Source organism: Deltaproteobacteria bacterium, assembly GCA_016933965.1.
In the GTDB taxonomy this organism is placed as follows: domain Bacteria; phylum Desulfobacterota; class Syntrophia; order Syntrophales; family UBA2210; genus JAFGTS01.
In genome coordinates, this window is the sequence record JAFGTS010000044.1 from 57672 (window position 1) to 114261 (window position 56590).

A 56590-nucleotide genomic window follows, 5' to 3' on the forward strand; every position below is an offset into this window, starting at 1 on the left:
GAACAGGGACGGCAGGCCAATGGATTGCCTGGTCAATATGACCGTCAAGAAATCGGCTGAAGGCGTGATACTGGGTTATCAGGGTATCATCCGGGATATCACGGAGCAGAAGCAGGCGGAAAAGCTCTACAATGTTTTTGCCAACAGCTCACAGACCGGTGTCTACATCATACAGGACGGAACATTCAAATTCGCCAACCCCCATGTACTGAGTTATTCGCGCTATCACAAAATGGAGGACCTGCTCAAGGTCGATCCTCTCAGCATGGTGCATCCCGATGACCGGGACCGGGTGAGAGAGAACGCCGTCAGCATGCTCAAGGGTGAGAAGAAAACCCCCTATGAATACCGCCTGATCACGAAGGACGGGACAACGAGGTGGATACTTGAAACGGTGACCTCCATGGAATATTACGGCAGGTGTGCCGCGATGGGAAGTTCCATGGACATTACGGCGACCCGTATCGCACAGGAGAAGCTCGACGAAATGAAGCAACTTGAATCGTCGATCCTGGCCGCCATACCCCATGCCGTTATCGGACTTGAGAACAGGCGCATCATATTCGCCAACGACGCGGTGGAAAAGGTCTTCGGCTGGAAACCTTCCGAACTGATCGGAAAGCTGACGCGGACCTTCTACCGGAGCGATGAGGATTTTGAAGAAATAGCGCGGCGCGTGTACCCGGTCCTTGAAGAACAGAGCACCTGTTCGGAAGAATTTCCCTGCCGCCGCAAGGACGGCACGGACATCGTCTGTCGGATCAATACCTCCAAGGTCGGTGATATCCTCCGGGAAAAACGGATCGTCGTCGTCTACGAGGACATCACCGAGCGCAAGCACGCGGAAGAGGCCCTTCGGGAAAGTGAGGAAAAGTACTCCGCCGTCGTCGAACAGGCCATGGACGGCGTGGTCATCATACAGGACGATGTCTATAAATTCGCCAACAAGGCCATGGCCGTCATGTCGGGATATGCCGTGAGGGAACTGGTGGGGAAACATTATCTCGACATCTTCGTGCCGTCCTGTCGTGACAAATTTTCAAAAGTATACCGGATGCACATGGCGGGAAAGAAGGTCCTGCCCGTACATGAGGCGAAACTCCTCTGCCGGGACGGTTCACAGAAAGACATAGAGATCGCCCTGGGGATCATCAAGCTGAACGAGAACCCGGCCGACATGTGGTACGTGAGGGACATAACGGCCCGCAAACGGGCCCAGGAAGAGCTGAAGAAAAGTTTTGAAAAACTTCAGAAACGGATGGAAGAAACGGTCAGCGCCCTGGCCTCGATCACGGAGAAGCGGGACCCGTACACGGCCGGTCACCAGCAGCGGGTTGCCCAGTTGGCCTGTGCCATCGCAAGGGAGATGGACCTTCCCGAGGCACAGATAGAAGGGATAATGGTCGCTGCCACGCTCCACGACATAGGCAAGATATACGAACCTTCGGAGATACTCAGTAAACCCGGCATCCTGACGGAGATCGAGTTCCTGATGATGAAGGTTCATCCCCAGATCGGGTACGACATCCTGAAAAATATCGATTTTCCATGGCCCGTCGCGCAGATCGTCCTGCAGCATCATGAGAAACTCGACGGCTCGGGATACCCGAAGGGAATTTCCGGAGATGACATCCTCCTTGAGGCGCGGATCATCGCCGTGGCCGACGTCGTGGAGGCCATGGCATCTCACCGTCCCTACCGGTCGGCACTTGGGATCGACGCGGCGCTGGAGGAGATATCGGAACAACGGGGAACGTTCTATGACCCCGCTGTTGTTGACGCCTGCCTCAAACTTTTCCGGAAAAGGAATTTTGAATTTGATTTTACCCCGCCTTCCGAAGCGCGCCGGCTTCAGAAACAGTAACGGCTCACCGGCCGTACCGTTCATTCAATGTTCCTGAAATCAAAAGGTTACGGAAACCACACCCGGTCTGCCGGTCCAGAATTTTATTGACGGGGGTCTTCTCCTGTATTAGGTTTCATTCAATGGAAGATACGATGTGCCCGGGAACAGGGGCATGCGGGTAACTAAAGGAAATCAGGGGGAGTATCATTCGGCTTCATGGCGGTAGAGAACGGGAGAAAGCGACTGTACATACGAACATTCGGCTGCCAGATGAATGTTCATGATTCGGAACAGATGGCGGTCCTGCTTGAAGATGCAGGTTTCACACGGACCGATCAGGTGGAGACGGCCGATCTTGTCATCATCAATACGTGCAGTGTCCGGGAAAAGGCCGAGCAGAAAGCCCACAGCTATCTGGGGCGGCTCCGGCGGCTGAAGAGAAGGAACCCTTCTCTCATCATCGGTATTGCCGGGTGTCTCGCGCAACAGTGGGGAGGTGATTTCCTCGAGAAAGCGCCCCACCTTGATTTTGTGCTCGGTACCCACAATATTCACGCGCTTTCCGAAGTGGTCGATGAGATACAGGGAACGGGAAGACGGGTCGTGAGAACGGACTTTCAGGAACAGGTGACATCGATCGGCATTCCGGTACCGGCCCGTCGTGAACAGGTAAGCGCATATGTAACAATAATGCAGGGCTGCAACAATTTCTGCTCCTACTGTATCGTCCCCTATGTCAGGGGCCGTGAACAGAGCAGAAGTGACGGGGACATCATGGAGGAGATCCGGATGCTGGCCGAAGGCGGCATCAGGGAAGTGACGCTTCTTGGTCAGAACGTGAATTCATACTGCAGCAACGGCAGCGGAAATCCCGATTTCCCGGAACTGTTGCACGAAGTGAACGATGTCGAAGGAATTGAGCGGATACGTTTCACCACGTCCCATCCGAAAGACCTGTCGGAAGAGCTGATGCAGTGTTTCCGGACGGTGGACAAGCTCTGCGAGCATATTCATCTGCCCCTTCAGTCCGGTTCCGATGAGGTTCTCACGCGAATGAACCGCAACTATTCGGCCGGGACCTATCTTGAAAAGGTGGCGCGTCTCCGGGATATCTGTCCGGACATCAGCGTATCGACGGACCTCATTGTCGGATTTCCCGGTGAAAGCGAGGCGGATTTTCAAAAAACTATTGACGTTATGGAAAAAGTGAGGTTTGATAACGCTTTTTCCTTCGCCTATTCCGACCGGCCCGGCATAGCCTCTGAGACGTATGGTGACAAGGTCGAAGATGGGGTAAAACGGGATCGGCTTCGACGGCTGCAGATGCTGCAGGAATGTCACACAATGGAGAGGAATCACGGGCTTGTTGGCAGGGTCGAGGAGATACTTATCGAAGGGGTCAGCAGGAACAGCCCCAACGATATAACAGGAAGGACAAGGACGAATAAAATCGTAAATGTTCCCGGTGATATTGAATTGACGGGTACGATCATCTCCGTCAGGATCACCGGTGCCTATGCACATTCATTGAGGGGCGAAGCACTCGATGAGAGGGAGGTACGGGGATGCTTATTCAGATGAAGGTGTTCGGACTGGCCATTGATCCCATAACGAGCACCCCCATCGTCATACTGAAGGATCTTGAGGAGAAGAAGGCGGTTCCCATATGGATCGGCCTGTTCGAGGCGAGTGCCATAGCGACGCAGCTTGAAAAGATAGATCTGGCGCGTCCCATGACGCATGATCTCATGAACGACCTTCTGCGGTCCCTGAATGTCAATGTGACGAAGATCGTCATCAACGACCTGCGGAACAACACCTTTTTCGCCGTCATACACATTCTGAAGGATGCGGCGAACATTACCGTCGATTCCCGCCCGAGTGATGCCATAGCCCTTGCCCTTCGAGCCAATGCGCCGATCTTTGTCGATGAAAAGGTGATCGAGAAGTCGACGAAGATCGACCTGGGGCAGTCATCACAGGAGCTTGACAAATATTCGAAGGACCAGCTGAAGGAATTTCTGGAAAATCTTTCAAACGACGCCTTTGGAAAATATAAAATGTAGAGGTGAGGAGATACATACCATCCGGCGTGGCGGTCATCATGAAGGAAGAAATTCGACGGCTGTACCTGAAGACAGGTGATCAGGTTTTTCACCTGCGGTATCCCGAATGGGGGTTCGGTGTTGTCGTGGAAGAACGCAATTCCTCGGTGGTCGGCGGCATGTCCTATGTAAAGATCACGTTCAGGGACGGCCACACCCGGGTGTTTGATAATAATTTCGCGAATTCATGCTGCTGTTACTATGCCGGCGTACGGCGGTGTTCTGATTGACCGGGATGAGTATTCCGCATCCCCGGGTGAGCGGCATATGAAGAACACGATGAAAGAAAGTCCTGACATGGCACAGGCGCTCAAGGATTTCGAATCCTATATCGAGATCGAAAAAAACTTTTCCCGTCACACGAAACGCGGGTATCTGGCCGATCTGCATCAGTTTCAGGAGTTTCTTTCCGAGAAGGGCATCACAAGCGTCGGCGAGGTGGACCGGTCGATCATCAGGGCCTTTCTGGCATTGCTCTATCGCAGGGAGAACAAGAAAGTGACCGTGTCAAGAAAGATAGCGAGCCTGCGGGCGTTCTTCAAATATCTGCTGCGCGAGGGAAAGATATCATACAGTCCCGCCGAAATGGTGCAGGCGCCCAAGGCTGACCGGTACCTGCCCACGGTACTGTCCGTGGATGAAATATTTTCGGTCCTGGGGATCGCTTTTCCCGGTGACCTCTTCGGGTTGAGGGACCGGGCGATAATTGAACTCATGTATTCGTCAGGTGTCAGGGTCAGTGAATTGACGGGCCTCAACGACGGCGACGTGAACAGCCGGCAGCAGGTGATGAAGATCCGGGGAAAGGGAAAGAAGGAACGGATCGTACCTGTCGGGAATCATGCCCTGGCGGCGATCGACGCATATCAGGCGAAACGGAAAGAGCTCTTCGGGGCGACGGAAGAGGCCCCTCTTTTCGTGAACAGCCGGGGTGGACGCCTGTCGACTCGCAGCGTGAGGAGGATCATCGACAAGTATATCCTGCAGAGCGGTGTGAATCGGAAGATCTCCCCCCATGTGCTGCGGCATACCTTCGCCACGCACTTGCTCGATGCCGGTGCGGACATGCGGGTGATCCAGGAACTGCTCGGTCACGAAAGCCTCTCGACGACCCAGAAGTACACATCGCTGAGCGTAAGCCGTCTCATGGAGATATACGATAAAAGCCATCCACGGGCACAGAAAGGGTAGCAGGAACGATGCACATGAAGGGAACAACCATTCTGACCGTTAGAAGAAACGGAAAGGTCGCCGTTGCCGGAGACGGTCAGGTGACGCTTGATGTGACCATTCTCAAGCACACGGCCAGGAAGGTGCGTCGTCTCTATCACGACAGGGTGATCGTCGGGTTCGCCGGGGCTACGGCCGATGCCTTCACTCTTTTCGAGCGCTTTGATCAGAAACTCGAGCAGTATAACGGCAATCTCCTGCGTTCGGCGGTGGAACTGGCGAAGGACTGGCGGACAGACCGGGTCCTTCGACATCTGGAGGCCCTTATGATCGCGGTCAGTTCCGAAAAATCCCTGATCATTTCGGGTAACGGCGATGTGGTCGAGTCGGACGACGACGTCATGGCCATCGGTTCCGGCGGCCCCTATGCACTCGCGGCGGCGCGGGGACTCATGCGGTTCACGGACATGACGGCTTCGGATATCGCACGGGAAGCAATGGGCATTGCGGCGGAGATATGCATATACACCAATGATTCCGTGACCATTGAAGAACTTTCGGAGGACGAGGAGGAAAGCGGGGAAAACAAGACGCCTCGAAGCAGAAAGTCATAATCGAACGGGTTTTTTCGTGCGGCCATCAACGGGGATATCACGTCGTTGGTGGCTTATTGCGTATGGCCTGTGAAAAAAAACAACAGAGGAACGCATGACATCAAGAAATTTGACACCGAGAGAGATCGTATCGGAGCTTGATAAATTCATCATCGGACAGGGAGACGCCAAGAGGGCGGTTGCCATAGCGCTCCGGAACCGGTGGCGCCGGCAGCAGGTTCCCGAGGAGCTTCGGGAGGAGATAGCGCCGAAGAACATCATCATGATCGGTCCGACGGGGGTCGGGAAAACGGAGATCGCGCGAAGACTGGCGAAACTGGACAATTCACCGTTCCTGAAGGTGGAAGCATCGAAGTTCACGGAAGTCGGCTATGTGGGTCGTGACGTGGAATCCATGATCCGGGACCTGGTCGAGATCGCCATTAATATGATGAAGTCGGAAGAACAGGAAAGCGTTGCCATCAAGGCGGCCGAAATAGCCGAGGAACGGATACTGGATATTCTGCTTCCCCCGCGGCGGATCGAGGCGCCGCAGCCGCCGGGCGCTCCGGAACCGGCGGAGGAAGCCCCCGCCGGCCGCGAGGCGACCCGGGATAAACTGCGGAGGCTGCTTCGCGACGGCAGGCTCGACGACCGCATCGTGGACGTAGAGGTCCTCGAAAGTCCCAGCGGTCCCATGATAGAGATATTTTCCTCCTCGGGCGTGGAGGATATGGGTGTCAATCTGAAGGAAATGTTTGGAAACATCTTTCCGAAGAAGAAAAAAACACGGAAGGTCAAGGTTCCGGAAGCCATAGAGATCCTGACCGAGGAGGAGGCACAGAAACTGGTCGATATGGAAAAGGTCACCCGGACGGCCCTCGAACGGGTTGAACAATCGGGCATCATATTCCTTGATGAGATCGACAAGATCGTGGGAAGCGATTCGAGCCACGGTCCCGATGTATCCCGGGAAGGTGTCCAGAGGGACCTCCTCCCCATCGTCGAGGGGTCGACGGTGAGCACGAAACACGGAATGATCAAGACGGACCATATCCTTTTCATCGCGGCGGGCGCTTTCAGCGGCTCCCGGCCCTCGGACCTCGTTCCGGAACTTCAGGGGCGGTTTCCCATCCGGGTGGAACTGGACCCCCTCGGCAAGGATGATTTCATCAGGATCCTGACGGAGCCTCACAACGCCCTGGTGAAACAGTACCGTGAAATGATGGCAACGGAAGGAATCAATGTCATCTATGAGGATGATGCGATCGAATCGATCGCCGAAGTGGCCGCGATCGTGAACGATCGGACGGAAAACATCGGCGCCAGGAGACTGTACACGATCATGGAAACACTCTTTGAAGAGATATCCTTCAATGCGCCCGACATGTCGGAAAAACAGGTCGTGATCAACGCCGTGTATGTAAATGAAAAACTGTCCGATATCGTTGAGGATGAGGATTTGAGCCGTTACATCCTCTGATCGATCGGATACCGGTGGGATCGATACGGAAGAGAGGAACATGATGGAGCAGGAAACGTTAGAAAGCACCATGCACAAGGCCGACGTCCTTCTCGAGTCTCTGCCCTATATCAGGCGTTTTTACAACAAGACCATCGTCATCAAGTACGGCGGACACGCCATGGCCGACGAAGACCTGAAGACCATGTTCGCCCGGGATGTGGTCATGATGAAATATGTGGGTATCAACCCGGTCATCGTTCACGGCGGCGGACCGCAGATCGGCAGTGTATTGAAAAAGCTGGGTAAGGAATCGAAGTTTGTTCAGGGTATGCGGGTGACCGACAAGGAAACCATGGATATCGTCGAGATGGTCCTGGTGGGGAAGGTGAACAAGGAGATCGTCGGGCTCATTAACCATCACGGCGGCCGGGCCGTTGGTCTGAGCGGCAAGGACGGAAGCCTCATCCGCGCGGAGAAATACCTGCTCACGGAAGAAAAGAAGAAAGACACACCGTCGGAGATCATCGATATCGGTCTGGTGGGGCGTGTTACGGAGATCGACGCCAATCTCATCAAGTCACTCGTTCAGGACGGGTTCATACCCGTCATTGCCCCGACCGGCGTCGGTGAGGCTGGCGAGACATACAATATCAATGCCGATATCGTGGCCGGGGAAGTGGCGGCCGCGGTGAATGCTGAAAAACTGGTTCTTCTGACCGATGTGCCCGGTGTCCTTGACGGGGACGGTTCCCTCATTCACTCGATCAGCGACACCCGGGCGAACGACCTTATCGGGTCGGGTGTCATCGAAGGGGGCATGTTCCCAAAGGTGAAATGCTGCCTCAAGGCGTTGAGGGGGGGTGTTCGAAAGGCCCACATCATCGACGGGCGATTGAAGCACTCCATTCTGCTCGAGATATTTACCGATCAGGGGATCGGTACGGAGGTCGTGTCGGACCGGACACCATGAGCAGGCTGACGGACAGGGAGACGATCGTGACTATGCAAGATGACCCCATCACACAGGCCGACACCTACATTATGAACACTTACGGGCGCCTTCCGGTCGTCCTCGTCCGCGGCAGGGGGAGCCGTGTCTGGGACTCGGAGGGACGGGAATATCTCGACTTCCTGGCGGGGATCGCCGTCTGCAGTCTCGGACACTGTCACCCCCGGGTGACCGAGGCTGTCAAACGCCAGGCAGACGTCCTCTGGCATGTGTCGAACATATATTATATCGAACCTCAGGCGCGGTTGGCCCGGCTTCTGGTCGAACATTCCTTTGCCGACAGGGCCTTTTTCTGTAACAGCGGGGCCGAGGCGAACGAAGCTGCCATCAAGCTGGCGCGAAAGTACGGCAATGAACGGGGACGGGGAGGACGGTTCGAGATCATAACCATGAAAAACTCGTTTCACGGGCGAACGCTTGCAACCGTGACGGCCACGGGCCAGGAAAAATTTCACCGCGGGTTCGATCCTCTGCCCGTCGGGTTTCGCTACGCGGCGTACGACGATATAAGTGCACTGGAACATGCCCTTACCGACAAGACCTGTGCCGTCCTGGTCGAACCCATCCAGGGAGAAGGGGGCGTGAGGGTGCCCTCCGAGGGGTACCTTGGGGACCTCCGGAAATTCTGTGATGAACATGAGCTCCTGTTGATATTAGATGAGGTCCAGACCGGCATGGGGAGGACGGGCAGTCTCTTCGCCTATGAGCAGAGCGGCATTGAGCCCGATATCATGACCCTGGCGAAGGCGCTGGGAAACGGATTTCCCCTGGGGGCGATGCTTGCCCGTGAGAACGTGGCATCCTGTTTCGAGCCGGGAAACCATGCCACCACGTTCGGCGGGAACCCGCTGGCCATGGCGGCGGGGATCGCTGTGATGGAAACATTACTCGACGAGAACATACCGGCACAATGCCGGGAAATGGGTGACTACTTCCGCGGTGAACTTGAAAAGCTGAAGAACAGAAGGTCCGTTATCCGCGATGTGCGGGGCCGGGGACTCATGGTCGGTGTTGAACTGGCCGTAGAAGGGGGGGGCATGGTCAGGGCCTGCCTTGAACGCGGGGTTCTGATCAATTGTACCTGCGGGAACGTCCTGAGGCTCGTTCCGCCCCTGATCGTTTCCGGTGATGATATAGACAGGGTTGTCAATGTTCTTGATGAGGTGATGATGGATTATGAATAAGGATTTATTATCACTGGACAGGCTCAGCGCCGGTGACTTCGATGTCATCCTCGATCGCTCCCGGGTCCTGAAGAAAATATTGTATGAGGGGACGCCACGGGATTCGCTCGCGGGGAAAACCCTGGGGCTGCTTTTCGATAAGTCTTCGACGCGGACGAGGCTCTCCTTCGAGGCCGGTGTAAACCAGCTCGGCGGAACGTCGACGTTTCTCAGCCGGCGCGATATGCAGCTCGGCAGGGGCGAAACGGTGGCCGACACGGCACGGGTCATGTCGAGATACCTGGATGGTATCGTGATCAGGACCTACGAGCAGGACCTCGTGGAAGAGTTCGCCCGATGGGCTTCGATCCCGGTCATAAACGGCCTGACGGACCTGGTACATCCCTGCCAGATCCTGAGCGACCTGTTTACCATAGAAGAAAAGAAGGGGACCTGCCGGGGGATAACCGTCGCATACATCGGTGACGGAAACAACGTGGCGAATTCATGGATAAACGCCGCGGGCAAGCTTCCCTTCAGGCTGAACCTGGCCTGTCCCGATGGATATGACCCGGACGGGCCGCTCATGGAACGGGCCTTGAATGAGTCGCCCGAGGGGATCAGACTGTATCGATCACCCCGTGAAGCCGCCGCCGCCGCCGATGTCATCTATACCGACGTCTGGGCCAGCATGGGGCAGGAGGACGAGCGTGAACAGAGGATCGAACGGTTCAGGGAGTACCAGGTCAACCAGGCGCTTGTGGACTGTGCCGCCGATGACGTCATCGTGATGCACTGCCTTCCCGCGCACCGGGGCGAGGAAATAACCGACGAGGTAATGGAAGGACCGCATTCCGTGGTCTTTGACCAGGCTGAAAACCGCCTTCACGTGCAGAAGGCGATACTGGAGATATTAATGAGAGGAGAATAAACGGTGAAACAAGAGGTGAAAAAAGTCGTTCTTGCTTACTCCGGTGGGCTTGACACGTCGGTGATCGTGAGATGGCTCATCGATACCTACGGATGTGAGGTTATCTGCTTCGCGGCGGATGTGGGACAGAAAGAGGAGCTTGACGGTCTGGAGGAGAAAGCTCTCAATACGGGAGCAAGTAAAATATATATCGAAGACCTGCGCGAGGAATTTGTTCGGGATTTTGTCTTTCCCGCCCTGCGGGCGAACGCCGTCTATGAAGGGACCTATCTTTTGGGGACGTCACTGGCGCGGCCGCTGATCGCCAAACGACAGATAGAGATTGCACGAAAAGAAGGAGCCGACGCCGTCTGTCACGGGGCGACGGGAAAAGGGAACGACCAGGTGAGATTTGAAATGACCTACTATGCCCTGGAACCGAATATCCGGATCATTTCCCCCTGGAAGCTCGATGAATGGACACTGCGTTCACGGGAAGCCATGATCGACTACGCGGAAAAACATGACATACCGGTCAGCATCACGAAAAAGAGGCCCTACAGCGAGGACCGCAACCTTCTTCACATTTCCCACGAAGGAGGCATGCTCGAGGACCCGTGGGTCGAGCCCGATGAGGACGTGTTCGTCCTCTCAGTGTCGCCGGAAGAGGCGCCCGATGGGGCGACCTACGTTGAGATCGATTTCGAAAAGGGTAACCCTGTAGCCGTCGACGGCAGGAAGATGGGCCCCGCCGAGCTCCTCGATCATCTGAACGGTGTGGCGGGAAAGAACGGCGTGGGCAGGGTGGACATGATAGAGAACCGGTTCGTGGGAATGAAATCGCGGGGAGTGTACGAGACGCCGGGCGGAACCGTTCTCTGGGCGGCGCACAGGGCGTTGGAATCGATCACCATGGACCGGGAGGTCATGTTCCTGAGGGATTCGCTGATACCGAAATACGCCCAGCTCGCGTACAATGGTTTCTGGTACGCCCCCGAGATGGAAGTCCTCCAGGCGTTCATGGACGAAACGCAGAAGGATGTGACGGGAACGGCCCGTATCAAGCTTTACAAGGGCAATTGTATCGTGGCCGGCAGAAAATCGCCCCATTCCCTCTACAGCGAGGACTTTGCCACCTTTGACAGGGATGCGGTGTATGATCAGAAGGATGCCACGGGATTCATAAAGCTCAACGCCCTGAGAATGAGGATCCGGGCAATGCTGAACCTGTGACGCACGGCGCGGAACGCATCGGGAAACATTCCGGGACCGGATGAACAGGACCGGCGGAAGACGGCCGGGAAAAGGCGGGACACTCCTATGAGTAAAAGCAAAAAGCCCTGGGGAGGGCGGTTTCGGGAATCCACCGATCAGCAGGTGGAGGAATTCACCGCCTCCATCCACTTCGACAAGCGGCTCTTCCGTTACGACATCGAAGGAAGCATCGCCCATTGCAGGATGCTGGCGCGCAAAAGGATCGTCACGGCCGCGGAGTCGAAAAAGATCATAGCCGGCCTCAGGGAGATCGGCCGCGACATGGAAGAGGGAACCTTTTCCTTTCAGGCCGATTGTGAAGATATCCATATGGCCGTGGAGAAGGCCCTGATCAAGCGTGTCGGCGAGGCGGGCGGAAAACTGCACACGGGGCGCAGCCGGAACGATCAGGTGTCGCTGGATGTGCGGCTTTATCTGCGGAGTGAGGTGCGTGGGATACGGAAGATGCTGGGCGCGTTCATGGGGACGCTCACCGCCGCGGCCCGGCGGGAGCTGGACACGATCCTCCCGGGGTACACCCACCTCCAGCGGGCGCAACCGGTCCTGCTGGCCCATTATCTTCTTGCCTTCCGGGAGATGTTGCGGCGCGATAGCGAGCGGCTCGAGGAATGCCTGGCGAGGATCAATGTCATGCCTCTCGGTTCGGCGGCCCTCGCCGGTACGGGGATCCCCGTCGACCGGGAATACGTGGCACGGCTCCTGAAATTCCCCGGGATCTCCCGGAACAGTATGGACGCCGTTTCGGACCGTGATTTCATTGCCGAGTTCATCTTTGATGCGGCGCTGCTCATGATGCACCTGAGCCGCTTCTGCGAAGACCTGATCATCTGGTCGAGCGACGAGTTCGGTTTCGCGGAGATTTCCGATGCCTTTACGACAGGGAGCAGCATCATGCCGCAGAAAAAGAACCCTGATGTGGCGGAACTCATCAGGGGCAAGACGGGACGGATCTACGGTAACCTCGTCACCCTGCTGACGGTGCTCAAGGCATTGCCGATGACCTACAACCGGGACCTTCAGGAGGACAAGGAACCGCTCTTCGATACGGTCGATACCGTGAAGGCCTCGCTGTCGGTTCTCGACGCCATGGTGAAGAAGGTACGGTGGAACCGGAAACGGATGCGCGAGGCGGCGACGGAAGGGTACGCGACGGCCACGGACCTCGCGGAATGCCTCGTGAAAAAAGGCGTTCCCTTCAGGGAAGCCCACGGCATCGTGGGACGCCTGGTCGCGTATGCGATCGAAAAGGGAGTGCTTCTGGGTGACCTCGACCTGGACGAGATGCGACGTTTTTACCCGGCTGCGGATGAAGGGATATACCGGTGCCTTGACGTGGAACATTCCCTGCGGGCGCGGGCCGGTGTCGGGGGAACGTCAAGACAGTCCGTCCTGGCGAGGCTGAAAGAGATAGATGATGAAAAAGCGTCATAGAGCGGCCCTTCGGATCGCGCTTGCGCTTGCCCTGAGCGCGGTTCTCTTCATGTGTCCGGGATGCGGGAAGAAGGCGGATCCGATCTGCGCCGGGGCGGGGCATCGATTCCAGGCGGACACGGTGAAGACCTTTACCGCGGGAGAAAGCGCCGTACCCTGCCGGCCTGTTCAGGAGACCCTCTCACCCAATGAGTCCCGGGATCGCGAAGGATAGGTGACAATGGATTACTTCCATTATCGTGACAATCAGCTCTGGTGCGAGGATGTCCCGCTGAGTTCCGTGGCGGACGCGGTGGGAACGCCTCTGTATGTGTACAGCCATCGGACCCTGAAGCGGCATTACAACGTGTTTGACTCGGCCTTTTCCGATATTCCCCATATCGTCTGTTTTTCAGCGAAGGCCAATTCCAACATCGCTATCATGCGCATATTCGTCAGGGAGGGAAGCGGCGTCGATATCGTTTCGGGAGGAGAACTGTACCGGGCGCTTCACGCCGGCGCGGACCCGGGAAAGATCGTTTACTCCGGCGTGGGAAAACGAAATGACGAGATCGAATATGCCATCGAAAACGATATCCTCATGTTCAACGTCGAATCTCCCCAGGAGCTGAGGGTCATCAACGCCTGTGCCATGCGACTTGGCAGGCGTGCGCGGATATCGCTGCGGGTCAATCCCGATGTGGACCCGCTGACCCACCCCCATATCTCCACGGGGATGAAGGAGAACAAATTCGGCATAGACATCCAGAAATCTCTTGAGGAATACCGGGAGGCCCGGAAACTGAGCAATATCGACATCGTGGGGGTCGACTGCCACATCGGGTCGCAGATAACCGAAATATCTCCCTTCGTGGATGCCCTTCAGCGGCTCAGGAAATTGATCATCCTGCTCCGGGAGGAGGGTATCGCGATCTCATACCTTGACCTCGGCGGCGGGCTCGGCATCCCCTATAATCAGGAAAAGCCGCCCCATCCCGTTGAATATGCCCGGGTCATAATGGAACAATCCCGGGATATGGACTGCACCTTCATTTTCGAGCCGGGAAGGGTGATCGTGGGGAACGCGGGTCTGTTGATGACCCGGGTCCTCTTTACGAAGACGGGCGGTAACAAGAACTTCGTCATCGTCGACGCGGGCATGAACGACCTGATCAGGCCGAGCCTGTACCAGTCATATCATCAGATAAAACCCGTCATTGAAGGGGAGAAGAGCACCATCGTCGCCGACGTGGTCGGGCCGATCTGTGAATCCGGCGACTTTCTGGCGAAGGGGAGGGAAATCCCCCGATGTGAACGGGGAGACCTTCTGGCCGTGATGAGCGCCGGTGCCTACGGGTTCACCATGTCTTCCAATTACAATTCGCGGCCGCGGGTCGCGGAGGTCCTCGTCAGCGGTGACCGCTTTGATGTGATCAAAAAACGGGAAGATTATGAAGATTTGATCAGGGGCGAGGAAATGCCTGACTATTTGGCGATATCATGATAGAGAGAAAAGGAAACAAACCCATGAGGAGGAAGTACCATGATCAGGGGATCAATAACGGCGCTGGTGACGCCCTTTAGGAACGGGGCTGTCGACGAGGAGAAATACCGGGAGCTGATAGAATTTCAACTCGCGAACGGGACCGATGGGATCGTTCCCTGCGGAACGACGGGAGAATCAGCGACCCTTTCGCACGAGGAGCATGACAGGGTCATAGAGATCGCCGTAGAAACCGTCAACAAGCGGGTTCCCGTCATTGCCGGAACGGGGTCGAACAGCACGCGTGAGGCTATCCGGTTGACGAGGCATGCCAATGAGGTCGGAGCCGACGCGGCCCTGATGGTGACGCCCTATTACAACAGGCCGACCCAGGAAGGGCTGTACCGGCATTTCAAGGAAGTGGCCGATGAAGTCCCCATCCCCATAATCCTCTATAACGTTCCGAGCAGAACCGGGGTCAACCTGCTGCCCGAAACGGACGCTCGTCTCTCTCGGGTCAGCAATATCGTTGGAGTGAAAGAGGCGTCGGGTGATCTGAAACAGATCAGCAAGGTCGTTGAACTGTGCGGGGATGATTTTACCGTGCTCTCCGGGGATGATTTTACGGTGCTGCCGATCCTCGCCGTGGGAGGCAAAGGGGTGATCTCCGTTGTTTCCAACGTTATCCCCGCTGACATGGCGGTCATGTGCGACGCCTTTGAAGCGGGTGATCTCGCAAAGGCCCGTGAACTGCATCACGCGATGCGGCCCGTCATGGATGCCTGTTTTTTCGAGACGAACCCTATTCCGGTGAAAGCGGCACTGTCGCTCATGGGCAAGATAGAATACGAACTCAGGTCTCCCCTCTGCCCGATGGCCGAAGGGAACTTTGAAAAACTGAAAAAGGTCCTGCAGGAGTACGGGCTCCTGTAACAGGGACGGACGTTTCTTCACCCCTGTCGGACAGGGAGGATAACTTCTATGGTAAAGGCGATCGTGATGGGAGGGGCCGGGAAAATGGGGGGCAGGATCATGTCGCTCATGTCGGCCACCGATGGCATCGAACTGGCGGCGGCTGTTGAGAAAAAAGGACACGGTCTTGTCGGAACGGATGTGGGGGAGCTCCACGGCCTTGGTAAAACGGGCGTCATACTTGAAGATGGTCTGTCATCCTGCATTGAAAAAGGCGATGTCGTCATCGATTTTACCCATCGTGACGCGACGCTCGACAATCTGAGGATAGCTGCTGATCACGGGCGGGCCATCGTCATCGGCACCACGGGAATCACCGCCGATGACATGAAGGAGATACGGGCCATCGCTCCCCGGACCCGCTGTGTCCTCGCCCCGAACATGAGCGTCGGTGTCAATGTCCTGTTCCAGGTCCTTGAAGAGGTAACCCCCATTCTGGGTGATGATTATGATGTGGAGATCGTGGAGGCACATCATAACCAGAAGAAGGATGCGCCGAGCGGTACGGCGGTGAAAATGGCCCAGATCATAGCCGGGGGGTTGGAACGGGACCTCGATGAAGTCGGCATTTACGGAAGAAAGGGCATGATCGGCGCCCGTCCGAAACAGGAGATCGGTATTCAGACGGTCCGGGCCGGTGATATCGTGGGAGAGCACACGGTCATTTTCGGCGGCATGGGAGAACGTCTCGAATTCATTCACCGGGCGCACAGCCGGGACAACTTCGCCCGCGGTGCCCTCCGTGCGGCACTGTGGATCGTCGGACAGGGAAAAGGGCTCTACGACATGCTGGATGTCCTGGGGTTGCGCAGCCGGTAGTGCCCTCACCCCCGATGGGGGAAACAAACTCGACGAAGACAAAACAGGTTTCTTTGAAAACGGTGGACCAGGGAATAGTCTGTTATATCGGAGTCGGTTCGAATCTCGGCGAACCGGACGTCAACTGTCTCGAGGCGACGGCTCGCATGGAGGCATCGAAAGGGATCGATGTTCTGAGAAGATCGTCCCTGTACCGGACCGAACCGGTCGGTGATACCGGCGGGGACTGGTTCGTAAATGCCGTTGTCGAGGTCAGGGCGGTCGCTCAGCCGAAGGAGCTTCTGGAAATTCTTCAAGGGATCGAACATGCCATGGGCAGGGTTCGTGACCGGCGGTGGGGACCCCGTGTCATCGATCTTGATATTCTTTTTTACGGTCAGAATATCCTTACCGAGGAGGCATTGACCATACCCCATCCCGAATTGCACCGAAGGGCCTTTGTGCTCGTACCGCTGATCGAGATAGCGCCCTATGTGATACATCCCGTTTTCGGGGTATCCGTCAAAGGGCTGCTCTCGAGGCTTTCCTCGACGGAAGCGGTTGAAGTTCTTTCGCTGTAAGTTCGGTGCCGGACGTCCGGGCATTACGGGAACCTGTGGATGTGATGGTGTAGGATCCATGATCTTTCGTTTACTGCTTGCAATCATTATTGTTTATCTGATATACCGTCTCGCAAGGTCACTGGTGCCGGCCGGGGGTACGCGGGGTCGGCGTGAGAGAAAGATCGCGCCCGCCGGGCCGGGTGAGGAACTTGTTCAGGACCCGTACTGCGGCACCTATGTGCCGATCAGTGATGCCTATCGGGTCAGTGACGGGGGGAAAACCCTTTTTTTCTGCAGCGAGGAATGCTGGCGGAAATACCATGATGCACAAAAGGGCGGACAGGAAGGATAGAACACTGCGGTGAGGGACAGTAAATGAAGTTTTTTCTTGATACGGGGAATATCGATGAGATCAGGGAAGGGATTGAGCTTGGAATGGTCGACGGCGTGACGACGAACCCTACCCTGGTAGCGAAGGAGAACAAGGATTTCGATACGGTCGTCGAGGAGATCCTGAAAATAGTGAAAGGCCCCGTGAGCCTGGAAGTTGTGAGCGAAGATGCGGCGGGAATGGTGGAGGAGGGCAGGAAACTTGCCGGCCGTGCCGAAAACGTGGCGGTGAAGGTCCCGCTGACGACGGAGGGGCTGAAGGCGACCAAGGTCCTCTCCGAAACGGGCATCGCCGTCAATCAGACCCTGGTCTTTTCACCCCTGCAGGCCCTGCTCGCGGCAAAGGCGGGGGCGTCATATGTGAGTCCCTTCATCGGGAGACTTGATGACATATCCCAGCGGGGAATGGAACTGGTGGAGCAGATCATCACCATTTTCGACAACTACGGATACGATAGCGAAGTGATCGTGGCGAGCGTCAGGAATCCCGTTCATGTCCTGGATGCGGCCCTGATCGGAGCCGATATCGTCACCATGCCCTTCAAGGTAATGACGCAACTTGCCAGACATCCCTTGACGGATATAGGGATCGAGCGGTTTCTCGCTGACTGGCGGAAGGTGCCGAAAAAATAGCATGATGGATTTTGTTAAGAATTACTTTGATAAACTTCCCATATCGCGGCGCAACAGGGAGATCGTGAATCTGCCGAACTGCATCTCACTGCTGCGGATCGGCGTCATTCCGATCCTCTTCCTCCTGCTTCTGTCGCCGGGAAGGATACTCAGCCTCATCATTGCCTTCTTTTTTATCGTGGCCGCCCTGACGGATCTGGTGGACGGCTATATCGCGCGGAAATATGACATGGTCACCACCCTGGGCAAATTCCTCGATCCCGTGGCGGACAAGCTGATAGTCAGCGCCGCCATGATCCTGATGATCCCCATCGGCCGGATCCCCGTATGGATGGTAGTCGTTATCGTTATGCGGGACCTGATGGTCGACGGGCTCAGAAGCGTCGCGTCGGCCGAGGGTATCGTGATCCCCGCCGGAGCCCTTGGCAAACAGAAAACGATCTGTATCGACATCGCGATATCGGCCCTTTTGATCCATTATCCCCTCTTCGGTCTCAACGCGCATGGCGTGGGGATCGCCCTCATGTATGTCGGCGTGGTCCTGGCCGTCTGGTCCGCCGTGAATTACTTCAGGGAGTTTCACCGGGAGACCTTTACGAATCGACAATAGACGGTCTTTCATGAAAAGTTTTTATTGACAATTGAAAGGTATTCTACTATTAACGAAACCCTCTGAGCGGGCGTAACTCAGCGGTAGAGTGCCACCTTGCCAAGGTGGACGTCGACGGTTCGAATCCGTTCGCCCGCTCCAATTTATTTATACGGGCGGCATAGCCAAGTGGCTAAGGCAGCGGTCTGCAAAACCGTTATTCACCGGTTCGAATCCGGTTGCCGCCTCCAGTGATATCAAGGACCTGCCTGTAACAAGGCAGGTCCTTCCTTTTTGTACACCGCTCAACCGTTACCAAGCATTCTGACGGCAAGGCAAAGCGATGGATCGGCAGTGTGAAGGTAACAACCTCTTCGGGTCCGAGATCAAAGAGAAACCTTGCTTCATCAACAAATATCTATTAGAAATAGTGTTTATCCGAGGTTTTACGGACCGGCAGGTGGGACTGTCGGAATCATTTGGAAAGGAATGTGGTGAGGGACAAATGGACTTAAAGGTACTCTTGATGGTGTTTGGAGCGATTTTTGTTGCCGAGCTTGGTGACAAAACGCAGCTTGCGACACTTCTCTTCGCCACCGACCGTGAGGTCAGCAAGCTCGTCGTTTTCATCGGTGCCTCCCTGGCGCTGATCATGACGTCGGCGATCGGTGTCCTGGCGGGAAGTCTTCTTTCCAACTATATAAACGAAAAGTACCTTGCCTATGCGGCGGGTATCGGATTTATCGTCATCGGTATCTGGACCATTGCCAGGGCATAGCGGATCATATGAAGGACTGTACGGTGCATATCAAGAAATCATCTGAGCGATCGTTTCCATCATCCTGTCAGATAAAGAGATTGCTTTTTCAGTGAGAAACCGATACATCTGTTACAATTGACAACAGATGATGATTGCTGTCACATGTTACGGAGGAGCCATGGGGTTACCGGGCAAAGAGCGCCAGAGAAAATACGTGGAGAAACGACGGGCGGAGGGGAAACGCTCGGTGACAATCCTTATATCACATGTGACAAAGGATATTCTCGATTCCGAGCGTGCCGTGTCGGGTGAGACCTTTTCATCGATCATTGAAAAGGCGCTTCTGGTGTATCGGGGACACCGGAAACCGGTCAAGGGGGAAAAAACCGGAAAGATACCAGCGGACAAGGGGGAAGAAAAGGCGGAGCGGCTCGGCGAGCAGGGTACCTTCGAATTTTGATCTTCACGCCGCGCCGTATGCTTTCCAGGGGGCCTGAGAGGCCGATGGTTTTTCGACCCCCATGAAACAATGGATTGAAAAGGGGCACCCGCCACAGGGCGGGCGCCCCTTTTTCATTTCAGATGGTAACGGCTCTGTCGGCTTCGGAATACGGAAGCCGCCGTACCGCTATTTTTCAATACCCTTTGCCATGACCTTTTTCAGCTCGCGCTTGAGCACCTTGCCGACACCGCTGGTGGGAAGCTCGTTCATGAACTCGATGACCTTCGGTACCTTGTAGGGGGCCATGTTTTCACGCATGAATGTCAGGAGTTTTGCCTTTTCCGCTTCATCGCGCGCCACACCGGGCTTGAGAACGATGGCCACTCCCACCCGCTCAGAACCCGGTCTTGCGGGATCGGGTATACCGACCGAGGCGGCCATGTCGACGTCAGGGTGTTTTGAAAGAACGTCATCGAGCTCGCGGGTGAATACCTTGAACCCGGAGACAATGACCATATCTTTCACCCGGTCGACGATGTAAAAGTATCCGTCCTCGTCCATCTTGGCCACGTCTCCCGTGAACATCCAGCCGTCCCTGACGGCGTTGGCGGTTTCCTCCGGTTTTCCGTGATAACCCGTCATGAGCTGTGGACCACGGACGGCGATCTCGCCGGGTTCCCCGAGTTTCGCCGGCTGCCCCGTTTCGGGATCGATGAGCTTGAATTCCGTGTCGGGCATGGGCATGCCGATGGATGCCGGTTTTTTTGTCCCGTAACGGGGATTGCAGCAACTTACCGGTGATGTTTCGGTCATGCCGTAGAGTTCAATGAAACGGTTCTTGCCGATGACGCTTTCGAGCTCACCGATATAGTCGGGCGGGAAGGGTGCCGCCGCGCTCAGGCACCATTTGACACCGCTGAGGTCCAGTTCCTTGAATGCCGGTCGTTTCATCAGTTCAAAGAACACGGTCGGCACGTTCACGATGATGGTCGGTTTGTTCGCCTTTATGGCCTTGATAATGAATTCAGAATCCCGGGGATTGGGAACACAGATCTGGGTGGCTCCGTAGGTCATGGAAAATCCACCCAGGGCGAGCCCGGCGATGTGAAAGAGCGGAAATGCGGACAGGGCGACCTCTTCCGGTACCATGTCGAGCCACTTCAAAACCTGGAGGCGATTGGACATGTAACCGCGATGGGTAAGAACGGCGCCCTTTGCGGGACCTGTCGTTCCACCGGTATACATCATGAATATGGTGTCATCAAAGGTTCGCTTGATATTGACGGGTTCCGTCGGCATTCCCCGAATGGCGTCCATGAAGCGGATAACGGTCTTTCCCGCGAGAGGGGTTACTTCCGCAGTCGGGATCTTTTTCAGGAGCTTGCCGAGGACACGTTTCACTCCGGGAAGAAAATCGGCGACCTCCGCGACGATGACCGTCGAGAATTTCGTTTTCCCGGCAACTTCGGCGATCTTTTCATACAGGAGATCGATGGTCATGATCACTTTCGCGCCGGAGTCGTTCAACTGGTGTTCCATCTCATATGGTGTAAGAAGCGGGCTCAGGCCGGTCGAGACGCATCCCGCCTTCTGTACCCCGACAATACCGATGTAGTGGGCCGGTATATTCGGCATGTGGAGCCCGACGACGTCATCGGGTTTGAGACCGATCTTGATCAGGTATTGGGCGAGCTGATTCGACAGCAGGTCGAGCTCCCGGTATGTGATATGTTTGCCCATGTAGATCAAGGCCGTCTTGTCAGGATATTTTGAGACGACGTCCTTGAATTGTTCCGCGAACGTCTTTTCCTCATAGGTCAGTGTGGGAGGGACATGTTTGTCGTAATGTTTCAACCATGGTTTTTCCGCATAGATATCGCTCATACCTCAACCCCCTTTTGTGAAATTTCACGTGGCCATGCGATCACACCGCACATGGCGATTCACCACTCTCTTTTTTCATGGCGATGCGCTTTCCTTCCGTGCATCGCGGCATGAAAATCACAAAGAAACCTTCTATTCAAAGGGCTGCCGCCGGCCGTGTTGTGTGACGCCCTCGGACGTCGGGCCCGTTACAGGAATGGTAGTCGTGAGATGATGCTTCTCTTTCAAGAAACCCTGTTTATACAAAAAAACCAGAGCGTGCCGATAGAGATGTCGCTGACCTCTTGAACACGAGCCGGGTTCCCGCGTGAAGAGGAGTGCGAATACGATGTTGTGTACGAGATGTCTACTCATACTATATTCCGGCGATAAAATGCCAGTAATTTGTTTCAGGTGCTCAGCACGTCCGCATGCCGCGCAGGGGAAAAAAAAGGGGTGAGGCCGCCGGCCTCACCCCTGTGATACCCATATTTTCCTTTATCCTTTGATCTTTGCCTGTACCGCGGCGATCTGTTCTTCCGCTTCTTCGGTGATTCGTTTTACCAACTCTCCCACACTGGGAATATCGTGGATCAGGCCGATGGACTGTCCCACCATCATGGGGGCGTAATCGACATCACCCGATTCCCAGGCCTTTACAATGCGATCCCCCGTTATCAGAGGAAGGATGGCCTCGAGGCCGCCGCCCTGGGCCTCCACTTCGAGGATGTTTTCCACGTTAATGTTCCGGAGCGCCCGTGCCTGCAGGTGGATGGTCTTGCAGATGAGAGTGGTTTCGAACTCCTGCCTCCTGATGAGTTCCTGCTTGATGTTGTCATGGACGTTGCATTCCTTCGTCGCCATGAACCGGCTTCCCATCATGACCCCGTCGGCACCGAGCATCAACGCCGCCGCCAGGTTTTTCCCGTTGGCTATACCGCCCACGGTGACAACGGGTAGGTTCGTTTCCTCCTTGATCCTCGGCGTGAGCACCATGGAGGTGACGTCGTCATTCAGCGGATGCCCGCCTTCTTCGATGCCGGCGGCGTAGACGCCGTCATACCCTGCCTTCATGGCGTGGACGGCATGTCGAACGGAACCGACCTTATGGAACATCCGGACACCCGCCTTTTTGAGCATTTCCACATATTCGGGACCGCAGGCCTTGTCCGCGGGGGCGCCCGAAAACTCGATCCCCGCCACCTTCTCTTCAGCACAGACGCGGACGTACATCTTGTAATGTTCACCGGTGATGCGCACTGAGGGAAGGATGGTCACCCCGACCATGAAGGGGTTGTCCGTGAGGCTCCTCGTCTCCCTGATGGCGGCCCTGAAATCTTCTTCAGTCTCATAGTTCGCGGCCGTCAGGTTGCCCATGGCCCCCGCGTTCGAAATTGCTGCGCAAAATGGTGGTTTGCAGAGCCACATCATGGCGCCGCAGATGATCGGGTACGTGATGCCGAACATTTCAGTGATGGCGGTCTTCATAGCAGTTCTCTCCTTTTCTTTTCTGCACATAATGAAAAGGGGCTGAAAGTCCTCTGGAAGACTCACAACCCCTGAAGTTTCATGGTGGGCCCTGTCGGGTTCGAACCGACGACCTACTGATTAAGAGTCAGTTGCTGCTACCAGCTGAGCTAAGGGCCCACATTGGTATTTATCCCAGCAATGCGGGTTCATGTCTGGTGCGCCCGGTAGGATTCGAACCTACGACCAACAGATTCGAAGTCTGCCACTCTATCCAGCTGAGCTACGGGCGCCGCTGTTCACAGCTCGTTAGACAGTAGAAGCGTGAGAACCATTACCGAACAACGTTATCAAAACCGGTAAAAACAGTTTCAAAGAGGTATGCGCGTCAGCAATCAGGTTCCCCTATTTAGACTGTTGGGTTTCTTTCGTCAAGAATTATTTTGACCGTTCCGGGGGTGCCTGAAGATGACATGCCGAATGATGTCCGCCGCCTCTGTCCGTGAGGACCGGTTCGACCTGCCGGCAGATATCCATTCTATAGGGACATCGCGGGTGAAACAGACATCCCTTCGGCAGATCGATGGGACTGGGAATATCTCCCGTGAGGCAAACCGGTTTCTTTTTGCGCGCCGGGTCGGGCACCGGCACCGCTGAAAGGAGGGTTTCCGTGTATGGATGGCGGGGTGACGCATACACCTGCTCGGCCGCGCCGAGTTCAACGATCATGCCGAGGTACATGACGGCGATCCGGTCGCTCATGTGACCGACGACACCCAGGTCGTGACTGATGAAAAGATAGGTGAGCTCAAAGCTGTCCTGGAGGTCTTTCAGCAGATTGAGGATCTGTGCCTGTATCGACACATCGAGGGCGGAAACGGGCTCGTCGGCGATGATGATATCGGGATCCAGTGCAAGGGCCCGGGCGATCCCGATCCGCTGGCGCTGTCCGCCGCTGAACTCATGGGGGTAACGTCCCATCTGTTCCCGCGAGAGTCCCACCACTTCCAGGAGGCGGGCCACGCGCGCTTCCCGTTCTTTCCCCCGGGCGAGGTCATGTATGAAGAGCGGTTCTCCCACGATGTCGGCGGCGCACATGCGGGGATTGAGCGAGGAAAAGGGGTCCTGGAATATGATCTGGACCGCTTTGCGGTATTCTTTTAACCGGGCCTTCCCGAAACGGAGGATGTCTTCTCCCCTGAATCGGGCGGACCCGCCGGTCGGTTCTTCGAGCCGGGCGAGGATCCTGCCCAGGGTCGTTTTCCCGCACCCCGATTCGCCGACCAGGCCGAGGGTCTCACCGCGGAAGATCTGAAGGTTTACGCCGTTGAGCGCCTTGACGCTCCGGCTCTCACCCGAGAGAAATCCGCCCGTGACGGGGAAGTATTTCTTCACATCTCTGATGTCCAGCAGCGGTTCCACAATAATCTCCCGGTACTGATATAACCGGAGCGACATGACCCCGGCCGTTCATTTCCGGCGGTCACCCGCCGCGGTCTTTCCTCTTACCGGTATTTCCAGCACCGGACCCGGTGATGTGCTCCTTCTTCCGTGAGGTCCGGTTCTTCTTGCCTGCATATGTCCATCACCGAGGGACAGCGGTCCTGGAAACTGCATCCCCGGGGAAGATGATACAGGCTGGGGACCGTACCCGGTATGGTGTGGAGTCGCGCTTCCCGGCGGGATTTCTTTCCGGGATCCGGTGTGGATGCGATAAGGCCTTCTGTGTAGGGATGCAGGGGTGCGTTGAAGAGCTGGTCAACGGCACAGTATTCCACGACCTTCCCCGTGTACATGACCGCCGCGAACTGCGCCGCCTCGGCGATAACTCCCAGGTCATGGGTTATGAGGATGACCGACGCTCCCCGTTCGCTTTTGATCCGGTTGATGAGTTCCAGGATCTGCGCCTGAATGGTCACGTCCAGGGCCGTTGTGGGCTCATCGGCAAGCATGAGCCGGGGATTGCAGGAGAGGGCCATGGCGATCATCACCCGCTGCCGCATTCCGCCGCTCATCTGGTGAGGATAGCTCCTCAGGCGATCCCCGGCCGAGGGCATGCCCACGAGTTCCAGCATTTCCCGGGCCCGTTCGAGGGCGTCCCTGCGGGAAAGTCCCTGATGGAGCCGGATGGCCTCGGTCATCTGGTCGCCGATCCTGATGACGGGGTTCAGTGAGTTCATGGGTTCCTGAAAGATCATCGAGATCTCTCCGCCCCGGATCGCTCTCATTTTGTCTTCGCTGAGACGCAGAAGGTCCGTTCCGTTCAGAAGAACGGAGCCGGAGACGATCCTTCCCGGCGGTGACGGTACCAGGCGCATGATGGACAGGGCCAGGACCGTCTTCCCGCATCCTGATTCGCCGACGATCCCGAGCGTTTCTGCGCCGTCGAGCGACAGGGTGACGCCGTCGACCGCCCTGACCGTCCCGTAGCGTGTTTCGAAGAACGTCTGCAGCTGTGATATCTCAAGAACGGGATTCATTGCTCTTCCGGGTGTGATCGATCAGAAATTGTGTGATCAGGCGCACCCCCACGCCGGATGCACCCTTGGGAGTATAGGTCCTGTCCTTTTTCAGAAAAGCCGGTCCGGCGATATCCAGGTGGACCCATGGCCGGTCTTCGACGAAGGAACTCAGGAAGAGAGCGGCCGATATGGCCCCCGCCTCTCTCCCGCCCGAATTTTTCAGGTCGGCCACGTCGCTTTTTATGAGTTCCCGGTACTCTTCCCGCAGGGGGAGCTCCCAGACCGCCTCTCCTGTTCTGTCGGCGGCCCCCCTGATCAGCTGTTTCAGGGATTCATCGTTTCCGAGCATGCCCGTCACGTCCCGTCCCAGGGCAACGACGCAGGCTCCCGTAAGGGTGGCCATATCTATGACAGCCACGGGATCGTAACGGAGCGAGTAGGTGAGGGCGTCGGCGAGGATCAGCCGTCCCTCGGCGTCGGTGTTCTTTATTTCAATCGTTTTCCCCGAAAGGGACCTCAGGATATCACCCGGCCTGTAAGCCCTGCCGTCGGGCAGGTTTTCCGCGGCGGGGACGATGCCGACGATATTGGCGGGGAGTTTCAGGTCCGCCGCCGCCTGGATGATGCCGATCACGGCGGCGCCTCCCGCCATGTCATCCTTCATCTCATCCATGTCGGCCGGCGGTTTTATGTCGATACCGCCGCTGTCGAAGGTTATTCCCTTGCCGACGAGAACGATCGGCCGGTCCTTCTGCTTTCCGCCGCGGTATTCCATGACGATCAGTCGCGGCGCGTTGGTGCTTCCCCCGGCGACGCCGAGAAGGGCGTGCATGCCGAGCCGTTTCATCCGTTTCTCATCCAGCACGGTAAGCTTGATCGCCCTGTGCCGCGCCACCCCTTCCGCCGCCGCCGCAAGTGCCTGCGGTGTCAGTTCGTTCCCGGGGGCTGAAACGAGATCGCGTACCAGCAGAACGGCCCGGGATATGATCTCGGCCCTTCCGATGGAATCCCGGATATCCTTGAGCGATCGGCTTTTGTCATCAACGATGACGAGGCGCTCGATGTCGGTCCGTTCCTTGTCGTTCTGCGTCTTGTGAGCGGTGTACCGGTAGAGGCCCAGAAGCGTTCCCTCGATGGCTGATTCCGCGAGCTCCGCCGGTGAAAGGGCCGATGTGCCGAGATCAAGGGACGCGGCGAACTCCCGGATCCGGAACCCCCGAACGGCCCGTGCCGCCCCGGCGAAGACGGCGCGAAGACGGTCGCGGGTAAAGTCTTCTTTTTTGCCCATGCCGACGAGAAGGACCCGTGGCGCGGGGATCATGGTTTCCGTGAAGAGCAGCAGGGTCTCGTTCAGCGTGCCCTTGAAATCGCCCCTGTCCAGGACCCGCTTCACCATGCCCCGGCACTCGCTGTCGATCACCGCCGCGGCACCCTCCGGGCCGGCAGCATCTTCAAAAAGGAATGCCAGGACCACGGGGCAATCGATCTGGCTGAGCGGTGTTTTTTTTATTACAATGTTCATCGGCGGCCTCCACTGCCTGTTTATCGAGGACGAAACATACCACAGGACCGGTAAAAGTCAATTGCCGGGAAACAGGTTCGGCCGGAACGACTCCGGTTTCTGTGCGGGATCGGTATGAGGCGACCTGTCCGGGGAGCGGAGGGCGTCGAGCCCCTTTTTGATATCGCGGGCCAGATCACTTTCCGGAGGGGCATGTTTCAAGGCTTCCTCGAAATGAAAGACGGCGCTCTTGACCTTGTCCTGCTTTTTGAAATAGATGCCGAAATTGTAGTGGGACTCGGGCTGATCGTTCATCTTTCCGTAGACCATGGCGAGATTGTAGTAGATGTCGGTGTCGGCGGGCATCCTGTCACGATATTGCCGATACAGATCGAGGGCTTCCGGGTATTCTTCGAAAACCTCGCAGGTCCTTCCAAGATAGAAGAGGGTTTTCGGGTCCGTCGCGTTGAGCTGATGGGCGTGTTCCAGGAAGGTGCGTGCTTCCTGGATGTCTCCCTTGTTGAAATAACTGATCCCGCGGTCCCTGATGATATCGGGGTCATCCGGTGACCGTTCAAGTGCCCGCTTGAAATACTTCCCGGATTCTGCCGATCTTCCGAGCCTGTCCAGTATCACGGCCGATCCATAGAGCCCCTCAACGTCATCGGGATCGGTGTCCAGCCGGTTCTGGAAATACTTCAGTTGTGATTCCGGGTTGTCCTTTTCCAGCTCAAGGATCGTCTGGACCCGGTCGAACTCATTGAATATGCGCTCGCTTCCTCCCTGCCGGTAACGGGTCTGGAGCAACCCGTCGATATATCTGATCCGGTCACCCGTACCGGGGTGCGTGAGAAAATAGGATGGAACCGAGTTCGAGATGTATTCGTGCTGTCTCATGATCTTCAGAAAATCGAGCATTCCCTTTCCGTCATAGCCGGCGCTGACCAGATAGGACAGGCCCATCAGGTCCGCTTCCTCTTCATGCTCCCGGCTGTACTTGAGATTCAGGGTCGCCGCCGTGGCGAGTGAGAGGCTGGCGACCGCCGCCGTTCCCTCGCCGCCGCCGCCCAGAAAGGCGCCGGCCAGGATCGCGGCCAGCGCCGCGATATTGACCTTCCCCGATTTTTCTATGATCTGCGCGATATGACGCGCCCTGACGTGGGCTATCTCGTGCGCGAGAACACCGGCAAGCTCGTTCTCGTGCTCCGCCAGCGTTATGAGGCCGCTGTAAACATAGACATAGCCGCCCGGTGTGGCGAAGGCGTTGATTCCCGGATTATCAATAACGGTAAAGGTGAAATCAAAGGGGGAGGCACCCCCCTGGGAGAGAATGCGTTCACCCAGGTCCGTTATGTATTTCTGAACACGGCTGTCGGTGACGAGCATTCCCTTCCGTTCGAGCTTTTCATAGAACTCCTTGCCGATCCGTCTCTCGTCGTCGACGGACAGGCCGGCGGCGGTCCCCGCCGTCCAGGCAAGGAACAGGAACACACTGATACAAATAAAAAGGGGTCTTGCGATCGATCCGTAACGATGGGAATCCATAGTGGCGGAGAATACCTCCTTTCCTTCCATTTCGCAAGAGCAGTTTGCTGTTGTGCGGCCATGGCGGCTGTGTTATAGAGTGGCGGCAGAGGGTTACAGGGGGTGCCGGATTGAAAAAAAAGGAGCTCATTCACAGAAGAACCATCACCATAGAAACCTATGAGATCGCTGAAAACACACTTATCGTCGAGGGAGAGCTGAAAGACGACCGTTTCTTTGAGTCCTATCTGTATACCGCTCACAAATACCGAGAACCCGGCGTTGTCCATGACATGGTCGTCAGGTGGACCGTGTCACTGCCCGGCCCCCGTATCGATGACGTTACCGTGGACATGAAGACGCTTCCGAACGAGTACTGCACGGACGCGAAGGGGGCCTTGCAGAAGCTCCGGGGTTTGACCATCAAGCCCGGATTTACGCAGAGGTCCACGGAGCTCATCGGCGGCATCGCGGGATGCATTCATCTGACCAATCTTGTACAGACAATGGCCTCAGCCGCCGTTCAGGGCCAGTGGGCCTATTTCCTGAGAAAACGTGATTCGGCGACGCCGGGAATGCCTGATTTCGATTCATCACTGCTTGTGAACAGCTGTTGGCTCTGGCGCGAGGACGGGCCCCTCATCCAGCAGATCCGCGAAATGGAAAAAGGCAATGGAAAAACGGAGGAGCATCGCTGAGGGAGGCCGGAATCGAGCCGGCGACGTGCATGTCCATGAAAGACCAGCTTCTGATAACAATCGACGGACCCGCGGGGTCCGGGAAAAGCACCCTGAGCCGGCTCCTGGCCCGGCGCCTGTCGTATCTGTATCTCGATACGGGGGCTCTCTATCGGACGTTCGCTTACGCCGTGCTTCAGCACGGCATTTCTCCCCGGGATGAGGCGGCTGTCTCGCGGCTGTGTTCCACGGTGAAGATATCCTTTCAAATGAGCGGCGGTGAGCTGCGGATCATTCTTGACGGCCGGGACGTGACGGACCACGTTCGAGCGGAGGAGGTCGGCATCGCCGCGTCGATCGTGTCCGCCTACCCGGCGGTTCGGAAGGAACTCCTGCCGCTGCAGCGTGATATCGGTGTGTCCGGCGGCGTCGTTGCCGAGGGACGGGACATGGGAACCGTCGTTTTTCCCGGCGCCGACATCAAGTTCTATATCGATGCCTCTCCCCGGGAACGGGCCGGGCGGCGTTACCGGCAGCTACTGGGGCAGGGGGTCGACGCTGATTTTGAAGAGATCATGAAATGGCTTGAAATTCGGGACCGCCAGGATACTCAGCGGGACCTGGCACCCCTGAAACCCGCGAAAGATGCTCATATTCTTGATACGACGGACATGGAGGCCGCCGATGTGGTGGAGGTGATGCTCCGTATCGTCACCGCGCACCGTGAAAAAATCAAGGCAAGTCGTACCGTTAATTAGCTTGATATTTAGAAATATGTATGTTAGCGTTCAACATTTACGGAGACAGGAAATAATGAATGCCAGGGGGTACTTAGTCAATGGTTAACGATGATACCAAAATAACCGAACATGAAGAAAGCACTGCCGGCGAGCAGAGGGAGGTGGAACAGGAAAAAAGCACCGAAGATATGAATTTCGTCGAACTCTATGAACAGAGCCTGCAGGAAATACCGGTCGGCCAGATCGTAACGGGGCGGGTGGTACAGATCAACGATGATATGATCATGGTCGATGTCGGATATAAGACCGAGGGGCGGCTCGATATCAATGAGGTGAAGAACAGCGATGGTAAGGTCGACCTGTCGGAGGGCGATGAAATAGAGGTCCTCGTTGACCGTCGAAAAGACGACGACCTGATCCTTTCCCGCGATAAAGCGGTTCGCATAAAAGCCTGGGATGACATAATCAAGACATATGAAGCCGGGAAAACGATCACGGGCACTGTTGTAAGCCGCGTCAAGGGCGGCCTGTCCGTTGATATCGGCTTTACGGCCTTCCTGCCCGGCTCCCAGGTCGATCTCTACCCGGTCCGTGATCTTGACCGGTACGTGGGGCAGACCCTTGAATTCCAGATACTCAAATATGACCGGAAGAGGAACAACGTGGTCCTTTCCCGCAAGACCATACTGGAACGGGAGAAGGAGGAGCTGAAGAAACAGACGCTCGAGACCCTCGAAGAAGGCGTCATCATCGAGGGAGTCGTTAAAAATGTAACGGATTACGGCCTTTTTATAGATCTTGGCGGCATAGACGGCCTGCTCCACATTACCGATATGTCCTGGGGCAGGATACGCCATCCTTCGGAGTGTCACTCCAAGGATGAAAAGATACGGGTGAAGGTTCTCAGCTTCGACCGCGAGAAGGAGCGGGTTTCTCTGGGGCTGAAACAACTGACGGAAAATCCCTGGGATTCCATTGTAGATCGCTATCCCGTCGAGTCCATTGTTGAGGGGCGGGTGGTCAGTATCGTCGACTACGGCGCCTTTGTCGAACTGGAACCGGGCGTTGAAGGGCTGATCCATGTGTCAGAGATGTTCTGGACAAAAAAGATCAAGCATCCCTCAAAGGTCGTATCCCCCGGTGATACGATACACGTCATGGTCCTTGACGTGGATATGGACAGCAAGAGGATATCCCTTGGCTTGAAACAGACATTGCCCAATCCCTGGGAGGAGTTGCGCGAGAAATATCCTCCCGGAAGCATTGTGGCGGGCAAGGTCAGGAATATTACCGATTTCGGCGTGTTCGTCGGTGTGGACGGCGATATCGACGGCCTGATCCATGTGTCCGACATATCCTGGCGGAAGCGGGTACGGCATCCCTCGGAATTCTTCAAGAAGGGCCAGGAGATAGAAGCGGTCGTCATCAATGTCGATGTGGAGAACGAGAAATTCTCCCTGGGTGTGAAGCAGCTTGAAAAGAACCCCTGGGAGGAGCTCGCGGAAAAGTACGGTATTGATGCCGTGGTCTCAGGCAAAGTGACGAACGTGACCGACTTCGGCATATTCGTGGAGATCGAGGAAGGTATCGAAGGCCTTGTACACATATCGGAATTGAGCCAGAAGCGGGTGAAATCGTCGAAGGATCTCTATACCGTTGGTGATGTCGTATCGGCGGTCATCAAGAACATCGACGTGGAAAATCAGAAAGTGGGCCTGAGCATCAAGGATTTCGAAGCCTCGACCGAAGATTCGTCACAGAAACGATATGTGAACAACGACAAGAAAGTCGTTTCAAATCTCGGTGACATCTTAAGCGGCATGAAACAATTGTAAGGGATGCGTATCGGCACCACATGAGGAGACACCCCGTTATTTTCGGTTTGACCATTCTTGCGCTGGCAGGGGTGCTCTGCTTTCTCGCCATTTATGTTATCACGGCCCTGACGGAAGAGAAGTCACCTTTTGCCATGCAGGAGAAGGTAGGCGTCATCCCCATTGAGGGCGTCCTGAGAAGTTCTGAAAAGGTCATTGAAGACCTTGATGCCTTCAAGGAGGACGATGACATCAGGGCCGTCGTCCTGCGGATAGACTCTCCCGGTGGGGCCATCGTCCCCGCCCAGGAAATATTCGATAAAATTCTGGATGTCAAAAAGAAGAAGGTCGTGGTGGCATCCATGGGGTCCGTGGCCGCCTCGGGCGGGTATTACGTGGCCTGTGCCGCCGACAGGATCGTCGCGAACCCGGGCACCATCACGGGAAGCATCGGCGTCATCGTCCAGTTTTCTCAGGTGGACGAGCTTCTCGGGAAGATCGGGCTGAAGTCACGGGTGATAAAGCGGGGAGAGCACAAGGACATCGGCTCACCCACGCGGGACATGACCCCCGAGGAAGAAAAGATAATCCAGGGCCTCGTCGATGACATCTATGACCAGTTCATCGACATGGTCACCGCGAACCGGACGATCTCCGAGGAGACCCTGCGGACGATATCTGATTCCCGCATTCTCTCGGGGAGGCAGGCCGTGGAGCTCGGGCTTGTGGACGAGCTCGGCACGCTGCGCAATGCCGTCGACCTTGCATCGGTACTTGCCGGGATCGAAGGCGAACCGGAGGTCGTTTACCCCGAAAAGGAACGCACGGGGCTTCTTGAATACCTTCTTGATGAAGTCGTTTCATCGATCCTCAGAGCAGTGGAGGGGCGTGGAACGGGCATCGAGTACCTGTATCCCGGCGGGGCCGGCGGAACACTTTACCGATGAGAAAGAAAGACCTGATACAGGCGATCGGGGGAAAAATTCAGCATTACCCGAAAAGGGACGTGGCCAGTGCCGTGGAAGCCGTCTTCAGTGCCATGAAAGAGGCCCTCACTGAAGGACAGAGGATCGAACTCCGCGGGTTCGGCGTTTTCAGCGTCGTATCGAGAAAGGCGCGGATGGGGAGAAACCCGAAGACCGGCGAATCCGTATATGTTCCTTCTTCGAGGCACCTCCTTTTCAAGACCGGCAAGGACCTGCAGACCATGATCGGCGGGCGGGACGGAAGCGATGAAGTATGATTCCATACTGGTGACGGTGGAGGAGAACGTTGCCACGGTAACCCTGAACCGTCCCGAGGACATGAACGCGCTCTCGGAAAAGATGCGGTCCGAGCTGGCCGGTTGCTTCGAAAACCTTGAACGGAACGATACGGTCAGGGCCGTTGTTCTGACAGGAGGAGACCAGGTCTTTTCCGCCGGTGTGGACCTGAAGGAACTGGCCGGGCTGGGTGAGGGTGAGGTTGGAGATTATATCGGGTCCGTCACCCGCTACCTCAATAAAATATATACCTTCAAAAAACCGGTCGTCGCGGCCGTTGGGGGGATCGCCCTCGGCGGAGGTTTCAATCTTGCCACGGTGTGTGACATCATCATCGCGTCGGAAACGGCCATATTCGGGCATCCGGAACTGAAATTCGGACTGAACCCCCTGATAGACCCGCTTCGACGGATCGTCGGTCTTGCGCGGGCGAAAGAGATCGCCATGCTCGGCGAACCCCTGGGCGCCCGGGAAGCGCTGCGGATCGGACTGGTGAACAAAGTGGCGCCGCCCGAGCGATTCATGGAGGAGGCTCACGCGATCGCCCGGGAGCTTTCACGACGGTCGCCGAAGGCCCTTGAAGCGGTCAAGCGGATAGCCGATATCGTTCCCCGTCTTGACAGGAGCAGCGCTATCGAGCACGAGTTCGAGATTTCAGCCCTTCTTTTCTCGCGGAGCGAAAGCAGGGAACACATGGAGAAATTTCTTGAGGAACTGAGGTCAAGAAAGAAGAAGTAGTCGCCGCGATCTTACCGTTTATTAAAACTTTCCATCGCAAAATCGACCAGCTGATCTTTTCTTTTTTTATGCTGGAGTTTCTTGAGGGCCTTTGCCTCTATCTGGCGGATGCGCTCCCGGGTGACCCCCATCATCTCTCCCACTTCCTCAAGCGTGAAGGGGCCGTAATTACATGCCACCCAGGTGCAGTTACAGAAGGTTTCGTTTTTCAGCCACCACTCACATGCCCTGTCATGGCAAGGTTCTGTGATGAATTCGTTCGTCTTTTTGCATCTGTACAGGTTTGTCAAGTGCCCCTTCTCCTTTCTCTCTGTTTTGAAGGTTCACGGAAAAAATTCGACACAATATGAACGTAACATAATCATTGAATGCGAACGAATCAAGGCCGGTCGTAAAAAAAATCACGACAGCTCCTTCCATTTTTTCAGTGCCGTGAAATAGAGCCCGCAGGTGACGACCGACCGGTCGATCCCTTCAAAACGAGACAGCATCGCCTGGTAGTCTTCCAGCTGTGAACGATACCGCCGCAGTTCCTCATCCATGAACTCTTCCGCACCTTGCCCCGCCGCCGGCCGTGAGGTCTTGAAATCGATGACCCACCAGGAGGTTCCGTCAAAAACGGTCAGGTCGATGGTGCCCGAGCGGATGCGCTCGTCTGTTTTTCTGTCCTCGAGGGACCACTCGCAGCGTACGACGGGGTGCCCGCCGCCGGTCAGATCCGAGAGAAACGGATCCTCAAACGAGCGTCGTGCCTCTTGAAGAATGTCCGCCGCCATTGATGAAGCCTGGGTGGCGGAGAGCCCTTCAAGGCGGAGCGCCGACCGGACGGCAACTTCCCCGGGCAGGCCTCCCGTTTCAATTCCCCGTTGCATGAGCCGGTGAATGACCGTTCCCCTGACGCGGTCGCTCAGGCCCGCCTTCGGCGATTCCGCTTCCACGGGCCTTGCTTCATCATCATCGAATGCCCCGGAAGAGGGGTTTTCTATCATGCAGGGAATTTTTTCCGGCGTCAGAGGATAGGGGGCCGGCAGTTCGGGACGGAACGAACGTTTTGCCAGTGCCGGGGCCTCACAGGGGGGATTGACGGCGATCTCCAGCCCGGATGCGGATACTCCCGCCACGTCCGCCGCCGTCTTTCCCGTCATGCCCTGATAATTCATGATCCAGCCGAGCGGGTTCTGCGTGCCGGCCTTGAAGGCCCCCTCCTTCAGGGTCGTGACACCGCTCAGATACAGGCTCTCCCGCGCCCTTGTCACGGCGACGTAGAACCAGCGCCTTGCCTCGCCGATCTTCCGTTCCTTCCTGATGTTCCTGAGGAGATTGTAGAACAGTGACGGCTGGTCGATCCGCCGGTCCGGTGACATGGCGATCAGGCGTTCACCCTTCGTGCCGGGAATGCGCTCGAGCAGATAGGGCGGGGCATGTCGGGACTCTCCCGACAGGGGGTTCCAGTCCAGGAAAGGGAGAAACACGATATCGAATTCGAGGCCCTTTGCCCGGTGGATGGTCATCAACTGGACGGGCGACCTGGCCGTCGTGGGGTCTTCCGGCTCGTAGTGGAAGTCCAGAAGAGTTTCGACCCGGTTGAGGGTTTCCAGGGGGATCCCTCTCTCCGCCTCGTCAAGAAGCTCAAGGAACCGCCTGCAATTTGCGATCCCCGCCATGTCGTACCGTGATGCCGTCCGGGCGGGGCCATCGAGCTCCTCCCACATTTTTCGAACAATGACACCCAGGTGGTCCCGTCCGATCCGCCTATAGGCGCGATCCACGGCATCTTCGACGATGGAAAGGCCGGGCAGTTTCCCTGAGGCTTCGGCGATCTTTTCCCGCCAGCTTTCGGGTGCTTCCAGCGCCGTTTCCAGGAGGGCCGCCGTATCGTACCACGACCAGGGAGAGCGAAGCAGCGATGCCCAGGCAAGGTCGTCGTGGGGTTTGACGAGAAGGCGGGCCATCTGCATGAGGTGCGCCACCTCCGGTCGCTCCTTCAGGAGCAGCCCTTCCTGAACCCGCACGGGGATGCCGGCCTGCTTGAGCGCCCGGAGATAGACGGTCAGCCTGGTACGGGTGAAGAGAAGGATGCCGATGGATCTCTCTCCTCCCGTTTCAGTGACCACCTGGCCGATCCTGCCGGCCAGCCAGAGGGCCTCGTCGGTTTTCGCCCGCTCCTTCTCATCCCTGACGAAGAGGTTGAGGGACAGGGTCGTATCGGCCGTTCCTTGCTTCACCGGCGACCCGGGACTGAAGGACACTTCGTCGGCTTCCACCCGGGGTTCCCGCATGACCTCCTCGCCGAAAAGGCCGTTCGTCCATTCGATCAGTTTTCCCGTGGAGCGGAAATTCGTTCTCAAAAGGAGCGATTCCAGGGGGATCGACCCCCGGCCGGGCAGGGGGATCCCTTTCAGGGCTTCGTAAAAGAGGGCGACCTCGGCGTTCCGGAAGGCATAGATGGATTGCTTCGGGTCACCGACGATGAAGACCGTCCTGCCGTCGCCCGGACCCCACCCGCTGCACAGCCGCTGGATCAGGTCCCACTGGTTTCTGCTCGTGTCCTGAAATTCATCGACCAGCAGGTGCTGTATCCGATGGTCGAGATAGAGATGCAGCTCCGAGGGGTCGCTTTCATTCAACACCCTGAGGGCGGCCTGTTCCAGCCCCACGAAATCGATACAGTGCCGGCTCCCGCAGAGTGACTCGTAGTCTCCGATGACCTCGGCGGCGAGGATAATGAAATCGTCCAGGTCGTTCATATTCACTGGCATGTCGTCCATCGCCGGATAGAAGCGTGTTGCCTGGAGCAGTGCCGCTGTTTTCGGCGGCATCCCGGTGATCGCTTTGGCCCATGCCGTTTTCCCGAAACCGCTGTAGAAGCCGCTCTTGGGTCCAAAGGTCCTTCTCGGCCTGCCATCCTTGGTCAGCAGGGACGCGGCGATGCTGCGCCATGCCGGCAGGTTCTCCCAGGAACTTCCGGGAAGGCGGGAGGGGAAAACCGATGCGTTCTCTGCGTCGTTGGACGCCAGGTCGGCGATGAACCGCGGCCACTGCGAACCGGGCTCTTTCTTCGCGAAATCAGCTGCAAGCCCGGACAGGCGTTCTTCCAGATACCCTGCGAGCCGTTCACGGATGATGGATGTGAGCGCATCCCTGTTTCCGTACCCGGCTTCCCTGAGCGCCCGGACAAGGTCGGTGAACTTGTCGCGCTGAGAGATAATATCCTTCAGCTCCGCCGCCAGCGCGCTCCAGTTGTTATTGTAATGAAGGAGGCGGTTCGTGAAGGCCCGCCGCGTTACATCGCCGGAGGGCAGGGCAAAGAGGCGGTTCGAAGTCTTCCTCACCGATTCTTCCAGCAGAAGGGGCTGGTCCTGGTCCGCCGAGATGTCGAAGCCGGGGACGATGCCGGCTTCCAGCGGCGCGTGGCTGACGAGGTAACTGCAGAAACCATGAAAAGTCATCACGTTCAGGCCCTTCGACGACAGGAGGACGTCTTTTCGCTCATAGTGCTTTTCAAGGGCCCGCGCGGCGTATTCCAGCAGAAGGCTGTCGGGAAGGTCCGTGTCCGTCGTTTCGTGAACCTCTTCCGCCCTGCGGAGAAAGGTCTGGATGCGGCCCTGCATCTCTCCCGCCGCCTTTTCGGTAAAGGTCAGAGCTATGATGTCGCGGGGGTGGTCGACCTCTCCCAGCAGTTTCAGAAATCTCATGGTGAGGAGAAGCGTTTTCCCCGAGCCGGCCGGTGACTCCACATGATAGGACGCCCCTGTATCAAGCGCCATCGATCGTTCCCGCGAATCGCCGAGCTCAGGTTTCATCGGGTTCCTCGTGGTTCGGTAATTCAGTTGCCTGCAATCCTTTTCGGCAGACGGTGCGGACAGGGCAGCCCCGGCAGACGGCCTCCGGGTCCTTTACGTCCGAAAAGGGACAGGGTTCAGCCGGGAACCGAGCCTCTTTGAGGAGCTCCCCCAGCCGGGATATGACAGCGGTCCACTCATCAAGCGATGCCGTGATCTCCGGGACCTCCCGGAATGTGACCTCCCGGAGTGACTTCACCTGCACGTATCCCGCCGACGCGCCCGTCACGTCACCCGCATTGATATCCAGGCCGCGTGTCTTCCCCTCGCGGACGGCCATGAGGTACAACGGGAGCTGAGGCGCTTTGAAGGCTTTCGTGATGTCCGCCTTTGCCGGAAGATTTCCCGTCTTGTAATCCCAGCAGGCAATGCCGCCCGTCCCGCTGACATCGATCCGGTCTATCCTGCCGCGAAGCGAAAAGGGCCAGTCGGACAGTTTCAGGTCCTGAAAGCTGATCTCTTCCCCGACGCATTGCCAGCCTTCCAGCCGGTGCTCGGCTTCCTTTTCGAGCCAGGCCGTCAGGAGGCCCGGCTGCGCGGAGTCTTTCAATTCAAGCCATCGTTCCCGTTCCACGACCCACCGGGGGTCACGGGACAGCGCTCCCAGGACCGTATCCACGCATGATTCAATGATCTCCCGTGATGCAGCACGCTCCCGGGTCACATCAAGACCGGCTTCCCGAATTTTTCTCGTGAACGCCGACAATACCCGGTGGAGCGCGATCCCCCGTTCACGCGGCGGGATCCCCGGTCCTGCGTCGTCAAGGGGTTCGATCCCGGCGATGGTCTCGACGAAGTACCGGAAGGGACAGGAAAGGGCCGCTTCCACCTGGGTCGGTGAAAGGACGTCCCTTTGCGCAATGGCGGGGAGCACGGGGTCTTCGGTGTCCTCGATGTCCGTCCCCAGACCGCGGAACGCCGCCTGTAGCCAGGTCGCCCGGCTCCAGGCGGGTCCCGGATCGTTCCAGATGTCAATGCCGGTCGTCTCTGCGTGCCGCGGCCAGAACGGCGAGGGCGTCAACGGCTTTGACTGTTCCTGTTCGGCCCGTGTCAGGATCACGCCTTCCGCAGAGCGCAGGAGCCGGGAAAAGCTCCGCCGCGCGAAATCATGCTGGCTTTCCACGGTTCCTCCCTGGACGAGAGCGCGTTCACGCCCGTCGAGAAGGGGAAGGGGTCGCGCCGGCTGGGGAAATGAACCGTCATTCATGTCCAGCAGGTAGAGCCGTTCGAAATCAAGGCCGCGGGACTCGATGATACCAATGACCTGGATGCCGGCCTCTTCCGATGCAGAGACCTGCGCCGTCGTTCGGGATGCCAGGTACTCCAGCCAGGAAAGGAACTCACGCCCGTTCATGAGGACCGCTGACAGATGGGCCGCAAAAATGTCGAGGATGCTTACGAGGTGCCCCTGATCGACGGTATCCTTTTCGTCGGATATCACGGGAAAGCCGAGGTGCTTCCAGAGGGTGTTCATTTCTCCCGCCCAGAAGGCCCCCTCTTTTCTTGTTTCAAGATCCCGCTCCAGGAATGAGAAGAGATGCTCCGCCGGTTCCGGGCGGACCTGTTCCAGGATGTCGGGCCGCTCTTTCTTCAATGCCCGCATGAGATGTCCGAGGCCGGAATCGACGGCGGCGGCACGCCAGACGCGGTCCGCACGGGCTATGGCGTGACGCTTTCCCTGCCAGCAGCCGTAATACGGTGAGAGAAGAAGGGCCATGAACAGGTCTCGATCGTATCCCTCAAGGGCGAAACGCAGGGGAAGAAGGGCCGCCCGTACGAGGGCCGTTTCGCTCAGGGGGACGCCGCGGGTCATGTTGAACCACTGGCTGCCCCGCGCGGGGACCTCGGCGGTGACTTCCGCAAGGGCTTTTTCGATCATCCCCACGTAGCCGTCCATATCGGGGACGACGACACCGATCCGGTGAAGCGGTATGGACCGGGCGTCTTCGACCAGACACCGCGTAAGATACTGCACTTCCTGCTCCCGGGTGGGGAGTGCCACGGCCCGGGGAACGGCCGCCTGTGAGAGCGGATCATCGATATGTTCACAGTTGCCTCTCATGCGGAACAGGGCAAAGAGATCCTCTTCCAGCGGCGCCGGGAGATCGAACCCGGCAAGCCGGACCTTGGCGGGGCAGGGGATCCTGTCCGCTTCGATGGCCTGCCGGACGTGGAGAGGAAGTTCCGCGGGGTGGAAATACCCGTCTTTCCGAAGGGCTTCTTCAAAGGCACGGCTGATGGTTCGCCGCCATTCGACAAGGGGGGGCGCAGGAGCGCCTCTTTTCGGGTCGATCCGATGTCGAACCAGGGTCTTATAGGTTTCGTCAAGGAGGGTGAATATACCGAAACCACCCTTCAGAGGCTCCGGCGGTGGTATTTTTTCCGACAGGGTTCTCCACAGGTTGATACGGTGCGGTTCCGGGGCGGGAACACGTTCGGGCCACGCATCGGCCCAGGCCGCTGAGAGCCACACGTTCAGGCTGACCGCCGGCGGGCGTTCCCAGGCCGTTTCATCCTCGAGCACGCGGGACCGTCGGAAACGATGACGCAATCTGCGGGCAAGTCTCCCCGTCGCGGTAAGGTACAGGTGATCAGGGTCCATGGAGCGTTTCCGGTGCCGGTGAGCCGGCGGCTCAGTGAGTTTTCCCCTTTATCAGTTCGACGATGCGGGGCAGGGCTTCACCGGTTCTCATGGGAATATACACGTCCGATACCGATGAAAAAGCGTTTTCCGTGGGATTGATAACGATAACCTGCGACCCCGCCTTTTTCGCTTCCATCGGGAACGCCGCGGCCGGATAGACGACACCCGACGTACCCAGGACCAGCATGACATCGCATTCCGCCGAGCACTTCAGCGCCCGGGGCAGGTTCTGGACCGCCTCTCCGAACATGACGACGTCGGGACGGGTGATGAACCCGCAGACGCTGCACCGGGGGGCGATGGACATGAGCGAGTTGATAGTATATTCACTCAGGGAATTGATGGTCTCTCTCACCCTGCCGATGAGAGGTTTCCTGTCGTAGCTTGTGACAGTGTTGCAGGCGAGACATTTCATGCGGAACACGTTTCCGTGAACCTCTATGACATCGGTGCTGCCCGCTTCCTGGTGAAGATTGTCTGCATTCTGCGTGATGACCGTTTTGAGAACGCCCATTTTTTCAAGATCCGCCAGGGCGAAATGACCGCGGTTCGGCTCGGCCCCTTCGAAGGAGTCAAGGATTTCCATGAAAAGGGGGAGCAGCTTCCCCGCATCGCGTTGCAGCGTTCTGATCAATCCGTCCGGTGTCCCCACTTCCATCGGGTCGATCCGGTCCCAGATGCCGCCGACGTCCCTGAAGGTGGCGATGCCGCTCTCAGCCGAAACACCCGCTCCACAGGAAGCGACGGTACGTGTCGACCGTGACAGGATCGCGGCCGCCTTTATCAATCCTTCTTCCCCCATCAGTAACTTCCTCCTTTTTGCATCATCGGAATACCGCCGGCTCCGCGGTCAACGCCGCGTTATCCGCGCAGCTCGCCTATGGCAAGGGCCGGTTTCCCCGACCGGGTTTGTATGTACAGTACATCATCGCTCCCGTGGAAGATGCGCAGGCGGACCTTCCCGCCACCCTCTTGTCGGATATAGCCTTCCTGGAGCAGCGTGCCGATGTGGAGCTTGAAGATGCCGATGAACTCGGCGGCGCCGTCGGCGTGACGTTTCCAGGACAGGTGCAGGTACAGCGGGTCATGATCGAGGGGGACAGCTATATGGTAGTGATGCTCGAAATCATCGTTTCCCGTCCAGTGCCTGTTCTTCTGAAGAAGCGAGCCCTGCTGGACCCGCTGCGCGAGATGGCCGAACTGCGGAAGCGGATATCTGTCGCGTATCATGGTCACGTTTCCCCCGTACCCCTCGTTTCGCGCCGTTTGAAATAATCGGCGAGGATCTCTTCGTGATCGAACATGACAGGCTTCGGCAGGGTCGTCCTGGTAAAGAGACCGATGTCGCCGGCATCATCGGCGGCCCGGGGAACACCAGTTCCCCGTGCTATGAAGACGGTGGATATCGTGTGATGCCGGGGATCGCGGTCCGGACGCGAATAGGTGTGCATCTGCTCGATGAGCTCCACGTCGAGTGATGTTTCCTCCCGCGCCTCCCGCCGTGCCGCCTCTTCCAGGGATTCTCCATAGTCGACGAACCCTCCCGGCAATGCCCATCCCACGGGGTCGTTGTTCCGCCGGATCAGAACGATGCTTCCCTCCGGCATTTCTATGATTATGTCCACCGTCGGAACAGGGTTCCGGTAATAGGGTATCTCACGGCCGCAGTGCGGGCAGGGTTTTGTGGTCTTGATCGACATGAACGTCCCCGGTGTTCCGGCAGAGAAAGTGACACCTATATTGTTGTATGGACTGTCAAATGTCAAGGAGGGAATTGCTTGACAATTCAGGGGGAATACTTTAGCCTGAGCACCACTTTCAGGCAGGTGGAACAATGATAGGCGTCCTTATCATAACTCACGGAAATCTGGGCCGGGAACTCATCAGGGCCGCGGAACTCATAAAAGGGGAACTGAAGGGGGTTATCCACGTCTCGATCGACGCGTCGCATGCCGTCGAGGATCTCAACAGGGAGATCACGGCGGCGATGAAAAAGGCGGATTCGGGGCAGGGCATCCTTATCCTGACGGACCTTTTCGGGGGAACGCCCTCGAATATATCCCTGTCATTTCTGAAAAAGGGGAAAGTTGAGGTAATAACGGGGGTGAATCTGCCGATGTTGCTGAAGGTGTCGGAACTGAACAAGAAGGCCGGTGACCTTGAGGAATTCGCGAAGGCGGTCAAAGAATACGGCACCAAGAACATCAACCTGGCCAGTGAAATATTGAATAGAAAGGTCGGGGCGTGACACGGCACATCCCGGCGATTCCTTCCTCTGTGTTCAATGAATTCCATCCTTGTCCGCGTTGACAACAGACTTGTTCACGGACAGATACTGGAAGCCTGGGTTCCCTACTTCAGGGCGAACTGTATCGTTGTCCTCAATGATGATGTGGCCGGAGATGTGTTTCGTGAGTCGGTCATCAGGATGGTGGTGCCCAGCGAGATAGAGGTACAGGTCCACGGCGTTGAGGAATTCGCGGAACATTTCAACCCCGGCGAGTGGAGCGGCAGGCGGACCATCGTTCTGATCAGGGATATACGGGACGCGCTGCGGGCCTTCCGGAAGGGGTTTTCCTTTTCACGGATCAACATCGGCAACGTGCATAATGACGACGGCAAATGCTGCGTGACGGCATCCATCTTTCTCGATGAGCTGGATGTGAAGGCACTGAATGAACTGGTCGGATCGGGGGTGACCGTTGAACTGCGATGCATACCGCAGGACAACCCGATCGGTTTCAGTGATGCCGCCGCAAAGATCTCATTATAGAGAACGGTGAAACGGCCATGTGGAAAACCGTCCTTGAGGTGGCCCTCCTGGGAGGAATCGTCTGCCTGGACAGGATTTTTCTGCAGGCGCTCATCTCCCGTCCCCTCGTTGCCGGTTCCATAACGGGGCTGTTCCTCCATGACCCGCTCACCGGCATGATCGCCGGTGCCTATATCGAACTGCTCTGGATCGACCGGCTGCCCATCGGCTCGTACCTGCCCCCCAACGATTCCATTGTCGCCATCCTTGCCGCGGCGTCGGCGATCCTGGTGGGAAGAACGATCGAGGCGACGTCCCCCGTCCTGATCACCCTGGCGATACTCCTCTTTCTTCCGGCCGGGCTTCTGGGACGGCGGCTGGACGGGATGCTTGCCGCGACGAACACCGGCCTGGCCCTCAGGGCCGAAGAGGCCGCCGCTGAAGGGAATACCTCGAAGATCACGCGATACCATCTGACGGCCCTGCTGAGGCACTTTGTGACCACCGCGACGGCGCTCTTCGTCCTTCTCATGGTCGGGCTTTTCCTGATCGAAAGGATCGTGCCTCATTTCCCCGAGGGCATTCACCGGGCCCTCGGCGTGCTGTACTGTTTCATCCCGGTCCTCGGTATCGGCGTGGCCCTGAACACCATCAAGGTCCGGGGGGCGCTGCCGCTTTTCTCGGGTCTCTTTCTGGTGGTCATGGTGATGCGGTATCTCTGGTAGAACACCGGCGGGGAAGGGTGAGAACATTCATGGATGACGTGATGGTTCGTGACATGACGGAGAACGACCTGGCGGAGGTCATGGGGATCGAGCGTTCCTCCTTCGTTACCCCCTGGACGGAAAAGCTCTTCAGGGAAGAATTCTCCCTGCCGTTCTGCCACGACCTCGTGGCCGAAAAAGACGGAACGATACTGGGATATATCAGCTTTGCCGTGGTTGTCGATGAGATCCACCTCAGGAACCTTGCCGTGCGGGAAGATCAAAGGAGGCAGGGTGTCGCCTCGTCGCTTCTGTCGGCGATGGCGGCGAGGGGCCGCGGGCAGGGTGCCCTGAGGGCGACCCTGGAAGTGAGAAAATCCAACAGGGCGGCGATAAACTTGTACACAAAAAGGGGTTTTGTGATACAAGGGATTCGCCCCTTCTATTATACGGACACCAGGGAAGACGCCCTGATCCTCTGGGGGGATCTGGCGGACAAAGGAGCGTGAGGTCGTCGCGATGGAAGAGAAGGCCGTCCATTCGGTCCGGGTCCTGTCGAACATGGAAACCGTCAAGGGACATTACCTCATGACGCTTGCAGTCCCCCCTTCCTTTACCGGGGCGGTGCCGGGGCAGTTCATCATGGTTCGGATCGCGGGAAGGGATACCCCCTTTCTTCCCCGCCCTTTCAGCATTCATTCCCTCTCGTCACAGAACGGTGAAACGGTGATGGAGGTGCTCTACCGGACGGTGGGTGCCGGGACCGCCGCAATGGCGACCCTTGCCGCCGGCGACCGGCTGGCGCTGACGGGCCCCCTGGGCCGGGGCTACCGCCTCATGCCGGAACGGAAACAGGTGGTCCTTCTGGCCGGCGGGATGGGTGTGGCGCCGCTTGCCTTTCTTGCCGAGCGACTCGGAAATGGTGATGCCGGGGAAGGTTGCCGGATGACCTGCTACCTGGGGGCGCGGACCGCCTCCCTGCTCCACGGTCTTGAAAAACTGGAACGGACCTGCGACGAGGTGAAAGCCTGCACCGACGACGGCAGCAGGGGGCATGCGGGCCTCCTGACGGAACTTTTCCGGCGGGAGATGGACGGATATGCCCCGGAAGACACGATCATCTATGCCTGCGGCCCACGGGAGATGATGAAGGAGCTCGCACGGCTGCTGGCGGGGACCGCCCTGGACTGCCAGGTCTCCCTTGAGGAGAGAATGGCCTGCGGCATCGGGGCGTGCCTGGGATGCGCCGTCGAAGTAAGGACCGCCGCGGGCGGCTCCACATATAAGAGAGTGTGCGCCGACGGTCCCGTCTTTGACATCGGCGATATTCTCTGGGGTGAATAGCGTGGGAGAGAAGAAGACACCGAAAACCAGTGTCGTCATTGGAGAACTTGCACTGAAGAACCCCGTCATGACCGCTTCGGGGACCTTCGGATACGGAGAGGAGTTCGCCCCCTATATCGACCTGAACCGCCTGGGCGCCATCGTGGTGAAGGGTATCTCACGGAGGCCGAGACGGGGGAACCCGCCGCCCCGCATCATGGAAACGCCCGCGGGGATGCTCAATGCCGTGGGGCTCGAGAACGTGGGTGTCGATGTTTTCATCGAGCAGAAACTGCCCTTCCTGCGGACCTTTGACGTGGCGGTCATCGTCAATATTTTCGGTGAGTCCGTCGAGGAATACGCCGAGGTCGCCCGCATCCTCGACGGGGTCGACGGGGTGCATGGTGTTGAGGTGAACATTTCCTGCCCCAACGTGGTCCGCGGCGGCATCGATTTCGGGATCGACCCGGAAGCGACCCGCGCCGTGACGTCGGCGGTCCGGGCCGTTACGACGCTTCCCCTCATCGTCAAACTGACGCCGAACGTAACTGACATCACGAAAATAGCCCTGGCGGCCCAGGAAGGCGGCGCCGACGCCCTTTCCCTTATCAACACCCTGAAAGGCATGGCGGTTGATATCGAAACACGGAAGCCGCGCCTGCGAAACATAACGGGAGGTCTCTCCGGCCCCGCCATCAGGCCCATCGCCCTCCGGATGGTCTGGGAGGTCGTCCGGGCGGTCACCGTGCCGGTTATCGGCGGTGGCGGCATCATGACGGCCGCCGACGCCCTTGAATTCCTCATCGCCGGTGCCCGGGCGGTCCAGGTGGGGACGGCCGGATTCATCGATCCCCGAGCGGCGATAGGCGTCATCGGAGGCATTGAAGCATACCTCGTCAAACACGGTATTCCCGATATCAACGACCTCATCGGCAGCCTGGAAGTGTAACGCACTTCGGACGACACCCGCCTTGACCGGATTTCACACAGGCTGCCGCCATCTGAATAAGCCATTGACTACATTGAACAAATAGTATATTTCAACAGCATATCGTTCGGACATATTTGCCTGACCTCACTGACACCGTGGGATCCTTAAAAAGGAGGAGGAAATGAACATTCTTGTTCTCGGTGGCGCGGGTGACATGGCCAGGGATGCTCTTGATGAACTTCAGAAAGAGAATACGGAACCGGCCGTGACCATTGCCGACCTCAACCTGGACAAGGCGGGACGGGAAGCGGCGAACAGGGGACCCCGTTTTTCCGCTCAGGGCATCAATGTCGAAGACCATGGCCGGCTCGTGGAGCTTATGAAGCAGCACGACATCACGCTGGGGTTTGCCGGGCCTTTCTATTATTACGAGAAGCGGATCGCGCAGGCCGCGCTGGACGCGGGAAGACCCTATGTCTCCATAGCCGACGATTATGAGGCCTATCTCGATGTTATGTCCCTCGACGAGGCTGCCAGGCTCAAAGGCGTGCGCGTCCTGACAGGCTGGGGGAATTCACCGGGCATCACCCAGGCCCTTGCGCGCAAGGGATATGATTCGATGGATACGCCCCGGCGCATCAATGTGCACTGGGCTGCCGGTTCCAACGAGGCGGCCGGCCCGGCCAACCTGACCCATCTCTTCAACATATTTCACGGTACGACACTCCAGACCATACGCGGCGGAGAGATACGGGTCCCCACCGGAGGGGGCAGGAAGGTTGTGAAGTTTCCCTTTCCCATGGGAGAACTGCCCGTGTACTACACGGGACATGCAGAGAGCGTTTCCATCCCGCGCAACCTGCCCGGACTTTCCGAGGTCACCCTGCACGGCGGTGTCCAACCGGCCTATATCCCGCTCCTCATCATGCTGATCGACAAGACAGGCCTTTTCAGCACACACGCCCGCAGGAAGAAGGCGGCGGAGTTCTTTTACAGGATCGAGAGCATTTTCGGAACAGGCGGATTGGACAGATCGGTGGGCCGGGTGGATGTGTACGGCTTGCATGCGGGCAAGACGGCACACCGCACCTACACATATATCGGGCACATTGCCCAGATCACCTCCATCCCCTGTGTGGTGGCGGCCCTGTGGGAACTCGGCGGAACGTTCAGAGACATCCCCGGGGGTGTCTATTCCGCGGAACGGCTGCTTGCCGACCCCGCTCCGTTCCTGGCGGAGATCATGAAAAGAGGTGTAGAGATATTCTTCCATGAGAACGGCCTCGAATAGGCAGCATTGGGACAATACAGATCCAAATCAAATTCTCAATTCGCAATTCCGATAGAATTACAGGGGCACGATACTGAATTTATTAACTATATGTAGCGGGCACGTAAAAAGAAATGTAAATGGTGTCTTCGGAATGCTGGGAGGCTTCTTAGGGGCATGTCGGGGTAAGGGATAATGATCGGTGTGCAAGTAAAGGTGATAGGCGTTTGGCTCGTCATGGTAATCGCAGCCATTTTTAATGCCGCTGTTCGCGAAAAGGTGCTTTCACCTGTGATCGGTTCTGAAACGGCGCTTCCTGTGAGCGGGTTGCTGCTGTCCACTTTGATCTTTTTGATTGTGTTTTTATCAACACCATCCTTTGGCCCTTTAGAAAGTAAAATGTATTTTTTTATTGGTCTTGAATGGTTTGTATTAACGCTGTCATTTGAATTTTTGTCAGGCCATTTTGTGGCGGGAAAACACTGGTATGAAATAATACAGGTCTTCAACGTAAAGAAAGGTGATTTGTTCATTGCGGCTCTGCTTACAACGTTGATTTCACCATGGTTGTCTGCAAAACTGAGAGGCCTGGTATAGATCAAACAGCTCCTGACAAAGCGTATGCACAGGGATTCCGAAAAGCTGCGCGTCTTTTTCGCTCAGTTTTTTGATGACGGCGACCTGCAGGCGTTATGACAGGACAATCGAAAGGAGGTCCCATGTTACCCCGGAAACAAAAACAGAGGTACGAAGCGTTCTTCGGGTCAACAGCCCAGAATGGTATTTTAGATCCAAAAACAACCGTTATGGTCCAGTTGGCAGCCTCGTTCGCCATTGGTTGTTATCCATGAATGGAGCACTTCTTTGGCGTTGCCAAAGAAAACGGCCTTACGGACGATGAGATCGGTGCAGTGCAATCCATAACTATGGCAGTATCGGCAGGAAGAATAAGAGCACAGTTCAGACAGGTAAGAGAAAACATGGGCATTGATGGGAAATAACGGCATACCATCAGGTTATGAAGAACCGAGCTGTACTTATGTGGCAAGGCACAGACAGGAGATCGAGCGGTCCTTGAGGGACCGGTGATGCATGACAAGGCGCCGAACCGGGACACGGTCCTTACGGACCACGCCCGATCAACGCCGTGTGGCATAAAACAGGGACGATGGAGGGCATGGACGAATGGGTGTACTCGATGAAGTTGAAAGAACAGCGATCAGGGATGTACTGGGGAAAGGCTGGCTGACCCATGATGGAATGTGGTTTTTTCACACGTGCCGTGAATTCGGCATAGAGAAAGCCAATGAATTGAACAAAGCGGCCATAAGATCCTTGGCGCCGATCGAGATGGGGAGGATGAAGCGGCTTCTGGGGGTCACGGGGGACCGTTTCGAAACGTTCGATGACCTCGCGCAATTCATGCTTGCGGGCCTGGAATTGACCCTGCCGCATTCGGTCTTCAAGCAGTTTCGCTGCACTCCATCAGCAGGAAATGTAATACACTGGAAATGGGAAAACTCTCAATGCTTCGCTTACAAGGGCATGAAACAGATCGGGGTGATCGATGGATACAGTTGTGGCGTGATATACAGGATCGAATGCTGGCTTGAGTCGCTGAATATCCAATACTCGATACAACCGGAGATCAAAGGCTGTCTCATGCATGAGAAAGGCGAATGTGAAGGAGAAATTCATGTTCTTCTTACGTAGGATCGCAGAAAAAAAAGACGGGAGTGACGACTTCCTTCACCCGATCGGGGACCTGAGACGATCACACGCGTAGGTTTGTTCAGCCGAAGCAGCAAGCGGCGCGACCGATAGGGAGCATGAGGAACCATACAGGGGAGGGAACGAAGATGGCCGTACGCATTGTAAGACTGGGCAGTCCCAGAGCGAAAGGTGAGGGTATCCGGATAGGAACGGTTCGTCGTCCGCCGCGAGGGGTGCCGAAGACAGAGTTTGCATCGCGGGACTGGTATGACCTGTGGTACCCTCATCTGGCCCCGAGTTTAGAGACCATGAAGCTGGGAAGATCGGCTTCGACTCCGGCTCAGTGGCGGGAATTCATGAAGAAGTACCAGCGTGAGATGGCAACGCCGGAGAACAGCCGCACTATTGAACTGCTGGCTGCTCTTTCGCACCGCTGCAACTTCTCGGTCGGGTGCTATTGTGAAGATGAGACGCGCTGCCACCGGTCGGTGCTGCGCGAGCTAATGGCCGCGGCGGGTGCGAAGATTGAACAAAAGGGGTCGGGTCTTGTACTATAACATTGAAACCCCGTATAGGGCAGTAACATGAGAGTATTGGAGGAGCGGCCATGAATCCAACATCACGAAGCATCATTGCGGTGGCAGTGACCGGGATATGGGTAAATGCATCCGAGTTCTTAAGAAACGAGGTCCTTCTGAAAACATACTGGGTGGACCATTATCGATCACTCGGAATGATTTTTCCCTCTGAACCAAAAAACGGAATGATATGGCTGGTTTGGGGGTTTTTATTCGCCATCGCCATGTATGTCCTCTCAAGAAAATTCGACGTGATACAAACGGCGCTTATCAGCTGGTTCATGTCATTTGTTCTGATGTGGCTGGTCATATTGAATCTGAACGTGCTCCCCGTTGCTCTTCTTCTGTATGCCGTTCCGCTCAGTCTGCTGGAAGTCTTTGTCGGATCGTACCTGTGTATCAGGATATCCCCGAAGGGATGAGCTTTTGATCATAAATGACCCCTGCCGGCACCGATTGTTATTTCTTGACAGCCCCCTGCCGTTTTTTTATACTGCGTCCTGCAATAGGGGGTTCAATGTGACTATTAAAAAACAGGAGGTGATTGGATGAGAAAGCTGTTTGTTCTTGGTATCATTTTTTCGTTTATCGTATTTCTTGCTCCCGGGTCCCTGATGGCGCAGGATTATCTGGCTGAAGGCGATGCCTACTTTGAAAAAGGTGGTGTGGAAAACTACGGAAAGGCGATAGAGGCCTATGGAAAGGCTCTTGAGCAGGATCCGGAAAGTTTCGAGGCAAATTGGAGGATGGCACGCGCCTATCGCTGGTACGGGGAACAGTCCAAGAGGGACAACGTTACGGATTGGGAGGACATCTGCGCCAAGTACGGGAAAGAGGGCATGAAATATGCCGCCAAGGCGATCGACCTGGATCCCGAGAAGCCGGAGGGATACTTCTGGTACGGGACAAACGTCGGTGTGTATTCCGATGGTGTCAGCATTCTGACGGCCCTGAAAGAAGGCCTGAAGGACAAGACCCAGGAAAGCTTCGAGAAGGTCTACGCCATGGATAAGGAGTTCGAAGAGGCGGGCGCCGTTCTCGCGCTGGGCCGTTTCTGGTCGGTGCTGCCCTGGCCGCTTCGGGACAGGGAAAAGGCGATCGTATACTTTGAAGAGTTCGAGCAGTACTATCCCGAAAAACCCGATTACCTGGTCTATTATGCCGAGACGCTGATCGGTGAGGGTGGAAAGGAAAACAAGGCGAAGGCGAAGGAACTGCTGGATAAGGCCGTGAACGCCGATGAAAAGTGGTGGAGCGACTGGGCGAAGCGCCTTATGGGAGATCTGTAATGTACGCTTGAGTTATGGATTGCCGGGCGCCGCGGAAGACAGCGGCGCCTTTTTTATGTGCTCTGTTATTTGTCCGTGGAACCTGTGGTTTCTTTCGCCTGCTCGTACAACTCCCGCGCCCGGTAGGAACTCCTGACGAACGGTCCGCCGGCGACGGCCGGGAACCCCAGACCTTCAGCATGGCGGCGCAGGTCGTCGAATTCGGTGGGATGGACAAAACGCTCCACGGGCAGGCAGGATCCGGCCGGTTGGAGATACTGGCCGACCGTCAGGACATCGCAGCCCGCGGCCGCCAGGTCTTCAAAGGTACGCCGGATCTCTTCGTCCCCTTCGCCGAGGCCGACCATCATGCCCGACTTCGTTACCATGGAGGCATCCATTTTTTTTGTTGACTCCAGGAGCTTCAGTGAGCGGTGATAGTCGGCGCGGGGCCGGACGGTATCATAGAGCCTGCTCACCGTTTCGATATTGTGATTGATAACCTGGGGTGCGGCATCAACGACGCGGCGAAGGGCCTCTTCGCTGCCCTGGAAATCGGGGATGAGCACTTCGATGCAGACACCGGGACAGCATTGCCGGATCGCCTCAATAGTGTCGGCAAAGACCCCGGCGCCGCCGTCGGAAAGGTCGTCCCGCGTCACGGAAGTGATGACCACGTAATCAAGGCCGACCTCGGCGACCGTCTCGGCCAGACGGCGCGGTTCCCCGCGATCCACCGCACCGGGGATGCCGTGTCTGACGGCGCAGAATCGGCAGTTTCTGGTGCAGATGTTTCCCAGTATCAGGAAGGTGGCCGTCCTGCGTGCGTAACATTCCCAGATATTCGGACACCGTGCTTCACGGCAGACCGTGTTCAGACGGTTCTTTTTCAGGATGGCCCGCATTGTTTCATAACCGGCGCCTGATGGAAGATTCCGCGAAAGCCAAGAAGGCTTTCCTTTCCGGTTCTCCTGCTGCTTTTTCAGGGTCATCGCGTGCGTCCAACGCCGACTGCCGGGGCAGCGGCGGTACTGAGATCACAGGATCAGTTCTTCCACGAATTCGATCAGCTGGTTCAGGTTCCGGCACGGCCTGAGTTCGTGGCAGTAAGGTTTGTAGGCGAACATTTCACTGTCTCCGGAATTCCACTCACTTTCCGGTTCCGGATTGAGCCATATGACCCGGCGGCTCTTCTCGCGCATTTCCGAAAGTATCCTGTCCTCCGGATGGAAGTAGTTCGTCCTCGCGTCGCCGATGATAATGAGGGTTGTCTTCTTGTTCAGAATATCCAGGTAATCTCTTTTGAAGTGCCGGAATGTTTCGCCGTAGTCCGTTGGAGCGTAGTATTCAATGTCGGTTTCGTGAAGCACCTTTTCAATGGCACTGTTGATCTCGTGATTTTCGAAGATGTCCGTTACCTCGGCGAGACCGGAGACGAAGATGAAACTGTTCACCTTGGTGAAGCATTCCTGGAGGGAATAGAGGATGTTGAGCATGAAACGGGCCGCCGACCACACGGAACTGGAAACGTCACAGAGGGTAACTATCTTTCCCCTGCGGGGCGGACGTTTCTTGAAGGCCAGTTCCACCGGTGTTCCCTGGTAGCGCATCGCCTTGCGGAGGGTCTTTTTGATATCAAGGACACCTCGGCTCCTGGCCGCGTAGCGGCGGCTTACGATATCCTTGAGCTTTCTGACGAGCCGGTCCACCACGTCCCGGACCTCCTCGACCTCCTGTTGGGTCAGGGCGGAAAAGGGACGTTCGCCCAGGTACTTGAGATGCTGCTCGTAACTTCTGATGTTCTGCAGGTCATCATAGAGGGGGCGCGGTTCATGCATGAGGAGCGAGTAGGCGCTGTCGAGGTGTCTGTTGAAGAAGTCGACCGCGTTGTGTCGCTCGATCCCCGCCGTGGAAGCGTACCGGTCATCGAGAAACTGGATCACCTTGGCGCGGACGGCATTGATCTGCATGAGAATTTCGAGGCGGCCGGCGAGTGGCCCCAGGTTGAATCTGACGTTCTGTGGCGCGTCATGGTCCATGTTCCGCATATGTCGGAGTGCGGTCAGGTACGCCAGGGGGTCTCCCGAGAGAAAATCCAGAAGCGACCGGTAGAGCATATCTCCGTTCGCCCGCTGGTAAAGAATTTCCATGGTGTCCCTGATAAGCCCGGCAAAGGGGTCGTCCTCGGACAGACCGCTGTCTTTGCCCATTTCATGAAAGAAGAGATGGTAGAGACGGTCGAATTTCGCCTGGTCGCGGCGGCTCTTGACGAAGTTTGTTCGCAGGACGGTTCTGAACTGGACCTCGTCGATGGTGTCGATCAGCTCGAGCTGGTTCAGGCAGTCCAGCACCTCCGCCGTCGACACGCGAAGGTCGGCGGCGCGGCAGCTCGACACAAATTTCAATATAAGGTTAACCATTCAATCCCGCCCGGGGGGTTATTGAATCGATATGTTCCCGGACCTTTTGTGAGTCCGCCCGATATTTGCAGATCACGTTCAGGGTTTCCAGGATAACACCGGGCGTTATGTCCTCCACCTGAAGGGCGATAAGCGATTGGGCCCAGTCAAGGCTTTCCGATATGCAGGGTTTTTTCTTCAGGTCCAGGTCCCGTATCTTTCGAACGGTTTCGACGAGTTGCTGTACCAGCCGCTCCCCGATGCCGGGGATCTTGAGCCTGATAACCCGCATTTCAAGCTCCCGTTCCGGATATTCGATGTAGATGTGAATGCACCGCCGTTTCAGGGCATCGCTCATGTCACGATAATTATTCGACGTGAGCACCACAAAGGGAATGTTCATCGCCCGCCGGGTCCCCAGTTCCGGGATGGAAACCTGAAAGTCGCTCAGAAGTTCCAGGAGAAACGCCTCGAATTCCGGGTCGGACTTGTCCACTTCGTCTATCAGGAGAACCACCGGTGCCGGTGAACTGATCGCCTGGAGAAGGGGGCGGGGCTGGATGAACCGCTCGGAAAAAAAGGCGTCTTCCTGTTTCGCGATGCGGTCAACGGCATCAGACAGCGTTCCGGCGCCGGCGATGACGTCCTGTATTTTCTCCTTTACCATCTGCGTGTAGAGAAGCTGTTTCGCGTATTCCCATTCGTACAGCGCCTTTGCTTCGTCAAGGCCTTCGTAACACTGGAGCCGGATCATCTCCCGTTCAAGGCCCCGTGCCACCGCCTTGGCAAGCTCCGTTTTCCCCACTCCCGCGGGTCCCTCCACCAGAATGGGCTTCCCCGTGGCTCCCGCGAGAAACACGACGGTGGCGATCTCCCGTGAGGAAATGTATCCCGCCTGTTCAAGTCTTTTTTCAACATCTTCAACGGATTTGAATGCCATGCGCGATATCCTTTCGATTCAAGACAGTCAATACACCAGAAGAGGGAAGGGGTCAACCGGTATAACCGGGCATGCCGGAAAAGGTCGCCGGGAGAAAGTTGCACTCATGGTCAATACACTCTGCCCATTCCATGGCGGGTACCGAGTACTTCCAGGGTGTCGTTGACCACGATGAACGCCTCGGGGTCTTCAGCGAGGATGAGCTCCTTCATCTTGGGAAGCTCCATGAGGCTGGTGATGGTGAAAATTATCTTTTTGTCAGTTCTTGTGAAGGCGCCTTCCCCTTTCAGAAAGGTCACCCCCCGTCCCTTGCTCTCCAGGATGCGGTGGGCGATCTCTTCCGCCCGGTTGGATACGACGAGGATCGATTTTCTCTTGTTGAATCCGGTCAGTACGGCATCGGTGATCTTGCCGCTGGTGAAGAGATAGACCAGTGAATAGAGAGCGATTTCCAGGTTGTAGAAGAACACACCGGTCAGAAGCACCGCCGCATTAAAGAAAAATATGATGGCCCCGATCCTGAAACCGAACTTCTTGTTCATGTAAACGGCGAGGATATCAAGACCGCCGGCGGATCCCGCCGAGCGCAGGATGAGCCCCGCGCCGGCCCCGCAGATGACCCCCGCGAGCAGTGCCGCAAGCATGGGATCGCGAACCGGGGGAAGGGAATAGTGTACGAACGTGGCGGACCAGGAAAAAAACCCCATCCCAAACAGAGAGTAAAGCATGAAACGCCTGCTGACGTGTTTCCATCCGAGATAGACCAGAGGGAGGTTCAGGCACAGGTAGACGAAGCCGATCCCCAGAAAGGGGTACTGGTAATGAGCAATGAGGGAAAGTCCCGTCAATCCGCCGGTGAGGAATCCCTGGGGGACGAGGACGCCCGTCAGCCCGATCATGAAAACGATACAGCCCATGGCGATCAACGCCGCGTTGACAGTGAGGTCCTTCAGGGGAGTGATCATTTTTTCACAATTTTCTTTAAGCGGAAGGGGATTGTTTTTCATGGAAAGCACCTCCGCTGCCGGTGGGGTGTTATGAGGTGGCGAACGTTAGAGCATCCCTGTTCGAGAGTCAAGAAAAAAATGGAACAGCCGGGTATCACCGCTTATTGAGGATTTCGAGTACCTTTCGGTAGATATCCTTGCGCGGGACCTTCAATTCCTTCGAAACGGCCGATACGATGTCCCGCGTCGAAAGACCGGGATCCGCACCCAGTCGCCGGACCATGCTCTCGATGCCTTTCGGCGGGATCCCCGGCTCGATCCTCTTTTCTCCGGCGATGACAAGGGTTATCTCGCCTTTTATCTCCGCCCGCTGGCGGAGTTCCCCGATCAGCACCGAAATGGTTCCCCGCAGGGTTTCTTCATGGATCTTCGTCATTTCCCGCGCCAGGGCGGCGGGCCGGTCACCGAACACGTCGAGGCATTCCTTCAGAAAGGCGGTTATCCGGCGGGGAGATTCGTAGAAAATGAGCGTCCGCTCCTCTTTTTTGAGGGATTCCAGGAACTGGTTGCGCTTTCCCTTTTTCGAGGGCGGAAAGCCGCAAAAGATGAAATTGTCCATGGGGAGCCCGGATACGCAAATGGCGGCCACGGCCGCGACAGGGCCCGGAACGGCAACGACGTCGATATCGTTTTCAAGGGCGTTTTTTATGAGCAGGTATCCCGGATCGGATATTCCCGGGGTCCCGGCATCGGACACATAGGCGATATTCCGCCCCTCCAGCAGCTTCGAAACGATGAGCGGACTTTTCCGTGCTTCCACTTCATCATAGAGACTTTCCAGCGGGGTCGTAATGCCATAGAAATTGAGAAGTTTTCTTGTCCTTCTCGTGTCCTCGGCGGCGATACCATCGACTTCACGGAGGATACGAAGGGCCCGCAGGGTGATATCCTCGAGGTTCCCGATCGGCGTGGCGACGATGTAAAGTGTCCCTCTTTTCATAATAAAAGGACCGTATAACGTGAATCGTAAAACGTGAATCGTAAAACGTGAATGTTGAAACGTGAGGCGATTTCCCGAAGCATCCATCCCCCCGCGTTAATCCGTTAATCCGCTAATCCATAATCCGCTAATCCGTAATCCGCTAATCCGTAATCCCCTAATCCATAATCCCCCAAGAAAATATAGTCTTTAAGTTTTCCCCTTTGCCACTGATTATATCATCTTCAAGTTTTTCACTCTGCCCCTCTGTCGCTTTGCCCCTTTGTCGCTTATTTATTATTCCACCAGATCAAAAGCGTTCATGAAGTGGTCCACCTGGTGACCCTCCGGCGAAAAAAGGATGGCGACCACATCGAACCGGGCTTTGCTGTCCATGCTTTTCCGTTCTTTCAGGAAGTGAAGGGCGACCTTCGATAATTTTTTCTGTTTTCGTTCGTCGACGGCCGCTTCGGGCGGTCCGAACTTCAGGGACGTCCGGCTTTTCACTTCCACAAAGACGAGGATTCCTCCGTCCAGGGCGACGATATCGATCTCGCCCATGCGGCACCGGTAGTTCTTTTCAACGATGGTATAGCCCCTGTCCAGCAGATACCGGACGGCCGTGTCTTCCCCTCTTTTTCCCCCTGTGATGGGACCGGTCACAGCTCCCCCCTGA

General features: G+C 56.8%; 59 protein-coding genes and 4 tRNA genes (2 of these 63 only partly in view). 42 read left to right on the forward strand and 21 right to left on the reverse strand.

The window, feature by feature from the left end:
* The 24 genes from JXO48_10875 to JXO48_10990 all read left to right on the forward strand — a co-directional run.
* A protein-coding gene (locus JXO48_10875; GenBank protein ID MBN2284384.1) for a PAS domain S-box protein crosses the window boundary here: on the forward strand, window positions 1–1864 show its 3' portion. The gene continues 341 nt to the left of window position 1, outside the view; the window shows 1864 of its 2205 coding nt (coding positions 342–2205); the start codon falls outside the window, past its left edge; the stop codon is at window positions 1862–1864.
* Between the two features lie 198 nt (window positions 1865–2062).
* Window positions 2063–3427, forward strand: coding sequence for a tRNA (N6-isopentenyl adenosine(37)-C2)-methylthiotransferase MiaB (gene miaB, locus JXO48_10880; protein ID MBN2284385.1), 1365 nt, complete (start codon window positions 2063–2065; stop codon window positions 3425–3427).
* Window positions 3412–3912 (forward strand): bifunctional nuclease family protein, encoded by a 501-nt coding sequence (locus tag JXO48_10885; protein MBN2284386.1) that lies wholly within the window; start codon window positions 3412–3414, stop codon window positions 3910–3912. The genes miaB and JXO48_10885 overlap by 16 nt, the downstream gene beginning before the upstream one ends.
* A 38-nt stretch (window positions 3913–3950) precedes the next feature.
* Window positions 3951–4181, forward strand: a complete 231-nt coding sequence (locus JXO48_10890; GenBank protein ID MBN2284387.1) for a DUF3553 domain-containing protein — start codon at window positions 3951–3953, stop codon at window positions 4179–4181.
* A 67-nt stretch (window positions 4182–4248) separates the two neighbouring features.
* A complete protein-coding gene (gene xerC / locus JXO48_10895; protein MBN2284388.1) occupies window positions 4249–5142 on the forward strand; it encodes a tyrosine recombinase XerC in 894 nt (297 codons plus the stop codon).
* Window positions 5143–5156: 14 nt separating this feature from the next.
* On the forward strand, window positions 5157–5735 hold the full coding sequence (gene hslV, locus JXO48_10900) for an ATP-dependent protease subunit HslV (GenBank protein ID MBN2284389.1): 579 nt from the start codon (window positions 5157–5159) through the stop codon (window positions 5733–5735).
* A gap of 94 nt (window positions 5736–5829) precedes the next feature.
* Entirely contained in the window at window positions 5830–7197 is a 1368-nt protein-coding gene (hslU, locus tag JXO48_10905; protein MBN2284390.1) for an ATP-dependent protease ATPase subunit HslU, read from the forward strand.
* A 43-nt stretch (window positions 7198–7240) separates the two neighbouring features.
* On the forward strand, window positions 7241–8149 hold the full coding sequence (gene argB / locus JXO48_10910; GenBank protein MBN2284391.1) for an acetylglutamate kinase: 909 nt from the start codon (window positions 7241–7243) through the stop codon (window positions 8147–8149).
* A gap of 32 nt (window positions 8150–8181) precedes the next feature.
* Window positions 8182–9372: an acetylornithine transaminase gene (locus JXO48_10915; GenBank protein MBN2284392.1), complete on the forward strand. Its 1191-nt coding sequence runs from the start codon at window positions 8182–8184 to the stop codon at window positions 9370–9372.
* Window positions 9365–10282, forward strand: a complete 918-nt coding sequence (gene argF, locus JXO48_10920) for an ornithine carbamoyltransferase (protein MBN2284393.1) — start codon at window positions 9365–9367, stop codon at window positions 10280–10282. Before JXO48_10915 ends, argF begins: the two co-directional genes overlap by 8 nt.
* A gap of 3 nt (window positions 10283–10285) precedes the next feature.
* Complete coding sequence (locus JXO48_10925) at window positions 10286–11494, forward strand: argininosuccinate synthase (protein ID MBN2284394.1); 1209 nt, start codon at window positions 10286–10288, stop codon at window positions 11492–11494.
* A gap of 87 nt (window positions 11495–11581) precedes the next feature.
* Entirely contained in the window at window positions 11582–12967 is a 1386-nt protein-coding gene (argH, locus tag JXO48_10930) for an argininosuccinate lyase (GenBank protein ID MBN2284395.1), read from the forward strand.
* A complete protein-coding gene (locus JXO48_10935; protein MBN2284396.1) occupies window positions 12948–13181 on the forward strand; it encodes a hypothetical protein in 234 nt (77 codons plus the stop codon). The genes argH and JXO48_10935 overlap by 20 nt, the downstream gene beginning before the upstream one ends.
* Window positions 13182–13187: 6 nt before the next feature.
* Entirely contained in the window at window positions 13188–14450 is a 1263-nt protein-coding gene (lysA, locus tag JXO48_10940) for a diaminopimelate decarboxylase (GenBank protein ID MBN2284397.1), read from the forward strand.
* Between the two features lie 39 nt (window positions 14451–14489).
* The gene (locus JXO48_10945; GenBank protein MBN2284398.1) at window positions 14490–15362 is read left to right on the forward strand and encodes a 4-hydroxy-tetrahydrodipicolinate synthase; all 873 of its coding nucleotides are present in this window, start codon (window positions 14490–14492) and stop codon (window positions 15360–15362) included.
* Window positions 15363–15410: 48 nt separating this feature from the next.
* Window positions 15411–16220, forward strand: a complete 810-nt coding sequence (locus JXO48_10950; GenBank protein MBN2284399.1) for a 4-hydroxy-tetrahydrodipicolinate reductase — start codon at window positions 15411–15413, stop codon at window positions 16218–16220.
* A gap of 14 nt (window positions 16221–16234) precedes the next feature.
* Window positions 16235–16780, forward strand: coding sequence for a 2-amino-4-hydroxy-6-hydroxymethyldihydropteridine diphosphokinase (gene folK, locus JXO48_10955; GenBank protein MBN2284400.1), 546 nt, complete (start codon window positions 16235–16237; stop codon window positions 16778–16780).
* Between the two features lie 58 nt (window positions 16781–16838).
* Window positions 16839–17114, forward strand: a complete 276-nt coding sequence (locus JXO48_10960; protein MBN2284401.1) for a YHS domain-containing protein — start codon at window positions 16839–16841, stop codon at window positions 17112–17114.
* Window positions 17115–17137: 23 nt separating this feature from the next.
* Window positions 17138–17785 (forward strand): fructose-6-phosphate aldolase, encoded by a 648-nt coding sequence (gene fsa / locus JXO48_10965; GenBank protein ID MBN2284402.1) that lies wholly within the window; start codon window positions 17138–17140, stop codon window positions 17783–17785.
* 4 nt (window positions 17786–17789) lie between these two features.
* Complete coding sequence (pgsA, locus tag JXO48_10970; protein MBN2284403.1) at window positions 17790–18395, forward strand: CDP-diacylglycerol--glycerol-3-phosphate 3-phosphatidyltransferase; 606 nt, start codon at window positions 17790–17792, stop codon at window positions 18393–18395.
* 66 nt (window positions 18396–18461) lie between these two features.
* Window positions 18462–18536, forward strand: a tRNA-Gly gene (locus JXO48_10975).
* A 13-nt stretch (window positions 18537–18549) separates the two neighbouring features.
* Window positions 18550–18625: transfer RNA gene (locus JXO48_10980), tRNA-Cys, on the forward strand.
* Window positions 18626–18879: 254 nt separating this feature from the next.
* Window positions 18880–19152, forward strand: a complete 273-nt coding sequence (locus JXO48_10985) for a TMEM165/GDT1 family protein (GenBank protein MBN2284404.1) — start codon at window positions 18880–18882, stop codon at window positions 19150–19152.
* Between the two features lie 160 nt (window positions 19153–19312).
* Window positions 19313–19594 (forward strand): hypothetical protein, encoded by a 282-nt coding sequence (locus JXO48_10990; GenBank protein ID MBN2284405.1) that lies wholly within the window; start codon window positions 19313–19315, stop codon window positions 19592–19594.
* Window positions 19595–19762: 168 nt separating this feature from the next.
* Here JXO48_10990 and JXO48_10995 read toward each other — a convergent pair whose 3' ends face one another.
* From JXO48_10995 to JXO48_11030, 8 genes are all read right to left on the reverse strand, one after another.
* Window positions 19763–21460, reverse strand: coding sequence for an AMP-binding protein (locus tag JXO48_10995; GenBank protein ID MBN2284406.1), 1698 nt, complete (start codon window positions 21458–21460; stop codon window positions 19763–19765).
* Window positions 21461–21937: 477 nt separating this feature from the next.
* Window positions 21938–22927 (reverse strand): nitronate monooxygenase, encoded by a 990-nt coding sequence (locus JXO48_11000; protein ID MBN2284407.1) that lies wholly within the window; start codon window positions 22925–22927, stop codon window positions 21938–21940.
* 82 nt (window positions 22928–23009) lie between these two features.
* Window positions 23010–23086: transfer RNA gene (locus tag JXO48_11005), tRNA-Lys, on the reverse strand.
* 36 nt (window positions 23087–23122) lie between these two features.
* Window positions 23123–23199 (reverse strand) — tRNA-Arg (locus JXO48_11010).
* 145 nt (window positions 23200–23344) lie between these two features.
* Window positions 23345–24364, reverse strand: coding sequence for a dipeptide ABC transporter ATP-binding protein (locus tag JXO48_11015; GenBank protein ID MBN2284408.1), 1020 nt, complete (start codon window positions 24362–24364; stop codon window positions 23345–23347).
* Between the two features lie 47 nt (window positions 24365–24411).
* Entirely contained in the window at window positions 24412–25386 is a 975-nt protein-coding gene (locus JXO48_11020; protein ID MBN2284409.1) for an ABC transporter ATP-binding protein, read from the reverse strand.
* The gene (locus JXO48_11025; protein ID MBN2284410.1) at window positions 25370–26890 is read right to left on the reverse strand and encodes a leucyl aminopeptidase; all 1521 of its coding nucleotides are present in this window, start codon (window positions 26888–26890) and stop codon (window positions 25370–25372) included. The genes JXO48_11020 and JXO48_11025 overlap by 17 nt, the downstream gene beginning before the upstream one ends.
* A 57-nt stretch (window positions 26891–26947) precedes the next feature.
* Window positions 26948–28414: a M48 family metalloprotease gene (locus JXO48_11030; protein ID MBN2284411.1), complete on the reverse strand. Its 1467-nt coding sequence runs from the start codon at window positions 28412–28414 to the stop codon at window positions 26948–26950.
* A gap of 110 nt (window positions 28415–28524) precedes the next feature.
* On the opposite strand from JXO48_11030, the gene JXO48_11035 reads away from it, so the two are divergent.
* The 6 genes from JXO48_11035 to JXO48_11060 all read left to right on the forward strand — a co-directional run bounded on the left by JXO48_11035 (window position 28525) and on the right by JXO48_11060 (window position 33624).
* On the forward strand, window positions 28525–29091 hold the full coding sequence (locus JXO48_11035) for a DUF2889 domain-containing protein (protein MBN2284412.1): 567 nt from the start codon (window positions 28525–28527) through the stop codon (window positions 29089–29091).
* 29 nt (window positions 29092–29120) lie between these two features.
* Window positions 29121–29828, forward strand: a complete 708-nt coding sequence (locus JXO48_11040; protein MBN2284413.1) for a (d)CMP kinase — start codon at window positions 29121–29123, stop codon at window positions 29826–29828.
* An 80-nt stretch (window positions 29829–29908) separates the two neighbouring features.
* Window positions 29909–31645, forward strand: a complete 1737-nt coding sequence (locus tag JXO48_11045; protein MBN2284414.1) for a 30S ribosomal protein S1 — start codon at window positions 29909–29911, stop codon at window positions 31643–31645.
* 20 nt (window positions 31646–31665) lie between these two features.
* Complete coding sequence (sppA, locus tag JXO48_11050; protein ID MBN2284415.1) at window positions 31666–32571, forward strand: signal peptide peptidase SppA; 906 nt, start codon at window positions 31666–31668, stop codon at window positions 32569–32571.
* Window positions 32568–32867 (forward strand): integration host factor subunit beta, encoded by a 300-nt coding sequence (locus JXO48_11055; protein ID MBN2284416.1) that lies wholly within the window; start codon window positions 32568–32570, stop codon window positions 32865–32867. Before sppA ends, JXO48_11055 begins: the two co-directional genes overlap by 4 nt.
* Complete coding sequence (locus JXO48_11060) at window positions 32857–33624, forward strand: enoyl-CoA hydratase/isomerase family protein (protein MBN2284417.1); 768 nt, start codon at window positions 32857–32859, stop codon at window positions 33622–33624. Before JXO48_11055 ends, JXO48_11060 begins: the two co-directional genes overlap by 11 nt.
* 11 nt (window positions 33625–33635) lie before the next feature.
* Here JXO48_11060 and JXO48_11065 read toward each other — a convergent pair whose 3' ends face one another.
* The 6 genes from JXO48_11065 to JXO48_11090 all read right to left on the reverse strand — a co-directional run bounded on the left by JXO48_11065 (window position 33636) and on the right by JXO48_11090 (window position 41810).
* Entirely contained in the window at window positions 33636–33758 is a 123-nt protein-coding gene (locus JXO48_11065; protein ID MBN2284418.1) for a hypothetical protein, read from the reverse strand.
* A gap of 267 nt (window positions 33759–34025) precedes the next feature.
* Window positions 34026–37427, reverse strand: coding sequence for a UvrD-helicase domain-containing protein (locus JXO48_11070; protein MBN2284419.1), 3402 nt, complete (start codon window positions 37425–37427; stop codon window positions 34026–34028).
* Window positions 37417–40068, reverse strand: a complete 2652-nt coding sequence (locus JXO48_11075) for a PD-(D/E)XK nuclease family protein (GenBank protein MBN2284420.1) — start codon at window positions 40066–40068, stop codon at window positions 37417–37419. Before JXO48_11075 ends, JXO48_11070 begins: the two co-directional genes overlap by 11 nt.
* A 31-nt stretch (window positions 40069–40099) precedes the next feature.
* Entirely contained in the window at window positions 40100–40912 is an 813-nt protein-coding gene (locus JXO48_11080; protein MBN2284421.1) for an NAD-dependent protein deacylase, read from the reverse strand.
* A gap of 59 nt (window positions 40913–40971) precedes the next feature.
* The gene (locus JXO48_11085) at window positions 40972–41340 is read right to left on the reverse strand and encodes a hypothetical protein (protein MBN2284422.1); all 369 of its coding nucleotides are present in this window, start codon (window positions 41338–41340) and stop codon (window positions 40972–40974) included.
* 2 nt (window positions 41341–41342) lie between these two features.
* Window positions 41343–41810: an NUDIX hydrolase gene (locus tag JXO48_11090; GenBank protein ID MBN2284423.1), complete on the reverse strand. Its 468-nt coding sequence runs from the start codon at window positions 41808–41810 to the stop codon at window positions 41343–41345.
* Between the two features lie 134 nt (window positions 41811–41944).
* Here JXO48_11090 and JXO48_11095 point away from each other — a divergent pair, with 134 nt between their 5' ends.
* The 12 genes from JXO48_11095 to JXO48_11150 all read left to right on the forward strand — a co-directional run bounded on the left by JXO48_11095 (window position 41945) and on the right by JXO48_11150 (window position 50670).
* Entirely contained in the window at window positions 41945–42358 is a 414-nt protein-coding gene (locus JXO48_11095; protein MBN2284424.1) for a PTS fructose transporter subunit IIA, read from the forward strand.
* Between the two features lie 36 nt (window positions 42359–42394).
* Complete coding sequence (locus JXO48_11100; protein MBN2284425.1) at window positions 42395–42883, forward strand: PTS sugar transporter subunit IIB; 489 nt, start codon at window positions 42395–42397, stop codon at window positions 42881–42883.
* A 17-nt stretch (window positions 42884–42900) separates the two neighbouring features.
* On the forward strand, window positions 42901–43587 hold the full coding sequence (locus JXO48_11105) for a PTS sugar transporter subunit IIC (protein MBN2284426.1): 687 nt from the start codon (window positions 42901–42903) through the stop codon (window positions 43585–43587).
* A gap of 29 nt (window positions 43588–43616) precedes the next feature.
* Window positions 43617–44075, forward strand: coding sequence for a ribosomal protein S18-alanine N-acetyltransferase (gene rimI, locus JXO48_11110; GenBank protein MBN2284427.1), 459 nt, complete (start codon window positions 43617–43619; stop codon window positions 44073–44075).
* Window positions 44076–44085: 10 nt separating this feature from the next.
* Window positions 44086–44910 (forward strand): dihydroorotate dehydrogenase electron transfer subunit, encoded by an 825-nt coding sequence (locus JXO48_11115; GenBank protein ID MBN2284428.1) that lies wholly within the window; start codon window positions 44086–44088, stop codon window positions 44908–44910.
* Window positions 44911–44977: 67 nt separating this feature from the next.
* Entirely contained in the window at window positions 44978–45838 is an 861-nt protein-coding gene (locus tag JXO48_11120) for a dihydroorotate dehydrogenase (protein ID MBN2284429.1), read from the forward strand.
* 163 nt (window positions 45839–46001) lie between these two features.
* A complete protein-coding gene (locus JXO48_11125) occupies window positions 46002–47111 on the forward strand; it encodes a saccharopine dehydrogenase NADP-binding domain-containing protein (protein MBN2284430.1) in 1110 nt (369 codons plus the stop codon).
* A 174-nt stretch (window positions 47112–47285) separates the two neighbouring features.
* Entirely contained in the window at window positions 47286–47687 is a 402-nt protein-coding gene (locus tag JXO48_11130) for a hypothetical protein (protein ID MBN2284431.1), read from the forward strand.
* Window positions 47688–48275: 588 nt separating this feature from the next.
* Window positions 48276–48803, forward strand: coding sequence for a hypothetical protein (locus JXO48_11135; GenBank protein ID MBN2284432.1), 528 nt, complete (start codon window positions 48276–48278; stop codon window positions 48801–48803).
* Window positions 48804–48949: 146 nt separating this feature from the next.
* Window positions 48950–49360 carry a DUF488 family protein gene (locus JXO48_11140; protein ID MBN2284433.1) on the forward strand — a complete coding sequence of 137 codons (411 nt, stop codon included), beginning with the start codon at window positions 48950–48952 and terminating at the stop codon, window positions 49358–49360.
* 50 nt (window positions 49361–49410) lie between these two features.
* Entirely contained in the window at window positions 49411–49803 is a 393-nt protein-coding gene (locus tag JXO48_11145; protein ID MBN2284434.1) for a hypothetical protein, read from the forward strand.
* A 126-nt stretch (window positions 49804–49929) separates the two neighbouring features.
* Complete coding sequence (locus JXO48_11150; GenBank protein MBN2284435.1) at window positions 49930–50670, forward strand: tetratricopeptide repeat protein; 741 nt, start codon at window positions 49930–49932, stop codon at window positions 50668–50670.
* A gap of 65 nt (window positions 50671–50735) precedes the next feature.
* Here JXO48_11150 and lipA read toward each other — a convergent pair whose 3' ends face one another.
* The 7 genes from lipA to JXO48_11185 form a co-directional block, all read right to left on the reverse strand.
* Complete coding sequence (lipA, locus tag JXO48_11155; GenBank protein ID MBN2284436.1) at window positions 50736–51641, reverse strand: lipoyl synthase; 906 nt, start codon at window positions 51639–51641, stop codon at window positions 50736–50738.
* A 45-nt stretch (window positions 51642–51686) separates the two neighbouring features.
* Window positions 51687–53069: a VWA domain-containing protein gene (locus tag JXO48_11160; GenBank protein MBN2284437.1), complete on the reverse strand. Its 1383-nt coding sequence runs from the start codon at window positions 53067–53069 to the stop codon at window positions 51687–51689.
* Window positions 53062–53988 (reverse strand): MoxR family ATPase, encoded by a 927-nt coding sequence (locus tag JXO48_11165; protein MBN2284438.1) that lies wholly within the window; start codon window positions 53986–53988, stop codon window positions 53062–53064. The genes JXO48_11160 and JXO48_11165 overlap by 8 nt, the downstream gene beginning before the upstream one ends.
* A 110-nt stretch (window positions 53989–54098) precedes the next feature.
* Window positions 54099–54995: a YitT family protein gene (locus tag JXO48_11170; GenBank protein MBN2284439.1), complete on the reverse strand. Its 897-nt coding sequence runs from the start codon at window positions 54993–54995 to the stop codon at window positions 54099–54101.
* 94 nt (window positions 54996–55089) lie between these two features.
* On the reverse strand, window positions 55090–55935 hold the full coding sequence (gene rsmI / locus JXO48_11175; protein MBN2284440.1) for a 16S rRNA (cytidine(1402)-2'-O)-methyltransferase: 846 nt from the start codon (window positions 55933–55935) through the stop codon (window positions 55090–55092).
* 276 nt (window positions 55936–56211) lie between these two features.
* The gene (locus tag JXO48_11180) at window positions 56212–56577 is read right to left on the reverse strand and encodes a YraN family protein (GenBank protein ID MBN2284441.1); all 366 of its coding nucleotides are present in this window, start codon (window positions 56575–56577) and stop codon (window positions 56212–56214) included.
* Window positions 56574–56590 carry the end of a ribonuclease HII gene (locus JXO48_11185; protein ID MBN2284442.1) on the reverse strand. Its footprint extends 577 nt past the window's final position, so the window shows 17 of its 594 coding nt (coding positions 578–594); the start codon falls outside the window, past its right edge — the gene reads right to left on this strand; it ends in the stop codon at window positions 56574–56576. The genes JXO48_11180 and JXO48_11185 overlap by 4 nt, the downstream gene beginning before the upstream one ends.

What these genes read in the sequence shown, in the direction of transcription:
- JXO48_11060 (MBN2284417.1), top strand. Translation starts at nt 32,857, where the DNA reads ATGAAGTATGATTCCATACTGGTGACGGTGGAGGAGAACGTTGCCACG.
- hslU (MBN2284390.1), top strand. Translation starts at nt 5,830, where the DNA reads ATGACATCAAGAAATTTGACACCGAGAGAGATCGTATCGGAGCTTGAT.
- folK (MBN2284400.1), top strand. Translation starts at nt 16,235, where the DNA reads ATGGGGGAAACAAACTCGACGAAGACAAAACAGGTTTCTTTGAAAACG.
- JXO48_11090 (MBN2284423.1), bottom strand. Translation starts at nt 41,810, where the DNA reads ATGTCGATCAAGACCACAAAACCCTGCCCGCACTGCGGCCGTGAGATA.
- JXO48_11150 (MBN2284435.1), top strand. Translation starts at nt 49,930, where the DNA reads ATGAGAAAGCTGTTTGTTCTTGGTATCATTTTTTCGTTTATCGTATTT.
- JXO48_10995 (MBN2284406.1), bottom strand. Translation starts at nt 21,460, where the DNA reads ATGAGCGATATCTATGCGGAAAAACCATGGTTGAAACATTACGACAAA.
- JXO48_11130 (MBN2284431.1), top strand. Translation starts at nt 47,286, where the DNA reads ATGATCGGTGTGCAAGTAAAGGTGATAGGCGTTTGGCTCGTCATGGTA.
- JXO48_11070 (MBN2284419.1), bottom strand. Translation starts at nt 37,427, where the DNA reads ATGAAACCTGAGCTCGGCGATTCGCGGGAACGATCGATGGCGCTTGAT.
- JXO48_11055 (MBN2284416.1), top strand. Translation starts at nt 32,568, where the DNA reads ATGAGAAAGAAAGACCTGATACAGGCGATCGGGGGAAAAATTCAGCAT.
- JXO48_11040 (MBN2284413.1), top strand. Translation starts at nt 29,121, where the DNA reads ATGTCCATGAAAGACCAGCTTCTGATAACAATCGACGGACCCGCGGGG.
- JXO48_11100 (MBN2284425.1), top strand. Translation starts at nt 42,395, where the DNA reads ATGAATTCCATCCTTGTCCGCGTTGACAACAGACTTGTTCACGGACAG.
- JXO48_11095 (MBN2284424.1), top strand. Translation starts at nt 41,945, where the DNA reads ATGATAGGCGTCCTTATCATAACTCACGGAAATCTGGGCCGGGAACTC.
- JXO48_11165 (MBN2284438.1), bottom strand. Translation starts at nt 53,988, where the DNA reads ATGGCATTCAAATCCGTTGAAGATGTTGAAAAAAGACTTGAACAGGCG.
- lipA (MBN2284436.1), bottom strand. Translation starts at nt 51,641, where the DNA reads ATGACCCTGAAAAAGCAGCAGGAGAACCGGAAAGGAAAGCCTTCTTGG.
- JXO48_11025 (MBN2284410.1), bottom strand. Translation starts at nt 26,890, where the DNA reads ATGAACATTGTAATAAAAAAAACACCGCTCAGCCAGATCGATTGCCCC.
- JXO48_11065 (MBN2284418.1), bottom strand. Translation starts at nt 33,758, where the DNA reads ATGATGGGGGTCACCCGGGAGCGCATCCGCCAGATAGAGGCAAAGGCC.
- xerC (MBN2284388.1), top strand. Translation starts at nt 4,249, where the DNA reads ATGGCACAGGCGCTCAAGGATTTCGAATCCTATATCGAGATCGAAAAA.
- sppA (MBN2284415.1), top strand. Translation starts at nt 31,666, where the DNA reads ATGAGGAGACACCCCGTTATTTTCGGTTTGACCATTCTTGCGCTGGCA.
- JXO48_10960 (MBN2284401.1), top strand. Translation starts at nt 16,839, where the DNA reads ATGATCTTTCGTTTACTGCTTGCAATCATTATTGTTTATCTGATATAC.
- JXO48_11160 (MBN2284437.1), bottom strand. Translation starts at nt 53,069, where the DNA reads ATGGTTAACCTTATATTGAAATTTGTGTCGAGCTGCCGCGCCGCCGAC.
- JXO48_10935 (MBN2284396.1), top strand. Translation starts at nt 12,948, where the DNA reads ATGATGAAAAAGCGTCATAGAGCGGCCCTTCGGATCGCGCTTGCGCTT.
- lysA (MBN2284397.1), top strand. Translation starts at nt 13,188, where the DNA reads ATGGATTACTTCCATTATCGTGACAATCAGCTCTGGTGCGAGGATGTC.
- JXO48_11125 (MBN2284430.1), top strand. Translation starts at nt 46,002, where the DNA reads ATGAACATTCTTGTTCTCGGTGGCGCGGGTGACATGGCCAGGGATGCT.
- JXO48_10950 (MBN2284399.1), top strand. Translation starts at nt 15,411, where the DNA reads ATGGTAAAGGCGATCGTGATGGGAGGGGCCGGGAAAATGGGGGGCAGG.
- rimI (MBN2284427.1), top strand. Translation starts at nt 43,617, where the DNA reads ATGGATGACGTGATGGTTCGTGACATGACGGAGAACGACCTGGCGGAG.
- JXO48_11000 (MBN2284407.1), bottom strand. Translation starts at nt 22,927, where the DNA reads ATGAAGACCGCCATCACTGAAATGTTCGGCATCACGTACCCGATCATC.
- JXO48_11080 (MBN2284421.1), bottom strand. Translation starts at nt 40,912, where the DNA reads ATGGGGGAAGAAGGATTGATAAAGGCGGCCGCGATCCTGTCACGGTCG.
- fsa (MBN2284402.1), top strand. Translation starts at nt 17,138, where the DNA reads ATGAAGTTTTTTCTTGATACGGGGAATATCGATGAGATCAGGGAAGGG.
- JXO48_11140 (MBN2284433.1), top strand. Translation starts at nt 48,950, where the DNA reads ATGGCCGTACGCATTGTAAGACTGGGCAGTCCCAGAGCGAAAGGTGAG.
- argH (MBN2284395.1), top strand. Translation starts at nt 11,582, where the DNA reads ATGAGTAAAAGCAAAAAGCCCTGGGGAGGGCGGTTTCGGGAATCCACC.
- JXO48_10915 (MBN2284392.1), top strand. Translation starts at nt 8,182, where the DNA reads ATGCAAGATGACCCCATCACACAGGCCGACACCTACATTATGAACACT.
- argF (MBN2284393.1), top strand. Translation starts at nt 9,365, where the DNA reads ATGAATAAGGATTTATTATCACTGGACAGGCTCAGCGCCGGTGACTTC.
- pgsA (MBN2284403.1), top strand. Translation starts at nt 17,790, where the DNA reads ATGGATTTTGTTAAGAATTACTTTGATAAACTTCCCATATCGCGGCGC.
- rsmI (MBN2284440.1), bottom strand. Translation starts at nt 55,935, where the DNA reads ATGAAAAGAGGGACACTTTACATCGTCGCCACGCCGATCGGGAACCTC.
- miaB (MBN2284385.1), top strand. Translation starts at nt 2,063, where the DNA reads ATGGCGGTAGAGAACGGGAGAAAGCGACTGTACATACGAACATTCGGC.
- JXO48_11075 (MBN2284420.1), bottom strand. Translation starts at nt 40,068, where the DNA reads ATGGACCCTGATCACCTGTACCTTACCGCGACGGGGAGACTTGCCCGC.
- JXO48_11045 (MBN2284414.1), top strand. Translation starts at nt 29,909, where the DNA reads ATGGTTAACGATGATACCAAAATAACCGAACATGAAGAAAGCACTGCC.
- JXO48_11105 (MBN2284426.1), top strand. Translation starts at nt 42,901, where the DNA reads ATGTGGAAAACCGTCCTTGAGGTGGCCCTCCTGGGAGGAATCGTCTGC.
- JXO48_11135 (MBN2284432.1), top strand. Translation starts at nt 48,276, where the DNA reads ATGGGTGTACTCGATGAAGTTGAAAGAACAGCGATCAGGGATGTACTG.
- JXO48_11020 (MBN2284409.1), bottom strand. Translation starts at nt 25,386, where the DNA reads ATGAATCCCGTTCTTGAGATATCACAGCTGCAGACGTTCTTCGAAACA.
- JXO48_10985 (MBN2284404.1), top strand. Translation starts at nt 18,880, where the DNA reads ATGGACTTAAAGGTACTCTTGATGGTGTTTGGAGCGATTTTTGTTGCC.
- JXO48_11120 (MBN2284429.1), top strand. Translation starts at nt 44,978, where the DNA reads ATGACCGCTTCGGGGACCTTCGGATACGGAGAGGAGTTCGCCCCCTAT.
- JXO48_11030 (MBN2284411.1), bottom strand. Translation starts at nt 28,414, where the DNA reads ATGGATTCCCATCGTTACGGATCGATCGCAAGACCCCTTTTTATTTGT.
- JXO48_10990 (MBN2284405.1), top strand. Translation starts at nt 19,313, where the DNA reads ATGGGGTTACCGGGCAAAGAGCGCCAGAGAAAATACGTGGAGAAACGA.
- JXO48_10945 (MBN2284398.1), top strand. Translation starts at nt 14,490, where the DNA reads ATGATCAGGGGATCAATAACGGCGCTGGTGACGCCCTTTAGGAACGGG.
- argB (MBN2284391.1), top strand. Translation starts at nt 7,241, where the DNA reads ATGGAGCAGGAAACGTTAGAAAGCACCATGCACAAGGCCGACGTCCTT.
- JXO48_11085 (MBN2284422.1), bottom strand. Translation starts at nt 41,340, where the DNA reads ATGATACGCGACAGATATCCGCTTCCGCAGTTCGGCCATCTCGCGCAG.
- JXO48_11015 (MBN2284408.1), bottom strand. Translation starts at nt 24,364, where the DNA reads ATGTCGCTCCGGTTATATCAGTACCGGGAGATTATTGTGGAACCGCTG.
- JXO48_11145 (MBN2284434.1), top strand. Translation starts at nt 49,411, where the DNA reads ATGAATCCAACATCACGAAGCATCATTGCGGTGGCAGTGACCGGGATA.
- JXO48_10890 (MBN2284387.1), top strand. Translation starts at nt 3,951, where the DNA reads ATGAAGGAAGAAATTCGACGGCTGTACCTGAAGACAGGTGATCAGGTT.
- JXO48_11170 (MBN2284439.1), bottom strand. Translation starts at nt 54,995, where the DNA reads ATGAAAAACAATCCCCTTCCGCTTAAAGAAAATTGTGAAAAAATGATC.
- JXO48_11115 (MBN2284428.1), top strand. Translation starts at nt 44,086, where the DNA reads ATGGAAGAGAAGGCCGTCCATTCGGTCCGGGTCCTGTCGAACATGGAA.
- JXO48_10885 (MBN2284386.1), top strand. Translation starts at nt 3,412, where the DNA reads ATGCTTATTCAGATGAAGGTGTTCGGACTGGCCATTGATCCCATAACG.
- hslV (MBN2284389.1), top strand. Translation starts at nt 5,157, where the DNA reads ATGAAGGGAACAACCATTCTGACCGTTAGAAGAAACGGAAAGGTCGCC.